We start from the raw sequence: 57671 nt of genomic DNA on the forward strand, positions 1-57671 counted from the left end.
ATCCTGGCCGGCCTGTCCAACGAGGCCCGCGCGGCCCAGACGGAAATCTTCGGCCCGGTCGTTGCCGCCATTCCCTTCGAGGACGAGGCGGAGGCCGTGGCGCTGGCCAATGCCACCCCCTATGGCCTGGCCGGCGCGGTCTGGACCCGCGACCTCGGCCGGGCGCATCGGGTGGCCGCCGGGGTGCGGGCGGGCAGCTTCTGGGTGAACGGCTATGGCACCATCCATGTCTCGGTGCCCTTCGGCGGCTTCGGGGCCAGTGGCCATGGCCGGTCCTCGGGCGCCGAGGCGCTGGCCGCCTATACCCAGTCCAAGGCGGTCTGGATCGAGACGGCGGCGGATCCGGTGCTCGGCTTCGGCCATCGTCCCGCCTGATTGTTGCGGCCCTTGCATCGGGAAGGGGAAGCCTGTTCCCTTAACCCCCGCAGGGGCGGCGTGGGGCCGCGCGAGTCAATGGCGGCGCCACGAAGCGCCCAACCGTCTGGAGATGACAGAAGATGCTGCGACGCCACCTCTTGACCGGCGCCGGGGCGGCGCTGGGCGCCTCGACCCTCGGCGCGCCCAGCTTCGGCCAGGGCACCTCCGCCGGCGCCCGGGTGCTGAAGTTCATCCCGCAGGCCGACCTGGCGGTGATCGATCCCATCGTCACCACCGCCTATGTCACGCGCAACCACGCCTATCTGATCTGGGACACGCTCTACGGCTTCGATGCCGACTACAAGGCGCAGCCGCAGATGGCCGCCGGCCATACGGTGGAGGATGACGGCAAGCGCGTCACCATCACGCTGCGCGACGGGCTGAAGTGGCATGACGGCACGGCGGTGACGGCGAAGGATTGCGTCGCCTCCATCCGCCGCTGGGCGGCGCGGGACGCGCTGGGCCAGGTGCTGATGACGCAGACGGATGAGCTCGCCGCCTCCGGCGACAAGGCCATCGTCTTCCGCCTGAAGAAGCCCTTTCCGCTGCTGTTCGAGGCGCTGGGCAAGCCCTCCACCCCCGTCGCCTTCATGATGCCGGAGCGGCTGGCGACGCAGGACCCCGCGACGCCGATCCGCGGCGACCTGATCGGCAGCGGGCCCTTCAAGTTCGTGGCCGGCGAGCGCGTGCCGGGTGCGCGCATCGTCTATGAACGCTTCGCCGACTACGTGCCGCGCACGGGCGGCGAGCCGAGCTGGACCGCCGGTCCGAAGGTGGCGCGCTTCGATCGCGTCGAATGGCATGTGACGCCGGATGCGGCGACCGCTGCGGCGGCGCTGCAGAATGGCGAGATGGACTGGTGGGAGCGGCCGACCGGCGACCTGCAGCCGGTGCTGCGGCGGAACCGCAATATCGTGCTGGAGATCCCGGACCCGACCGGGCTGCTCGCCATCGCGCGCTTCAACCACCTGCACCCGCCCTTCGACAAGCCGGCGGTGCGCCGCGCGCTGCTCGGCGCCGTCAACCAGGCGGATTTCATGACCGCCGTGATCGGCACGGATCGCAGCCTGTGGCGCGAGGGCATCGGCTTCTTCCCACCGGGCACGCCGCTGGCTTCCGATGCGGGGCTCGAGGCCCTCACCAGCCCGCGCGACATGGACAAGGTGAAACGCGAACTGGCCGCGGCCGGCTACAACGGGGAGAAGGTGACGCTGATCGCGGCCTCGGACTTCCCGTCGCTGAACGCCCTGGCGCAGGTGGGCAACGATATGCTGCGCCGCGCGGGCATGAACGTGGACTATGTCTCCACCGACTGGGGCACGGTGGTGCAGCGGCGCGCGAGCCGCGAGGCGCCGGACAAGGGCGGCTGGAACATGTTCTTCACCTTCTGGTCCGGCCTCGACATGTTCAACCCGGGCGTGCACCAGAGCCTGCGCGGCCATGGCCAGCAGGCCTGGTTCGGCTGGCCCACCATCCCGAAGATCGAGGAGCTGCGCGCCGCCTGGTTCGACGCGCCGGACCTCGCCGCGCAGCAGGCCATCGGCCGGCAGATTCAGGAAGTGGCCTTCCAGGAAGTTCCCTACCTGCCGCTCGGCCAGTATTTCCAGGCGACGGCCTATCGCCGCGACCTGACCGGCGTGCTGAAGGGCCTGCCGCTGTTCTGGAACGTGGCACGGGGCTGAGCCGGCGGTCCGGCGCGGCGGTCGGCGCGCCGCCGCCCACAACATCCTGATCCCGCGCAAGCTGCGGGAATGGAGGATGAAGCTATATGGTCGGGTCTGCCCCGAACCCCGGGGCAGACCTGCGGGAGCTGCGGCCCAGGCCGGACCGCGGGGCCACCCTCGACCTTTGTGAAGTCGCCAAGCCCGCATGCCGACCGATCCCATGGCCGCAGAGCCCGGCCCGCCGCCGCCGAACGGGCAGGCAGACGCCGCGCAAGGGCACCGGCCCGGCCGGATTGTCCGCCATGCGGCCTGGGTGGAGGCGGAGGCCGCGCTGCTGGCGGCGGTGCGGGAGGAGGCCGGGGTCGTGGCGCTCCTGGGCGCCCCGGGTGTCGGCAAGACATTGCTGCTGAAGGTCGTGGAACGGCAGCTTCGCGCCGCCGGCATCCCGGCGCAGCGGCTTGAGTTCGGTGACCTCGCCGAGGAAGTGGCCGAAGCCGGGGCCGCGGTGCTGCTGGTGGATGAGGCGGATCGAATCGACGACACGACCCTGGCCCGGTTGGCGGCCGGCGGCGCCGGTCTGGCCGTGCTGGCGGCGCTGCCCGGCTTCGGCGCCCGGCTGGAGGGGCTTCCGCATCGGGTGGTGCGGCTGGGCGGGCTGCGCGCCGAGGAGGTGGAAGACTACGTCACGGCGCGGCTGGCGGTGCTGGAGGTGCCGGCGGAGCGGATGCCGCCGGATGCGGTGGCGGCCCTCGGCCTGGAATCGGCAGGCGTGCCGCAACGGCTGAATGTGCTGATCGGCAGCAGCCTTTTCATGGCCGGGCTGGAGAAGGCGCAAGCCGTCACCGGCGCGCATGTTCGCGGCGCGGCCGGGATGCATGAGCTTTCGGCGGTGCGGATGCCGGTGCTTGAAGCATCGCCGCCCGATTCCGGCGGGAGGTTCGACGGCGGGCCGGCGGACAGCACGGCCGGGGCCGAGTTGCATCCCGGGCCTGCCCTGCCTGCCAGGCTGGAAGCAGCGCCCGCGACGGAGCTGCTGCCGATCCTGGTGCCGGCCGCGTCGGAGGCACAGCGCGGTTCGCACCGCCTGCTGCCCTGGCTGGCGACCGCGGTTGCGCTGGGGCTGATCGGCGCTGCCGGCGCCTGGATGATCCTGGGGCCGGGCTCGTCTGGCGTGGCGCCGCGTGACGGCGCCGGGGCGGAGGTGGTGCGGACGGCACAGGCGGAGCCGGCAGAGGCGGCGCCAGGCGCCGCGCCCGCATCTTCGCCAGTCCCGGCGCCAGTCCCGGCGCCAGTCCCGGCGCCGGCCGCGATCGTGCCGGCCGAGCAGGTTGCGGTGGTGCCTGCCGAGCCGCCCGCGGTGGTGCCCGCGCTGCCGGTGGCGCCGCCGGCGCGCATCGTGCTGACCTACCCGCGCGGCGACGCCGCCGCCGCAGCGCGGGCGGAGGCGCTGGCCGTGGCGCTGCGCGCGGCTGGCCGGACTGTCGCCGCGCCCTTTCCGGTGTCCCAGGCCGGGGCGGAAGAAGTTCTGCGCTACTACTTCCTCGAGGATCGGGAGATGGCGCTGTCGGTCGGCGCCCGGGCCGGGCAGGCGCCGCGCGCGCACCGGCTGGGTGCGGTGCCGGATGGGGCGCCGCTGCCTCGGCCAGGTACCGTGGAATGGGCCCTGCCTGCCACGTCGGACGGCGAGCCGGCCGTGCGGGAGCCGCCGGCGCCCTTGCGGGCGGCGCCGGAGCTGACCCCGCTGGTGGCGCCAGAACCGCTTGCGCCGGCGCCCGGAAGCCTGGTGGCGGCGCGGCTGCCGCTGGAGATGGAGCTGCGCTGGCGGCTGCCGACGACCACCGCCTCGCCTTGCTGTTTCATCGAGGTGATGGGCCTGGAGGAGGGCGCCTGGCAGGCGGTGTTCTCGGGCTATGCAAGCGGTCCGGACCGCCATGCGGTCCCGCTGACGGCGGCGCGGCGCTATGCCTGGCGCGTGACGCAGGTCTCGCGCGACGGCCCCCGCTACGCCGCGGGGCCGTGGACGCATTTCACGGTTCAGGAGGTTGGGGAATGAGGCGTCCGGTGGTGCTGGGCCTTCTGGTCCTGACCGTTCTGTCCGCCTGCGCGCAGCCGCAGCCGGTGGGGCGGCGGGTCGTGCTGCCGCCGCGCACGGCGCCTGCGGAACCTGCCGAGCGGGGCGAGGCCTCCTGGTCCTTCAGCATCGCCAATGGCGTCTGCAGCGCATCCCTGGTGCAGGAGGGTGTGACACTGGCGGTGGCGGCGGGGCCGGGGCGCGACGTGACCTACACGGCGCAGGCGGGGCGGCGCATCAGCCAGGTGGCGTTCCGGGGCACGGAGGGGAACTGGCAACTGCGCTTCCCCGGCACCGCGACGCGCGTGACGCGGCGGCTGGATGCGGCGGGGGAGCGGCGCCTGCGCGCGATGCTGGCCGGCGGTACGCTGCGCTACAGCCGGCCGGGGGCGCGGGTGCTTGCGGTCGCGGTGCCGGATGCCGGCATCTCCGGCCGGGACTGGTTCGGCTGCGTCTCGGCGCTGCAAAGCGCGCCGCCGGCGCCCCGCCAGTCGGATGCCGATGCGCCTGCCTGAGGTTGCGGCTTGCGGGATGCGGCCAGGGCTGGTCTGATCCGTTCTCGGGAAGGCTGGAACGGGAGACTGGTATGCTTCGCAGGGACCTGCTGAAGTCAGGCGCAGCCATTGGCGGTGCGGCCGCCCTGCCAAGGTTTGCCATCGCACAGCCGGCACAGAACCGCATCATGAAGATGGTGCCGCAGGCGAACCTGACCAGCCTGGATCCGATCTGGACCACGGCGAACATCACCCGCAACCACGGGCACATGATCTACGACACGCTGTACGGCCTGGACGCGCAGTTCCGCCCGCAGCCGCAGATGGCCGCCGGCCATGTGTCGGAGGATGGCGGTAAGCGCATCATCATCACGCTGCGCGACGGGCTGAAGTTCCACGACGGCACGCCGGTGCTGGCCAAGGATGTGGTGGCCAGCGTCTCGCGCTGGATGAAGCGCAATCCCTTCGGGCAGAAGCTGGCCTCGCTGACGGATGCGCTGACGGCGCTGGACGACAAGCGCCTGCAGTTCAGCCTCAAGCGGCCCTTCCCGCTGCTGTTCGCGGCGCTCGGCCAGGTTTCCAACAGCCCGGCCTTCATCATGCCGGAACGCCTGGCCAGCACGGATGCCTTCACCCAGATCCGCGAAGCGGTGGGCAGCGGGCCCTTCCGCTTCAAGGCGGATGAGTACAATTCGGGCTCGATGGTGGTCTATACCCGCAATGCGGACTACGTGCCCGTTGCCTCCGGCACGCCGAGCCTGACCGCGGGGCCGAAGATCGTGCATTTCGACCGCGTCGAATGGCACATCATCACCGATGCCGCGACCTCCGCCGCCGCCATCCAGACCGGCGAGATCGACTGGTACGAGCAGCCGCCGCCGGAGATCCAGCAGCTGCTGCGCCGCAACCGCAATGTGCGGATCGAGGCGATCGACCCGCTGCCACTGACCGGCATCCTGCGCTTCAACCACCTGCACGCGCCCTTCAACAACAAGAAGCTGCGCCAGGCGATGCTGCCCGCGATCAGCCAGTCCGACTTCATGCAGGCGATCGTCGGCACCGATCCGGCGAACTTCAACGCCGCCACCGGCTTCTTCACGCCGGGCACGCCGATGGCCAATGACGCGGCGATGGCCGCGCTGACCGGCCCGCGCAGCATCGACCGCGCCAAGGCGCTGATGCGCGAAGCTGGCTATGACAACGAGCTGATGCGCCTGATCGGCCCGACCGACATCCTGGCGCCTTCCGCCATGACGCAGGTGGGCGCGGACCTGGTGCGGCGCCTGGGGTTCAATTCGGATATCGTGCTGACCGACTGGGGCACCACCGTGCAGCGCCGCACCTCGCGGGAGCCGGTGTCCGCCGGCGGCTGGAGCATGTTGTTCACCGCCTTCTCATCCTTCGACTTCGCCAATCCCGCGGCGCATTTCCCGCTGCGCGGCAATGGCACCGGCGCCTGGTTCGGCTGGCCCACCATCCCGAAGCTGGAGGAGCTGCGCGACGCCTGGTTCGAGGCGCCGGACGAGGCCGCCGAGCAGCGCCTGGGGCGGGAGATGCAGGAGGTGGCGATGGATGAGCTGCCCTATATCCCGGTCGGCGCCTATCTCTCGCTGACCGCGCTGCGCAGCAACCTCTCGGGCCGCGTGCCCGGGCTGGCGCTGTATTGGGGCATCAAGCGCGACTGATCGACCACCCGAAGAGCCACCCAGGAAGGGATAGTGCAGATGATCGGACGGCGTGGATTGATGGCGGCCTCGGCCGCGGCGGTGGCAGCCCCCAGCGTGGTTTCGGCGCAGGGCGGCGCGCAGCGCGTGCTGCGGGTGATCCCGCAGGCAAACCTCACCTCGGTGGATCCGGTCTGGACCACCGCGGTGGTCACCCGCAACCACGCCTTCATGCTCTACGACCAGATCTGCGCGCAGGACAGCAACGGCGAGATCAAGCCGCAGATGGCGGAGGGCTGGACCGTCGCCGACGACCAGCTCAGCTGGACCTTCGTGCTGCGCGACGGGCTCGCCTTCCATGATGGGGAGCGCGTGCTGGCGAAGGATTGCGTCGCTTCCATCAAGCGCTGGGCGCGGCGCGATCCCTTCATGCAGGTGCTGATCGGCAATGTGGCGGAGGTGGAGGCGCTGGACGACCGCCGCTTCCGCTTCCGCCTGCACCGCCCCGTGCCGCTGCTGACCATGGCGCTGGGCCAGACGCAGTTCCCCTGCTTCGTGATGCCGGAGCGCATCGCGGCGACCGATGCCTTCACGCAGATTCGCGACACGGTGGGCAGCGGCCCCTTCAAGTTCGTGCCCGGCGAATGGAATCCCGGCCAGCGCGCCGTCTGGGCGAAGAACGAGCGTTACGTTCCGCGCAGCGAGGCGGTGGATGGCCTGGCCGGCGGGCGGCGGCCGAATATCGACCGCATCGAATGGACCATCATCACCGACCCCGCGACCAGCGCGAATGCGATGATGCAGGGCGAGCAGGACTACTGGGAGTATCCGCTGCACGACCTGCTGCCGCTGATGCGCCGCAACCGCGAGGTGGTTGTGCAGCAGCGGCTGCTGGACGGCACCTACGGCATCTGCCGCTTCAACACGCTGCAGCCGCCCTTCAACAACCCCGCCATCCGCCGCGCCGTCGCCATGGCGGTGGACCAGCGCGACTACCTGCGCTCCGTCGCCGGCAACGACCCGGATGGCTGGGGCGTCTGCGAGGGAGTCTTCACCTGCGGCACGCCGCTGGCGAATGAGAGCGGCAGCGAGATCCTGAAGACGCGCAATATCGAACGCGCCAAGGCCGCGCTGCGCGAAGCCGGCTACAATGGCGAGAAGGTGGTGCTGATCGCGCCCGGCGACTATCCGCAGATCAACGCGCTGTCGCTGGTCACGGCGGATATCCTGACGCGGATCGGCATGAACCTGGAGGTGGTCTCCACCGACTGGGGCACGCTGGTGCAGCGCCGCGCGAGCAAGGAACCGGTGGAGCGCGGCGGCTGGAGCATCATCCACACCACCTCCTCCGGCCAGTCGCTGGCGCTGCCGGTCTATCACCTGTTCCTGCGCGCCAATGCCGACAGCGCCTGGTTCGGCTGGCCGAATGAGCCGGAGATCGAGCGCCTGCGCAGCGAATGGGTGCAGACCGGCGACCCGGCGCAGAGCCGCCGGATCGCGGAGCAGCTGAACGCCAAGGCGATGGAATCGATGTACTACATCCCGCTCGGCTTCTACTGGCAGCCGAGCGCTTGGCGCCGCAATGTCACCGGCGTGTTCCGCGCGCCGGCCACCGTCTTCTGGAACATCGGCAAGGGTTGATCCCATGATGCAGGCCACCAGGCGCGGCGTGATCGGGGCGGCGGGCGCGGCGCTGGTCGCGCCCCGGCTGGGCTCGGCGCAGGCTTCCGCGCGCATCCTGCGCTTCGTGCCGCAGGCCAATCTCTCGAACATCGACCCCGTCTGGTCGACGGCCGTGGTGGTGCGCAACCACGGGCTGATGATCTACGACACACTCTATGGCCTGGGCGCCGATTTCCAGCCGAAGCCGCAGATGGCGGCGGGCCACGAGATTGGCGACGAGGGCCGGCGCTGGACCATCACGCTGCGGCCGGGCCTGCGCTTCCATGATGGCACGCCGGTGCTGGCGCGGGATTGCGTCGCCTCCATCGCGCGCTGGGCGAAGCGGGACGTGCTGGGCCAGCGGCTGGACGGGCTGCTGGACGGCATGCGCGCCATCGACGACACGCGCTTCGAGATCCGGATGAAGAAGGCCTGGCCGGGGCTGGCCTTCGCACTCGGAAAGCCGTCCGCGAATATCTGCGCCATTATGCCGGAGCGCGTGGCGCAGACCGATCCCTTCCAGCAGATCCAGGATTTCACGGGCAGCGGGCCCTTCCGGTTCCTGCGCGACGAATTCCGAGCGGGCGACCGGGTGCACTACGCGAAATTCGACGGTTATGTTTCGCGCGACGAGCCCACGGACTTCATGGCGGGCGGCAAGCCCGTGCATTTCGACCGCGTCGAATGGCGGGTGATGCCGGACCCCTCCACCGCCGCGGCGGCGCTGCAGAACAACGAGGTGGATTGGTGGGAGACGCCGCTGGCGGACCTGCTGCCGGTGCTGCGCCGGAACCGCGACATCGTCGTGGACCTGGTGAATGGCGCCGGCAATCTCGGCGTGCTGCGCTTCAACTTCCTGCACCCGCCCTTCGACAATGCCGCGGTGCGCCGCGCCATCCTGCCGGCGCTAGACCAGCGCGCCTTCATGGATGCAGCGATCGGCACCGACCCGGAGATGTCCCGCGTGCCGGCCGGTGCCTTCACGCCGGGCATGCCGCTCGCGAATGATGCGGGGCTGGAGGTGCTTTCCGGCCCGCGCAACCTGGCTGCCGCCCAGCGGGCGCTGCGCGAATCGGGCTATGCGGGGCAGCGCGTGGTGATGCTCTCCGGCACCGATATCCCTGTGCTGCAGAACCTGTCCGTGGTGGCCGCCGACCTGCTGACGCGCATCGGCTTCAATGTGGATCTGCAGGCGATGGATTGGGGCACGCATATCCAGCGCCGCACCAATCGCGGCCCGGTGGACCAGGGCGGCTGGAGTGCCTTCTGCACCACCTGGGAAGGCTTCGACGTCTCCGTCCCCGGCAGCCATCAGCCGATCCGTGGCCATGGCGCCGCGGCCTGGGCGGGCTGGCCCACCATCCCGCGCCTCGAAGAACTGCGCGAGGCCTGGTTCGAGGCGCCGGACCTGGCGGCGGAGAAGCGAATCGCGGAGGAGATGCAGCGTGTGGTGTGGCAGGAGGTGCCCTTCCTGCCGCTCGGCCAGGTGCTGCCGCGCATGGCCTATCGGCGCAGCATCACCGGCGTGGTGAAGGGCGGCCCCGCCCTGTTTTGGGGCGTGCGCCGCGCCTGACCCCGCACCCGGGGGATTGGCACGGCACATGCACTGCAATCCACCCGGATGCGCAGGAGCCGGATGAACCGGCCTGAACGCTGGCGCATCGCACAGGGATAAGGCAGGCTGCCTCCAACGGGGGCGTCTGGGATCAAGGGGCTTAAAAATATGGAACGCAGGTCACTCCTCAAGGCCGGCCTGGCCGCCGGCAGCCTGGGCATGGCGGGCGGTTACGCGGCACCGGCCCTGTCGCAGGGGGCGAGGGCGCGCACGCTTCGCTTCGTGCCGCAGGCGAATCTGGCGAATTTCGACCCGATCTGGGGCACGCAGTATGTCGTGCGCAATGCCTCCGCCATGGTGTGGGATACGCTGTATGGCGTGAACGACAAGCTCGAGCCGCTGCCGCAGATGGTGGAGGGTGAGACTGTCTCCCAGGACGGTCTGACCTGGACCTTCAAGCTGCGCGCTGGGCTGCGCTTCCATGATGGCACGCCGGTGCTGGCGAAGGACGTGGTCGCCTCCATCACCCGCTGGATGCCGCGCGACCCGATGGGCCAGATGGTGCGCGCCATCCAGAAGGAACTGGTGGCGGTGGACGACACCACCTTCCGTTGGGTGTTGGGCAGCCCGTATCCGAAGCTGAAATATGCGCTCGGCAAGACCAACACGCCGATCTGCTTCATCATGCCGGAGCGCATCGCGACGAAGTTCGACAGCTTCACGCAGATCGACGAATATGTCGGCTCCGGCCCGATGCGCTTCGTGCGCAACGAATGGGTGCCTGGCGCTACCGCCGTCTTCCAGAAGTTCGACCAGTACGTTCCGCGCGGAGGCGCGGTCAGCTGGCTGTCCGGCCCGAAGGTGATGGGTGTGGACCGCGTCGAATGGGTGGTGATGCCGGACCCGGCGACCGCGGTGGCGGCGCTGCAGAACGGTGAGGTCGATTGGTGGGAGAACCCGATCACCGACTTGGTGCCGCTGATGCGCCGCAACCGGAACATCCGGCTGGATATCGCGGACCCGCTGGGCAACATCGGCAGCTTCCGCATGAACCACCTGCACGCGCCCTTCAACTCGAAGAAGATCCGCCAGGCTGTGCTCGCGGCGATGAGCCAGGAAGACTACATGCGCGCCCTGGTCGGTACGGATGATGCGCTCTGGAAGGCGCTGCCGGGCTTCTTCACCCCGGGCACGCCGGCCTATACGGAAGCGGGCGGCGACATCCTGAAGGGTGCGCGCAACATGGACCTGGCGAAGCGCCTGTTGCAGGAAGGCGGCTACAACAATGAGCCGGTGGTCTGCATCGTGGCGCAGGACCAGCCGATCACGAAGGCGCAGGGCGACATCACCGCGGACCTGCTGAAGCGCATGGGCATGAATGTGGACTTCGTCGCGACGGACTGGGGCACCACCGGCCAGCGGCGCGCCATGAAGAACCCGCCGGCCGCGGGCGGCTGGAGCATGTTCCACACCTGGCACGCTGGCGCCGACTGCGTGAATCCGGCTGCCTACAATGCGGTGCGCGGCACCGGGCAGCAGGCATGGTTCGGCTGGCCGGAGTCGAAGGGCGTCGAGGACGGCGTGACGGAGTGGTTCGCCGCCCCGAATCCGGCCGCGGAAAAGGTGGCGATGGACAAGATCAACACCGCCGCGATCGATGACGTGGTCTATGCGCCGACCGGCTTCTTCCTGGGCTATACCGCCTGGCGCAGCAATGTCACCGGCATCCAGAAGGGCCCGCTGCCCTTCTTCTGGGGCGTGAACAAGGCCTGATGCAGGACCGCATCCGGGCCGGGCAGGGACCCCGGCCCGGATGCACAGATGAACCGAAAGGTCTGAAAAGCGGATGTTCGCCTATATTGTCCGAAGAGTCCTCGCCACCATCCCGGTGATGGCGATCGTCGCATTGTTCGTCTTCTCGCTGCTCTATATCGCGCCGGGCGATCCGGCCGCGGTGATTGCGGGAGACCAGGCGACGCCGGACGATGTGGAGCGCATCCGCGCCAGCCTCGGCCTGGATCGTCCTTATCTGGTGCGCTTCGGCGCCTGGGTCTGGGACATCCTGCGCGGCGACCTCGGCGTCTCGATCTTCACCAACCTGCCGGTCAGCACCATGATCCAGCAGCGCATCGAGCCGACGCTGTCGCTGATGATCGTCACGCTGATCCTGGCGGTGTCCATCGCCGTGCCGATGGGCGTGGTGGCGGCCTGGCGGCAGGGCACCTGGATCGACCGCGCGGTGATGGGCTTCGCCGTGCTTGGCTTCTCCGTCCCCGTCTTCGTGGTCGGCTATGTGCTGGCCTATTTCTTCGCCCTCGAATGGGACCTGCTGCCGGTGCAGGGCTATACGCCCTTCGCGCGTGGCTTCTGGCCCTGGCTTGAGAACCTCATCCTGCCGTCCATCGCGCTGGGCAGCGTCTATATCGCGCTGATCGCGCGGATCACGCGCGCCACCATGCTGGAGGTGTTGCAGCAGGACTATATCCGAACGGCGCGCGCCAAGGGGCTCAACCAGTCCGGCATTCTGTTCCTGCATGCGCTGAAGAATGCCGCCGTGCCGATCATCACCGTCATCGGCATCGGCATCGCGCTGCTGATCGGCGGCGCGGTAGTGACGGAAAGCGTCTTCGCCATTCCCGGCCTGGGCCGGCTGACGGTGGATGCCATCCTGCGGCGCGACTACCCGGTGATCCAGGGCGTCGTGCTGCTGTTCAGCTTCGTCTATGTGCTGGTCAACCTTGCCATCGACCTGGCCTATACCCTGTTCGACCCGAGGATCCGGTATTGAGCACCACCACCCTTCCCCCCGGGGTCAACGCCGCCGTCCCGATGCAGGACATCATGCCGCCCGTTCGCGCGCGCGGCGGTCTGTTCGGCTTCATCCGGCGCAATCCCACCATTGCCATCGGCGGCCTGCTGGTCTTCCTGATGGTCTTCATCGCCGTCTTCGCGCCCTTCCTGACCAGCAAGGACCCGACGGCGCTGGCCCCCGCGCTGCGCACGCGCGAACCCTCCGCGCAGTTCTGGTTCGGCAGCGACATGCTGGGCCGGGATATCTATTCGCGCGTGCTGTATGGCGCGCGCGTCTCGCTGACCGTGGGCTTCGCTGTGGCCATCTGCGCCTCCGCCATCGGGCTCTTCATCGGCCTGATCTCCGGCTTCATCCGGGTGGCGGACAGCATCATCATGCGGATCATGGACGGCATGATGTCCATCCCCTCCATCCTGCTGGCGATCGCGCTGATGGCGCTGACCCGCGGCAGCGTGGGCAATGTGGTGCTGGCCATCACCATCGCTGAAATCCCGCGCGTCTCCCGCCTGGTGCGCGGCGTGGTGCTGAGCCTGCGCGAGCAACCCTATGTGGATGCGGCGGTGGCCTCCGGCACCCGCACGCCGATGATCATCATCCGCCACATCCTGCCGAACACCCTGGCGCCGCTGACCGTGCAGGCCACCTATATCTGCGCGAGTGCGATGATCACGGAGGCGATCCTGTCCTTCATCGGCGCCGGCACGCCGCCGATCATCCCGTCCTGGGGCAATATCATGGCCGAGGGCCGCGCCCTCTGGCAGGTGAAGCCCTATATCGTCTTCTTCCCGGCGCTGTTCCTGTCCATCACCGTGCTGGCCGTGAACCTGCTGGGCGACGGGCTGCGCGATGCGCTCGACCCGCGCATGGCCAAGAGGCTCTAAGCGAATGGCACTTCTCGAAGTCGATGCGCTGCAGACGCATTTCCGCACGCCCGACGGCATCAACCGCGCCGTCGATGGCGTCTCCTTCCATGTGAATGCCGGCGAGACCCTGGCCATCGTGGGCGAATCCGGCTGCGGCAAGTCGGTCACCGCCATGTCCATCCTGCGGCTGATCCCGGAGCCGCCCGGCAAGATCGCCGGCGCTATCCGCTTCAACGGCAAGAACCTTCTGGAGGCCTCCGACAAGGAGATGCGGGCGATCCGCGGCAACGAGATCAGCATGATCTTCCAGGAGCCGATGACCAGCCTGAACCCCGTGCTGACCGTCGGCCGCCAGATCGGTGAGACGCTGCGCCTGCACCAGGGCATGTCCGCCCAGGCCGCCGAGGATCGCGCGGTGGAGATGCTGAACCTGGTCGGCATCCCGGAAGCCAAGCGGCGCGTGAAGGAGTATCCGCATCAGCTCTCGGGCGGCATGCGCCAGCGCGTGATGATCGCCATCGCGCTGGCCTGCAATCCGAAGCTGCTGATCGCGGATGAACCGACCACGGCGCTGGACGTGACGATCCAGGCGCAGATCCTGGACCTGATGCGCGACCTGAAACACCGCGTCGGCGCGGCCATCGTGCTGATCACCCACGACCTGGGTGTTGTCGCCGAAGTCGCGGAGCGTGTGGTTGTCATGTATGCCGGCCGCAAGGTGGAGGAGGCGCCGGTGCATGCGCTGTTCAACAAACCGCGCCATCCCTACACCCAGGGCCTGCTGGGCTCCGTGCCCAAGCTCGGCTCCTCCCTGACCGGGGAGGCGACGCGGCTGGCGGAAATCCCCGGCCTGGTGCCGAGCCTGAAGCAGAAGATCCCGGGCTGCGTCTTCGCCTCCCGCTGCGCGCATGCGACCGACCTCTGCACCGCCGTCGCGCCGGCGCTGGAGGAGAAGGCACCGGGGCATGTCGCCGCCTGCCACTATGCCTTGCGTGAAGGGGCCCTAGCCGCATGAGCACCGCCCCCCTGTTGCAGGTCAATGACCTGAAGAAGCACTTCCCGATCCATGGCGGGTTCTTCGGCGGCGTGACCGCCAAGGTCTATGCGGTGGATGGCATCTCCTTCGACATCGCGAAGGGGGAGACGCTGTCGCTGGTCGGCGAATCGGGCTGTGGCAAGTCCACCGTCGGCAAGGCGCTGCTGCGGCTGTTCCCGCTGACCGATGGCCAGGTGATCCTGGACGGGCAGCGGATCGACGACATGCCGAGCGGCACGCTGCGGCCGCTGCGCCGGCGCATGCAGGTGGTCTTCCAGGACCCGTTCAGCTCGCTGAACCCACGCATGCGGGTGCGCGACATCCTGGCCGAGCCGATCCGCAACTTCGGCCTGGCCAAGAATTCGGCGGACCTGGAGGCGCGCCTGGCCGCGCTGATGGACAAGGTCCGCCTGCCGCGGGATGCGGTGAACCGCTGGCCGCATGAATTCTCGGGCGGCCAGCGGCAGCGCATCGGCATCGCCCGCGCGCTGGCCGGCGAGCCGGACCTGATCATCTGCGACGAGGCGGTCTCGGCGCTCGACGTCTCGGTGAAGGCGCAGATCGTGAACCTGCTGCAGGACCTGCAGAAGGAGCTCGGCCTAGCCATGCTCTTCATCAGCCACGATCTGGCCATCGTGGAACACATGACGCACCGCGTGGCGGTCATGTATCTCGGCAAGATTGTGGAGGTGGCACCGCGCCGCAGCCTGTTTGGCGCGCCGAAGCATCCCTATACGGAAGCCCTGCTTTCCGCCGTGCCGCAGCCGACGCCGGGCATCCAGCGGCAGCGCATCATCCTGAAGGGCGATGTGCCCAGCCCGATCAACCCGCCCAAGGGCTGCCGCTTCCACACCCGCTGCCCCTATGCCTTCGACCGCTGCCGGGTGGAGGAGCCCGTCCTGCGGCCGATCCAGGACGCGATGGGGGAGGGGCATGTGAGCGCCTGCCACCTGCACGACCTGCCGGCGGCGCAGAATCCGCTCTCCGAGGCCAAGGGGGCGCAGCTGCTGGCCGTCGGCTGACGGTTTCGCATTCGCCACGCTTGACGAGGCGCGGGACCGGGACGACTCTCCGAAGCCAGGGCGGCCCCCAGCCGGGGGCCGGCAGGCCAAATTCGGGGAGAGGCGCGATGCCGCAGGTGACACTGACGGTCAACGGCACGAAACACACGGTCGAGGTCGAGGCCCGCACCCTGCTGGTCGAGACGCTGCGGGAACAGCTGCGCCTCACCGGCACCCATGTCGGCTGCGATACCAGCCAGTGCGGCGCCTGCGTCGTCCATATGGGCGGCGATAGCGTGAAGTCCTGCACCATCCTCGCGGTCCAGTGCGACGGCAGCGAGATCACCACCATCGAGGGCCTGGCCGCGGCCGATGGCACGCTGCACCCGATGCAGGAAGCCTTCCGCGAATACCATGCCCTGCAGTGCGGCTTCTGCACGCCGGGCATGGTCATGTCCGCCATCGACCTGGTGAACAAGCACCCGGACGGCATGAGCGAGAAGGAGATCCGGGAGGGGCTGGAGGGCAACCTCTGCCGCTGCACCGGCTACCACAACATCGTGAAGGCGATCGCCGCCGCCCAGGACGTGATGCATGGCCGGGTGAAGGAACTGGCGCGCGCCGCCGCCGAATAGGCCGGAGTTCCGGTTGGGTGCTCCGCGGACCAGCCCCCCGGCAGAGGGGGCGCCGCGGCGGGCCAGCCTGTTGCAACGCGACGGGGAGGATCTGGACAATGAACGTGGTGACGCCCTTCGAGGGCATCGGCGCCAGCCTGCGCCGCAAGGAGGATTTCCGCTTCCTGCAGGGCCGCGGCCAGTACACGGATGACATCAACCGGCCCGGCCAGACCCATGCGGTGATGCTGCGCAGCCCGCATGCGCATGCGACCATCGACCGCATCGACACCGCCGCCGCCCGCGCCATGCCCGGGGTGAAGGCCATCTTCACCGGCCCGGATATGGCAGCCGAATCCATCGGCGGCATTCCCTGCGGCTGGCAGATCCACAACAAGGACGGCTCGCCGATGGCGGAGCCGATGCACCCGGCGCTGGCGCTGGGCAAGGTGCGCCATGTGGGCGACCCCGTGGCGGTGGTGATCGCGGAGACGCGGTCCCAGGCGCGGGATGCGGCCGAGGCCATCGTCGTGGACTACACCCCGCTGCCCGCCGTCTCCGGCACCGAGGCCGCGCTCGCGCCCGGCGCGCCGCAGCTGCATGAGGGTGCGCCGGGCAACCTCTGCTACGATTGGCATATCGGCGACAAGGCGGCGCAGGAGGCGGCCTTCGCCCGCGCCGCGCGGGTGGTGAAGTTCGAGACGACGAACAACCGCCTGGTGCCGAATGCCATGGAGCCGCGCGTCGCCATCGGCGATTTCGACAGCTTCTCCGGCGACTATACGCTCTACACGACGAGCCAGAATCCGCATGTGATCCGGCTGCTGATGGGCGCCTTCGTGCTGCATATCCCGGAGAGCAAGCTGCGCGTGGTGGCGCCCGATGTCGGCGGCGGCTTCGGCAGCAAGATCTACCACTATGCCGAGGAAGCCATCGTCACCTGGGCCGCCGGCAAGGTGAAGCGCCCGGTGAAGTGGACCTGCGAGCGCAGCGAGTCCTTCGTGTCCGACGCGCATGGCCGCGACCATGTCTCCACCGCGGAATTGGCCCTGGATGAACAGGGCAAGATCCTCGGGCTGAAGGTGCATACGCTGGCGAATATGGGCGCCTATCTCTCCACCTTCGCGCCCTGCGTGCCGACCTATCTTTACGCCACGCTGCTGTCGGGCGTGTATTCCACGCCGGTGATCTATGCCGAGGTGAAGGCGGTCTTCACCAACACCGTCCCTGTCGATGCCTATCGCGGCGCCGGGCGGCCGGAGGCGACCTATCTGCTGGAACGGCTGATGGATGTGGCGGCCGCCGAGGCCGGCATCGACAAGGTCGAATTCCGCCGTCGCAATTTCATCCGCCCCGACCAGTTCCCCTACCAGACGCCGGTCGCCCTGCAATACGACAGCGGCAACTACCACGCGACGCTGGATGCCTGCCTGGAGACGGCGGGCTGGGCCGGCTTCGAGGCGCGGCGGGCGGAGGCCAAGGCCCGCGGCAAGCTGCGCGGCATCGGCATCTCCACCTATGTCGAGGCCTGCGGCATCGCCCCCTCCGCCGTCGTCGGCTCGCTGGGCGCGCGCGCCGGGCTGTATGAGGTCGGCGTGATCCGCGTGCACCCCACCGGCAGCGTCACCGTGCTGACTGGCGCCCATAGCCACGGGCAGGGGCATGAGACGACCTTCGCCCAGCTGGTCGCCGAAAAACTCGGCGTGCCGACGGCGAATGTGGACATCGTGCATGGCGACACGGCGAAGGTGCCTTTCGGCATGGGCACCTACGGGTCCCGCAGCCTGGCCGTCGGCGGCAGCGCCATGGACAAGGCGATGGACAAGATCATCGCCAAGGGCAAGCGCATCGCCGCGCATCTGATGGAAGCCAGCGTCGAGGATATCGAATTCGAGCGCGGCACCTTCCGGGTGGCCGGCACGGACAAAACCAAGTCGCTGACGGATATCAGCCTGGCCGCCTACGTCCCGCACAACTACCCGATCGAGGAGATCGAGCCGGGGCTGGAGGAGACGGCCTTCTACGACCCGAAGAACTTCACCTATCCGGGCGGCTGCCATATCTGCGAGGTCGAGATCGACCCGGATACGGGCCACGTGGAGGTGGTGAACTTCACCGCCGTGGACGATGTGGGCCGTGTCATCAACCCGATGATCGTGGAGGGCCAGGTCCAGGGCGGCGTGGCGCAGGGCATCGGCCAGGCGCTGCTGGAGGCAGCGATCTACGACCCCTCGGGGCAGCTGATCTCCGGCTCATTCATGGACTATACCATGCCGCGGGCCGGCGACCTGCCGGATGTCGGCGTCGCCACCCATACCACGCTCTGCACCCACAACCCGCTCGGGGTGAAGGGCTGCGGCGAGGTGGGGGCGATCGGGTCGCCGCCGGCGGTGATGAATGCGGTGGTGGATGCGCTGCGCGACTATGGCGTGCGCCATGTGGAAATGCCGGCGACGCCGCAGAAGATCTGGGGCATCGTCAATGCCCACAGGCTTGCGGCCGAATAGACAGGGGATTCGGAAGATGTACGATTTCGCTTACCACAAGCCGGCCTCGGTCGCGGATGCCGTGAAGATCCTGGCCGCGGACCCCGATGCGCGGCCGATCTCCGGCGGCATGACCCTGCTGCCGGCGCTGAAGCTGCGGCTGAACAAGCCGACCGCCGTGGTCGACCTCTCCGGCATCGCGGAACTGCGCGGCGTGAAGCGGGACGGGGACAGCCTGGTGATCGGCGCCCTGACCCGGCACTACGAGGTGGCGACCTCGGCCGAGGTGAAGGCCTCCATCCCGACGCTGGCTGCCATGGCCGCAACCATCGGCGATACCCAGGTGCGCAACCGCGGCACCATCGGCGGCTCCGTCGCCAACAACGACCCCTCGGCCGACTATCCGGCGGCGCTGCTGGCGCTGGGCGCCACCATCCAGACCGACAAGCGCAAGCTGGCGGCGGAGGACTTCTTCACCGGGATGTTCACCACCGCGCTGGATGTGGGGGAGCTGGTGACGGCGATCCATATCCCGATCCCGAAGAAGGCCGGCTATGCCAAGATGCGCAACCCGGCCAGCCGCTATTCCATGGCCGGCGTCTTCGTGGCGCAGACCGCGTCCGGCGTGCGCGTGGCGGTGAACGGCGCCGGCGCCAATGGCGTCTTCCGCGAAAAGGCGATGGAGGCGGCGCTCGCCGCCAACTGGTCGGCGGATGCGGTCGCCGGCGTGAAGGTGGATGCCGGCCTGCTGAATGGCGACATCCATGGCAGCGCCGAATATCGCGCGCATCTGGTCACGGTGATGGCCAAGCGCGCCGTGGTGGATGCTGGCTGAGACCCAGCCAAGCCTGCGGGACCTGCTGGTGGCGCGCCATGAGCGCGTCACCGACGGCATAGGCTTCATGCATGTGCCGAAGCCCGCCAATTCGCAGAAGCGGCTGATCGTCACCTTCGCCACCCACACAACCGCGGCCGCTACGCCGCGATCGACAGCGTTCAACGCAAGATGCCGTCGGACCTGCTGGCCTTCTGCGACCCAGACAACAGCTACTAGCTGTATGACGACGGCGGAGCCCGCTTCGGCGCGCTGCTGCGCGAGCTGATAGGGCCCCACGCCCCCAGCCGGCACTTCACGCGGCTGGTGGAACAGACCTATGTGCAGCGGCCGGCGCTGGATCTGCCAGTGCCGACGCCGGCGGCGTGAGGGATCACGCCGCGCTGAGGGGCACCTGCAGGCAGAGGCTCTGCGTCGGCAGGACCTCGCGCCAGGACTCGATGAGCCGCTTATAGGCCAGGCCGACGCGGCGTGGCTTGCGGTCCAGGTCGTAGAGGCCGCGCGGATTCACCACCCCGGCCGGCTCTCGCAATGCGCTGGTCCAGTCGATCTGGTCGGTCAGCGAATACCAGGTGAAGCCGAGCACCGGGATGCCTTCCCGCCGCAGGCGCAGGATGCCGGACCACTGCTTCCACAGCCAGCGCTCCGCCTCGTCGCCATTCGGGCCCTCGTCCAGGTTGGTCTCGGTGTGCATCACCGGCAGGCCGTAGCGGGCATGGTAGTCGCGGGTGACGGTGTCGTAGCCGAAGACCTCGCCGGCCCAGCGGCCATGGCCCTCCGCGTTCAGCAGATGCTCGTTGGTCTGGTACCAGTCATTGCCCATGACGCAGTGACGCTTCAGGCGGTTGTCGAGGAAGAAGTGGTACTCGGCCCGTGTCATGCCGTTATCCAGCAGGAACTCGTACATCGTGCTGTCGACGCGGCGGCCGTAGTTCAGGTCGAGGGTCAGGAAGCGCTCCGCATTGCGGAAATCGGCATGGGGGACGGAGGCGGGGCATTCCGGGTGGAAGGCCTCCGTGCTTTCGGACTGGATGAAGATGGCGTCCGGCCGGTGCTTCAGGATCTCCCGCATCGCCAGCACATTGGCGCGCACCACATGCTTGATGGCGGTGACGTAGCTGCGGTCGTCGGCGCGCTGCTCGTTCCACCAGCCGTAGCGGGCGCTGAAGACGGCGGTGATGAACATCTCGTTCACCGGCGTATAGAGCTGCACCCAGGGGAAGCGTTGGGCAAAGGCGCCGGCATACTCAGCAAACAGCGCCGGGAAATCCGGGTTCTGGAAATCGCCGATCCAGTCGGGCACGCCGAAATGGCAGAGGTCGACGATCGGGCGGATGCCGAGCCGCCGGATCTCGGCGAAGGCCTCATCCGCAAAGGACCAGTCATGCAGCCCGGGGGCGCGCAGCGTGCTGTGTAGCTGGGGGCCGTAGCGGAGGGCATCGCAGCCCAGCTCCCGCACCAGGGCAAAATCCTCCCGCCACCGTTCGTAATGCCCGCATTCGCGCATCTGGTCCCGGCGCAGTCGTCCGCCCTGGATGGTAGGGGCGCTGTTCTCGATTCCGGTGGCGAAGAGGAAGCCGTGCTGCGACGCAGCGACGTTGGAACCAACTTGGTTCTGTGGCATAGGCGCGTCGAGCATGCGCGTGTTCCGGTTTGTTAGTGGCGAAGCGGCGAATCCCCTCGCGATACTTATAGGTTACTGATCACGCCGGCGTGAAGCGGAATTCGGCGCCGGCTTTGCAGCACCGCTCGCGGCGGGCATCCTGCCGCCAGCAAGGCAGGAGAAAGCGCGTGCAGATCGACGATCCGGCGGTCCTCGCGGAAGTCCGCGCGGTCTTCGACCGCTACGAGGCAGCGCTGATGGCAAATGAGGTGGCGGTGCTGGACGCCATCTTCTGGGCCGATCCCCGCACCGTGCGCTTCGGCATCGGCGAGATCCTCTACGGCATCGAGGCGATCCGCGCCTTCCGCGCCTCCGTCCGCGCCTATGCCCAGCGCATCCAGCGCCAGGTGCGCATCACCGCCTTCGGCCAGGATGTCGCGGCGACGCATCTGGAGTACGAACGCATCGGCACCGGGCTGATCGGCCGCGAGACCAAGATCATGGCGCGCATTCCGCAGCAGGGGTGGCGGGTGGTCTCGGCCCATGTCTCGCTGCTGGCGGCGGAGGATCCGGGCCGTGTGATGGGGATGAAGGCGTGAGTACGGAATTTGCGATGCGGCCCGAGGCCAGTGCCCCCCCGCATGTGGTGGTGATCGGCGCCGGCATCATCGGCGCGGCCACGGCGCTGGGCGCGCTGCGCGAGGGTTTTCGCGTCACGATCCTGGAGCCGGGCGAGCCCGGTGGGGAACAGGCCGCCAGCTACGGCAATGGCTGCTGGCTGAGCCCCATGTCGGTCATCCCCCCCTCCAGCCCCGGGCTGTGGAAGAAGGTCCCGAAATTCCTGGCGGACCCCCTGGGGCCGCTCGCGATCCGCTGGTCCTATTTCCCGAAGGTGCTGCCCTGGCTGGCGCGCTACCTCTGGGCTGGCTGGACCGAGGCCAAGGTGCTGCGCGCCGCCCAGGCGCTGCGCCCGCTGCTGGTGGGCAGCCCGGCGCTGCACAAGCAGCTCGCGGAACAGGCCGGCGTCGGCCATCTGATCGAGCAGCGCGGCCTGGTCTATGTCTATGAGAACCGGGCGCAGTTCGAATCCGAGGCGCTGGCCTGGCGGGTGCGCCGGCAGGTCGGCATCGAATGGCTGGAACTGGACGCGGATGAGATGCGCCAGCGGGAGCCGGAGCTCGACCGCCGCTATGCCTTCGGCGCGCTGGTGGAGGAAGGCGGCCATTGCCGCGACCCCGGCGCCTATGTCGCCGCCCTGGTGGCTCATGCACGGGCGGAGGGTGCCGAACTGCGTCGGGAAGCGGCGACGGGTTTCCGGCTGGAGGATGGCCGGCTGCGCGCAGTGCTGACCGGCTCCGGCGAGGTCGCCTGCGATCGCGCCGTGATCTGCGCCGGCGCCCATTCGAAGAAGCTCGCCGCCGCCGTGGGCTCCCGCGTGCCGCTGGAGACGGAGCGCGGCTACCACGCCATGGTCGCGGACGCGGAGGTCGGGCCGCGCATGCCGATGATGCCCTATGACGGCAAGATGTCGATCACCTGGACCGATCGCGGCCTGCGCTGCGCCGGCCAGGTGGAGATCGCGGGGCTGGAGGCGGCGCCGAACTGGAAGCGGGCGGAGATCCTGCGCGATCACCTTCTGCGCAGCTTCCCCGGCCTGCCGCGCGACCTGCCGGCGGAGCGGGTGAAGCTGTGGATGGGCCATCGCCCCTCCATGCCGGATGGCCTGCCCTGCATCGGACCCTCCGCCGCCACGCCGGACGTGCTGCTGGCCTTCGGCCATGGCCATACCGGCCTGGTCGCGGCACCGCGCACGGCCGCGGCGGTGGTCGATCTTCTGGCGGGACGGAAGCCGGCCTTGCCGGTGCAACCGTTTCGGCCCGAGCGTTTCGCGTAATCACGCTTTTCGCTGGTTTTTCTTGCCACCTGGTGCAATCTTGCATGGTGGCGGCCCTGCATCGTGTCGGGTCGTGTCCACAAGTACGGATTGCATAAGATCGTGTTTCCCGACAACGAGCAGGGCGGCGCCGGCCCCGTCGAAGCCGAAGTGAAGTGGTACAATGCCCGCAAGGGTTTCGGCTTCGTACTGGGTCCGGATGGACAGGACGTCTTCTTCCACGCCTCGGCCTTGACCGAGGCGGGCATTGAGCCGCCGGACACCGGCGACAAGCTGAACTGCGAGATCGGGACGGACCGCCAGGGCCGGCGCCTGGTGACGCGGATTCACTCCGTCATCAAGGGTCCGGGCGGCGACCGCGGCCCGCGTCCGGGCGGGTTCGGGGATCGTCCGCCGCGTCGGGATTTCGGGGGCGGTGGCTTTGGCGACCGGCCGCCGCGTCGTGACTTCGGGGGCGCGCCGGGTGGCTTCGGCGACCGCCCGCCGCGCCGGGATTTCGGCGGCGGCGGCTTCGGCGATCGCCCGCCGCGCCGGGACTTCGGCGCCCCGCAGGGTGGCGGCTTCGGCGGCGGCGGCGGTGGCGGCTTCGGCGCACCGCGCGGCAATTTTGGCGACCGTCCGCCGCGGCGTGACCGCGACGAGGGTGGCCCGACCTACGCCGTCAGCGGCACGGTGAAGTGGTTCGACCAGGTGCGCGGCTTCGGCTTCGTGACGCCCGAGGATGGCGGCCAGGACGTCTTCCTGCATTCCTCCGTCCTGCAGCGCGCCGGCCGGGCCGATGTGCAGCAGGGTGAGAAGGTGGCGCTGGACGTGCGCGACGGGCAGCGCGGCCGCCAGGCCGTGAACATGAAGGAATAGACCCCGCCTCCCATGGCGGGCTCCGGAAACCCCGGCCACGGAAGTGGCCGGGGTTTTTGCGTTAAGTTAACCCGTTTCGCGACCGACAAGCCCGAGCGGCTCGAATTCTTTACCAAACGTTCACCCCCTCCGGTCGAGTGTAGCAATGTGAGGCGACCCCCCCGCAGATGCGGCGGTTGATCGCCCGGCAGGCTGACAGGACGAACCCTAACGGGAAAAGCCCGGAGGACACCGAGATGTCGATTACGCATGTCAGGCCTTCATCCATGGCGTCCTACTACCCAATCCCGGATGAGGGCGGGCTGTTCTACGACCCGGTGCTGCGCATGGGCATCTCCTGGCTCGACACCCAGCCCAGCCGCCCGGAGCCCGGGCCGCAGGGGACCGAGGCGCTGATCCATGCCGTGGCCGCGGTGCTCGCCATCGCCGCCGCGCGCACCCGCCAGGCCGGCAACTTCATGGCGCTGCGCGATGCCGTGGACCGCGCCATGGGGCCCATGCCGTCCGATGCCGAAGGCACGCCCGACCCGCGCGAGGAGGGGCTGGAGGAGTTGCCGGCAATCCTGGATGCGCGCCCGGCGCATGAGGCCAAGCGCCTCACCGCCCTTCGGCGCCGCCAAGCCTGATCCTGACCCTGCCGCCTGCGCGCTTCAGCCGAAGCGGGCCGGGCGCAGCCCGCCGTGCAGCCAGGTGACCAGCGTATAGATGTCGTAGACCGGCAGGCCGAGCGCCGCCTGTAGCGCAGCCGCATAGGGCGGCATGTTCGTGCATTCCAGCACGATCGCCCCCACTTCGGGATGCCGCGCCAAAAGGGCGCGCCCCGCATCCAGGATGTCCTGCTCGGCCAGGGCCACATCCAGATCGGCCTTCTCGGCCTTGATCAGCACGCGGAAGAATTCCCGCCCGCCCTCCGTACCCTCCACCGGCACATCCAGCGGCACGCCGGCCGCCTGCAGATGGGCTGGGGTCAGGGAATTGCGGCTGACCGTGATCACGCCCACGCGCTTGCCCGGCGGCAGCATGGCCTGCACCCAGGGCACCTGCATCAGGGAGGAGGTCGCCACCGGCACCTTGACCGCCGCCGCCAGCTCCGCCTGGAACAGCGACAGGAAGCCGCAATTGGTGGTGATGGCCTCCGCCCCCAGATCGACCAGGTCCTGCGCCGCGGCGATGAAGTCGGGCAGCAGACCGCGCGCGCCCTGCAGCACCACCTTTTCCGGGCTCGCGCCCCGCACCACGCGGAACAGCACCGGGAAGGGCCAGGTGGTGCCATTGCCCATGTCGCCCGGAATGCGCGGGAAACGCGCCTCCAGCATCAGGATGCCGAGCGGGGCGCCGTAGATGGATTTGCCGCCGCGGGCGATGCGGGGAGAATGGACAGGATCTTGCATGGCTGAAGCCTAGCCGTCGGCCGCTTTCTGTCCAGCCCTGCCTGGCAAGGGGTTGCGCAGGATGCGCGGCGGCGGCTTTGCTGCGCAGGAACAGGTTGAGGACTGACCGAATGAAACTCCGACATCGCCTTCTGCTGCCGCTGCTGGGCGGCCTGCTCGCCGCGATGCCCGCCTTGGCGCAGGACAACTGGCCCTCGCGGCCGATCGAATTCCTGGGCGGCTTCCCGAATGGCTCCGGCGTCGACATCTACGCCCGCCGACTGGCCGCGCCGCTGTCCCAGGCGCTGGGCGTGCCGGTGGTGGTGAACAACCGCGTCGGCGCCGGCGGCAATATCGCCTCCGACTACGCGGCCAAGGCGCGGCCGGATGGCTATCTCATCCTGTTCGGCACCGCCGGCACGCATGCCATCAATGCGACGCTCTACCGCCGCCTGCCTTTCGACCCGATGCGCGACGTGACGCATATCGCGCATCTGGGCGATGTGCCGAATGTGCTGATCACCAGCATCCAGCACCGCCCGCAATATACCAGCTGCGCGGCGCTGGTGGCCGATGCCAAGGCGCGGCCCGGGGCGCTGAACTATGCCAGCACCGGCAATGGCGCCTCCACCCACCTGGCCGGCGCAGTCTTCGCCCGGGCGGCGGGGATCGACATGCTGCACATTCCCTTCCCTGGCCAGGGCCCGGCCGTCACCTCGCTGCTCGGCGGGCAGACCGACCTGTTCTTCAACCAGGTGGGCCCAGCAATAGGGCTGATCCAGCAGGGCGCCGTGCGGGCGCTGGGCGTCACCACACCGCAGCGCCTGGCCGCGCTGCCGGATGTGCCGACCATCGCCGAGGCCTGCAACCTGCCGGGCTTCGAGAGCACCACCTGGTACGGCGTCTTCGGCCCTCCCGGCATGCCGGCGGCAATCCAGCAGCGGCTGAACACGGAAATCCGCAAGATCATCGAGGCGCCGGATTTCCGCGACTGGCTGGTGAACAACCAGGGCATTTCGCCCTCCACCATCCGAACGCCGGAGGAGTTCCGGCGCGTGCATGAGCAGGACATCGCCCGTTGGGGCGAGGTGATCCGCGCCGCCGGCGCCCAAGTGGATTGACAGGGTCGGGGAGGGGGGCGCCGCGGCGCCCCCTTTTCAGGACAGGATGAACTCGGCGGCCGTCAATTCATGCAGCCCGGCGAGTACCACATACGTCTCTGGCACCAGATCCGGGTCGGCGCTGTCGAGCTGGATCACCGTATTGCCGCCGAACTGCACGAAGCGCAGGCCCGGCGTGCCTGGCGTGAAGCCGCCGGCGCCGAGCAGCACGAAGCCCTGGATGTCGGGCAGGGACAGGTCGCCATCGATGGCGGAAAAGTCCAGGCGATCCTCCCCCACCACGAAATCCAGCACCCGGTCCCGCGCCGCCAGGCTGCTCTCGGCCAGCGAGGTCCAGCGGAAGACGTCGCGCCCCTCATCGCTGCGCAGCAGGTCCGCGCCCGCCTGGCCGAGCAGGTAGTCGGCGCCATCGCCGCCGGAGAGCGTGTCGCGCCCATCTCCGCCGAAGAGGCGATCCTCGCCATCGCCGTCATCCAGGCTGTCATCGCAGGCATCGCCCAGCAGGCGGTCGCGATCCGCCCCGCCGAACAGCACATCGCCGTCCTCGCCACCGGCCAGCGTGTCGTTCCCGGCATCGCCGCTGAGCGTATCCGCGCCGAGCGACGACCTTTCTAGTTGCGCCTCCGGCGCTGGGCGGCTTCCTCCTGCCGCATGGTCACGAAGACCTCGTATTCGGAATGCTGCGTCGGCACCCAGCCGATGACATTGCCGCGTTCCACCGCGCGATGGATCTCGGGGTGGGCGGCGGGCAGGGCCAGGTGGAAGGCGGTGATATCCGCCTTGAAGCCATCCGGCGTGTCCTTGCGCACCACGATGGGGCCGTTCTTGATCGGGCGCGACTGCCAGATGATGCGCAGGTCGCGCATGTTTAGCAGGCCCTTTTCCGCCGTCGCCCGGAGCATGCCGCGCGAAAAACCCTCCGCCGGGTCGCCGACGCCGGAGGCCCAGGTGACGCCGGCATCGAACTGCCGGCCCATCACGGCGACGATCGCCTGTTCATGCCCGCCGGCGAAGCCGGTGCGGCCGAAGAACTGCTCCGGGTTGATGCCGGCGGCGCGCAGCTCGGCGCGGGGGATCAGGTAGCCGCTGGCGCTGTTCGGATCGGCCCAGGCCATGGTCTTGCCCCGCATCTGCTCCAGGCTGGTGATGCCGCTATCGGCGCGGGTGTACATGACGGCGATGTAGCTTGTGCTGCGATCCGCCTCCTGCGTCACCAGGATGGGCTCGACATTGCCGTTGGATTCCATCCAGGACGCGGCATAGGCGGCGGGCGACATGGACGCCATCTCGATATGCTTGCCCGCGAAGGCCTGGACCACGCCGGAATAGTCGCTGGCCTGGAACAGGCGGACGGGGACGCCGAAGGTCTCCTCGATCAACCGGCCATAGGCGCCGTAGCGCCCGATGCGATCCGCCTCATTCTCCCCGCCCAGGATGCCGATGCGGATCTGTGGCAGCTGATCCGCCCAGGGGCGGCGGCCCTTCGCCGGCATGGCCGGTGCCTGGGCGCGGGCGGCGAGGGGGGCCAGAGGGGGCAGGATGGCGGCGGCGGCGATCAGGCTGCGGCGGCGGATCAGCATGGGTGCGAGGGCCTCGGTGACGGTGCCGCGACAGTAGCGTGACACGCGGCGGGAATCACCAGGATTGGGCGTTCGGCCGCAGGATCGCCTTGGTGGTCGTGGCCAGGTTGCGCGGGGCCGGCTTGTCCATCTGCGGCCGCTCCATCCGGCCCCAGCCGGGCGCATCCAGCACGGTGCCGCCTTCCATCACCACGCGGCCGCGGACGATGGTGGCCACTGGCAGGCCCACCGTCTCCATGCCTTCGTAAGGGGTGAAGGGGCTGCGCGTGCTGTGCAGCTCCGCGCCGCGGATCACGCCTTCCTTCGTGGGGTCGACCACGGCGAGATCGGCATCCGCGCCGGGCTGGATCACGCCCTTGCGTGGATAGAGCCCGAAAGCCTTGGCGGGGGCGGCGCAGGCCATGCGGACATACTGCTCCATCGTCATGCGGCCCTGATGCACCAGGGTGAGCATGAGGCGCATGGAGGTCTCGACGCCGGGAAAGCCGCAGGCATTGTCCCAGAAGCTGGCGTGCTGCTTCTCCGCCATGGCATGCGGCGCGTGGTCCGTGCCGAGCATGTCGATCGTGCCGTCCAGCAGCGCGGCGAGGATCGGTTCCTGCTGCGCCCTTTCGCGGATCGGCGGGTTGAGGCGGGCAATGCGCGCCTTGTCGCCCACCAGATCCTCCGCGGCGAGCAGGAAATACTGCGGGCCGGTCTCCACCGTCATCGGCACGCCGCGCGCCTTGGCATCGCGGATGATGGGCAGCGAGCGCATGCAGCTCTCATGCACGATGTGGATGCGCGCGCCGGTCCACTCCGAGAGGGTGATGGAGCGGTTCAGCGATTCCAGCGCGACGATGTCTGCGCGCGCGGCCAGATGCGCCCAGGCGTCGTCGCGGCCGGCGGCCTTCATGCGGTTCTCGCGCCAGAAGAGCATGGGCGAGTTCTCGGCATGGATCGAGCAGCGAAGGCCGAGCTCGGCCAGGATCTCGAAGCCCTCCAGCACCGCGCCGTCATTTGGCGCGGGCAGGTTGCCGGTGGTATTGCCGTAGAACAGTTTTGTTCCAATGATCCCGGCCTCGGCCAGCTGCGGCAGAATATCCAGCGTGCGCTCGTCCAGCAGGCCGTAGAGGCCATAGTTCACATGCGCCTGGCGGGCGGCGGCTTCCTGCTTGATGGCCAGCGCATCCAGCGACCAGACGGGCGGGTCCGTGTTCGGCATGTCGAAGATGGTGGTGACGCCACCGGCGGCGGCGGCGCGGGTGCCGGTGGTCCAATCCTCCTTCTGCGTCATGCCGGGTTCGCGGATATGCGTATGCACGTCGATGGCGCCGGGGATGACGAATTTGCCGGCGGCCTGCATCACGCGCTTGGCGCGTGGCGCGAAATCGGGATGGCCGACGAAGACGATCAGCCCGTCCTTCACCGCGACATCGGCGGCGAAGCGGCCGGTCTCGTTGATGACGGTGCCGCCGGAGATCAGCAGGTCGGCTTCGAAATCGCTCATGTCAGATCACCCACCCGCCATCGACGGTGAAATCCTGCCCCGTGGTCTGGCGCGACAGGTCGGAGGCGAAGAACAGCACGGCATTGGCCACATCCACATCGGTGCTGATGCGGCGCAGCGCGTATTCGCTGGCGTGCTTGGTGCGCGCCTCCTCCAGGCTGATGCCGTCCTTGCGCGCCATCGTGGCCAGCACGTTCTGGAAGCGGTCGCCCTCCACCATGCCGGGGGCCACGACATTGACGTTGATGTTGTGCGGGCCGAGTTCCAACGCTGCGGATTTGCTCAGGCCCCGCAGGCCCCACTTGCTGGCGGAATAGGCGCTGCGCCCGGCGCGGCCGCGCATGCCGAATGTGCCGCCGACATTGACGATCTTTCCCGACTTCGCAGCGATCATCGTCGGCGCGAAGGCGCGCATGGTGAGGAAGCAGCCGGTGACGTTGAGGCGGAGGATTTCGTCGAACTCTTCCGGCGTGGTTTCCCAGAAGGTCTTGCCGAGCGGACCACGGCCGCCGGCGATGTTAATCAAGGCGTCGCAGCGGGTGAAGCTGGCCAGCACGGACTTCGCCATGGCGTCCACGCTCGCGGCCTCCATCAGGTCGCAGCCGAAGATTTCGGCACGGCGGCCCATGGCGCGGACCTGCTCGGCGACGGGCTCGATGGCGGCGGTGTCGCGGCCGACGAGGGCGAGATCCGCACCGTGTTCGGCCAGCAGCAGGGTGCAGGCGGCGCCCATGCCCTTGGCGGGGCCGGTCACCACCGCCACGCGGTTCTTCAATAGCATGTGTGGGTTCCTCCGCTGCGCGCCTAATGCCCCCACCCCGACCCTCCCCCGTAAGCACGGGGGAGGGAGAACGCGTGGCTCCCTCCCCTGCGAAGCGGGGGGTTGCGGCACTGCCGCAACGCCGAAGGCTGGTCGGGGTGGGGGCCTCTCCCTACTCCGCCTTCAACAGCCGCTTCGACCGCGTCCAGCCCTTCGCCATCGCGCGGCAATGACACGCCACATGCGGCGCCACCGCCTCGCACCATTTGCGGGCCTCGGCATTCACGCCGCGCAGCCGCTCCGCCGCCTCATTCGCCGCGGCGGCCAGCTTCGCCTCGTCGATGCCGAGGACCTTGCGGTCGCGCAGCTTCCACTGGCCGGCGACCATGACATCGGCGACCGCGCTTCCATCCTCGGTCCAGACCATCTGGTTGGCCGCATCGTTCAGCGGCGCCCAGTTCACATGCGTCAGATCCAGCAGCACCAAGTCGGCATTCTGGCCGACCTCGATGGTGCCGCCGCTGAGCCCCATCAGCCTGGACGAACCCTGCGTCGCCAGCCGCACCGTCTCCGCAGTGCCGAGCCAGTCGTCATCCTCCGCATCCTCCCAGAGACGGGAGGCGAAGGCGGCGAGGCGCATGGCCTCGAACATGTTCTGGTTGTCGGAGGAGGAGGAGCCATCGGTGCCGATGCCCACCGTGACGCCCGCCGCAATCGCCTTGCGCACCGGCGCGATGCCGGAGGCCAGCCGCATATTGGCGCCCGGATTGTGCGAGATGCCGGCGCCGCGTTCGGCCAGCAGCGCCAGGTCCTCCTCCGTCAGCCAGACGCCATGCGCCACGCTGAACCACGGCCCGACCAGGCCGAGCTTGTCCATATGGCCGAGCAGCGTCGCGCCCTCGTAGCGGATCGCGCCGCCCGCCGCCTGGTAGCGGGATTCGGCGACATGGGACTGCATCGGCAGCCCATGCTCGGCGGCCAGCGCGCGGCAGGCCTTCAGGAAATCATCCGTGCCGTGCAGCGGGATGGTCGGCGCCACGCCGAAGCGGATGTTGCGCGAGCCATGCGACCAGCCGCGGGCGATGGCGTCCATCGCGCCCAGGGTCTGCGCGGCGGGCGCGGCGGACATGGCCTCGACCTTGCTCCGGAACGGCTCGGGCAGGCTCTCGATCAGCCCGGGTGTAGCCTGGAAGAAGGTGAGGTCGCCCAGCATCGGCGCCAGCACGGCGCGGATGCCGACCGCCGCATAGGCCTCCGCCATGGCATCGAGCCCCTCGGCCGTCGGCAGCGGGATCTCGGAAGGCAGGTCATAGACCGCGGTGCAGCCCTTCTTCAGGTTCTCCACGGCGTTCAGCGCGGAGGACAGGTACTTGTCCTGCAGCAGCCGCCCGCCGGTGACCCAAGGCGCATGGGCCAGCAGCAGGGCCAGGTCCCATTTGTCGCCCGAACCCTTGGCCAGGCCGCCATGGCCATGGCTGTGGCCGTTCACCAGGCCGGGGATGATGAGGCGGTGGCTGGCGTCGTGGGTCTGCGCGGACTCCACCTTCGTGCCCGGCGGCAGCAGCGCGGCGATGCGGCCGTCCTCGACCAGCACCTCCTGAAAGCTTGTGGACAGCGCATCCGGCGCCAGAACGCGCGCGCCGGTCAAAAGAATCTTGGGCATGCGTTCCTCACTGGACATGGGGCCGGTGACGTCCGCACCGGCCGATCTTGGGCACCGCCGCTCATGCGGGCGCCCGGCGCCTGAAGGCTAGGCCGCCTTCCTCAAAACATCCGCTCGGACTTCGGCGGCAGGTAGCGGTCGGTGAACATGCTGTCCGCGCTCGGCGGATTGGCGACGCCCAGCGCCTCCGCATTCACCTGTACCAGCTGCTGCGCGCGCGCCATGTCGAGGTAGCCCATGCCATTGGCGCGGCTGTTCGGCGTGATGATGGAGCGGTCGCGCGTCATGGCGAAGCGGCGGGCTTCCAGCGCCTCGTCGAACAGCGGCTCGCGCCGCTTCAGCGCCGCCATGCCGCCGGGGATGTCGTTCAGCAGCAGCTTGAGACCCTCGATCGAGGCCTTCACGAACCGCGCCGCCACCTCCTGGTTCCGCTCCAGCCATTCGGCGCGGACGAAGACGCCGGAGCCGTAGAGGTCGAGGCCATGCTCGGCATAGGGCCAGGACAGGATGTTGTCCTCCGGGATGCCGAGGCCCACCAGGTTGAAATGCACGGTGAAGAGGAAGCCCGTGACGGCATCCACCTGGCCGGTACGCAGCATGGTGTCGCGCAGATTCGCGGCCATCGAGGTCCAGCGCACCCGGCTGGTGTCGATCCCCGCCACCTTGGCGAAGGCCGGGAAGAGAAGGCGGGAGCCTTCGCCCTCCGGCGCGCCCAGGCTCTTGCCCGCCACATCCTGCGGCTTCTCGATGCCGCGCCCGCGCATGGTGACGATGGCGGCCGCGGTGCGGTCGAAGACGGGGTAGAGCATCACCAGCCGGCTGTTCGGGTTCTCCGCATTGAACTTCACCGCGCCGGAGAAATCCGCGAAGCCGATGTCGTAGGCGCCGGAGCCAACCTTCACGAGGGCATCGCCGGAGCCGAAGCCGCGGTCCATGCGGACGGCCAGCTGTTCCCGCCGGAAGATGCCGCGATCCTCGGCGAGCGCCCACATGCCGTGGTTGCCCTGCAGCGCCCAGTCGAGCGTGAAGCGCACGGCGCTCTGCGCCTGGGCGGTGCGGATGGCGGGAAGGGCGAGCGTGGTGCCGGCGGCGGCGGCCATCAGGGTGCGACGGTTGAGCATGTGCGGATCCTCCTCGGTGGCCGGCACCATAGCCTGGAAATGCGGCCTGTCACGGCCCAGAGAGCCGGGCGGCGCCCTGGTTGCGCGCGAATCTGCCGTCGGCTTGGGCAGGCTGACCGCTTCGCAGGCAGCTCAGCCGCCGTGCTGGCTGCGCTGCGCCAGGTAGAGCGTGGCCGCCACCATGATCAGCGTGCCCCAGAGCAGGCTCCAGCCCGGCGCCTCGCCGAAGGCCACCAGGCCGATGATCGCGGCGGCCGGGATCTGCACATATTCGATAGGCGCCAGCAGCCCCACCGGCGTGCGCCGCGCGGCCCAGGAGGCCAGGAAGTCGCCCAATATGGCGCAGGCCGACCCCGCCATCAGCAGCAGCAGTGCGGCCAGCGTCGGCGTCTGCCAGACGAAGGCGGAGACCGGCCCCCAGATCACCACGGAACAGATCGCATACCACGCGACGACCCGCGCCGGCGGCTCGGTAGAGGACAGGTTCTTCACCGCCACCAGCACCATGGCGCCGGAAGCCCCGCCCGCCAGCGCCGCCAGCGTGCCGGCGGAGGGCGGCCAGGCCAGCCCGCCATCCGGCCCGATGATCACCAGCACGCCGGCGAATCCCACCGCCGCCGCGATCGCCCGGTCCCACCCCACCCTCTCCCCCAACAGAAGAAAAGCCAGCGGCAGCGCCCAGAGCGGCTTGGCATGCAGGATCGCCACCGCATCGGCCAGCGGCAGCCAGAGCAGCGCGAACATGGAGAGGATGAAGCTGCAGGACCCGGCGGCGCAGCGCGCCACATGGGCGCCGGGGCGGCGGGTGGCCAGGGCGGCGGTGCCGTGGCGCAGCAGCCAGGGCAGCATGACCAGGGTGGTGAAGACGCCGCGGGCGAAGGGCACGAGCGGGACCGGCAGGCCTTCCTGCATGGCGGCGCGGAAGCAGGCGCCCATCACGGCGAAGACCAGGCAGCAGGCCAGCATCAGGCCCATGCCCGCCAGCAGGCGGCGCCCCTCCGGGGGTAGGGGCGCCGCCCGCGGCATCGGGACTACTTGCGTTCCGGCGCCAGCTCCGCCTCAAGCTCCTTGATCCGGGCGAGCAGGGTGGTGCGCAGGCTGGGGGAGTTGTGCGGCTTGATCCCGGCCAGGGTCTCCTTCAGCTCCGCCAGCAGGCGGCGCTTTTCCTGGGGAGACCGGCGGATCGGGCGATTGTCGGAGAACTGGCCCTCATGCGAGCGCATCGGCGTGACCTTCCCGGGCTGTTGTTGATGGGCTGGGGTTAGGGGCAGGCGCGGCGGGCGTCAACGCGCGGCAGGGGCTGCCCCTTTCGGTGGCATCTGCCCTGCCGGCCGGCAGGGACGCGGCGGCGGAGGGCCGCCGGCTTGTCCGGACAGCTTGCCGAAAAGGACGCGGCAGCGCAGATATCGCCCCAACGCGGCTGCCGCGCCAAGGTGCCGATCCACTGGGACCACCAAAGGGGAACCAAGACAATGCCGAACGCATTCCAGCCCTCCCGCCGCGCCGTCCTGCTGGGGGCTGCTGGCGCCTCCCTGGGCACCCTGGCCGCGCCTGGCCTGCTGCGCGCCCAGCCCGCCGCCATCAAGCTGGGCATCCTGCAGCCCGTCACCGGCGCCCTGGCGCAGGATGGCGAATATGGCCGCCTGGGCGCCGAGCTCGCGATCAACGAGATCAACCAGACCGGCGGCATCAAGTCCCTGGGCGGTGCGCAGATCCAGATGGTCTTCGGCGATGCCCGCTCCTCGCCCGAGGGTGGCACGGCGGAGGTGGAACGCATGCAGGCGGAGGGTGTGGTGGCCGTGGTCGGCGGCTTCGCCAGCCCGATCTGCCTCGCCTCCTCCCAGGCTGCGGCGCGCTACGACCTGCCCTATGTGGCGGATGTCGGCGTCTCGGATGCCATCGTCACGCGCGGGTTGAAGAATACGTTCCGCTTCTCGCCCGGCTTCGGCAGCATCACGGCCGCGGCGCTCGACAACCTGGTGAAGCTGAATGACGCGGCGGGCAAGCCGGCCAAGACCGTCGTGGTGGTGCATGAGGACGGGCTGTTCGGTTCCGGCATGGCGCGGCTGATGGGCGCGGAACTGCCGAAGCGCGGCTTCGAGGTGCTGGAGACGATCAGCCACCCGACGCCGGCGCGCGACATGTCCAATATCGCGCTGCGCATCCGCAGCCTGAACCCGGACCTGATCATCCCCTCCAGCTACTACGCCGAATTCGTGCTGCTGAGCCGTACGCTGCAGCAGCGCCGCATCCGGCCGAAGGGCATCTACTGCGTGCTGAACGGCGCCGCTTCCAACTACCGCTTCCTGCGCGAATTCCCGGAGGCGGCGAACCTGGTGATGGACGTGAATCACTGGGCCGACCCGCGCAAGCCGAAGACCGCCGAGCTGCGCCGCACGGTGGAGGCGCAGGGCCGTTTCTGGCTGTACAACACGCCGATGAACTACTCGGCCGTGATGCTGGTGGCCGATGCGCTGGAGCGCGCGGGCGCCGCCGACCGCGCCAAGCTGATCGAGGCGCTGGCGGCGACCGATGGCAAGTTCGACCGCCACATCATGCCCTATGGCCCGACGAACTTCGTCAATGGCCAGAACCAGGCGGGCCAGGCGGTGAATACCCAGGTGCAGGGCAACGACATCAAGGTGATCTTCCCGAGCGAATTCGCCGACGCCCAGGCCGTCTTCCCCTGGCCGGCCTGATATCGCCATGCCCTCAAACGCCGGGCGGCGGCCGTCCGGCCGCCTTGGCTTCGCCGCACGGGCGGCGGCGGCCATTCGGCCGCGCGGCGCGCTGAAGACGCGCGCCGCATGAGGTCCTTCCCCGCTGAGATCGTGATGGAGGCCGTGGCCAACGGCCTCCTCACCGGTGCCGTCTATGGGCTGGTCGCGCTCGGCCTGACCCTGGTCTATGGCGTGCTGCACATCATCAACTTCGCCCATGGCGCGCTGCTGACCCTCGCCATGTATGCCGCCTGGGTCTGCTGGGCGGCCTTCGGGCTCGACCCCTATGTGGCGATCCTGCCGCTGGTGCCGTTGTTCTTCGTGCTGGGCTATGCCGTGCAGCGTCTGGTGATCGGTCCGGCAAGCGGCGGCAACGACCAGAACATCCTGCTGGTGACGCTGGGCCTCTCCATCGTGCTGGAGAACGCCATGCTGGCGATCTTCCGCTCCGACACGCTCTCCGTGCAGGTCGACTACGCCATGGAGGTGATTGAGGCCGGCCCCATGCTGCTGTCCTTCCCGCGCGTCGTCGGCTTCGGCGTCGCCTTCGTGGTGGCGGCGGTGCTTTTCGTGCTGCTGCGGATGACCGATACCGGGCGCGCGATTCGCGCCGTGGCGAAGGAACGCACCGGCGCGGCGCTGGTCGGCATCGATGTCGGCCATGTTTATGCCGTGACCTTCGGCATCGGCACCGCCTGCCTGGCCGTCGCGGCCTGCCTGCTGCTGCCGTCCTTTTACGTGAATCCGCGCGTCGGCAATGCCTTCGTGCTGGTGGCCTTCACCATCGTCGTGCTGGGCGGCATGGGCAGCGTGCCCGGCGCGCTGCTGGGCGGGCTGGTGATCGGCGTGGTGGAGAGCCTGTCGGGCCTCTATCTTGGCGACAGCCTCGGCCAGCTCGGCATCTTCGTGATCTTCATCCTGGTGCTGCTGTTCAAGCCGACCGGCCTGTTCGGGGCACGCGCATGACGGCGCGGGATGTCTGGCCCATCCTGCTGTTCGGCGCGATCGCGGCCCTGCTGCCGCTTTTCGTCACCGCCGGCACGCTGCTGAATTTTGCGATCTTCACGCTGATCCTCTGCCTCGCCGCGCAGGGGTGGAACATCCTTGGCGGCTTCGGCGGGCAGTATTCCTTTGGCCACGCCGCCTTCTTCGGCACGGGCGCCTATGCGGCCGCGGTGCTGCAGGTGCGCTATGGCGTGAACCCCTACATCACCTTCCTGGCCGGCATCGCCCTGGCCGCGCTGGTGGGCTGGGTGATCGGTTTCCTGTCCTTCCGCTCCGGCCTGCGCGGCAGCTATTTCGCGCTGGTGACGCTGGCCTTTGCCGAGGTGTTTCGCGTGCTCGCCAATGCGGCGAGTTTCACCGGCGGTGCGGCGGGGCTGCTGATCCCGCTCGACCAGCGGCCGGCCAACTTCCAGTTCGAATCGCGCGGCTGGTTCTACCTAGTGGTGCTGGCGCTGGTCGTCGTGGCGCTGCTGCTGACCCGCGCGCTCGAACGCTCCCGCCTCGGCGCGCAGCTGGTCGCGGTGCGGGAGAATGAGGAAGCGGCCCGCGCCGTCGGCGTGGATGCGCTGCGGGTGAAGCTCTCGGCCATCACGCTCTCCGCGGCGATGACGGGTGCTGCAGGCGGGCTCTATGCGCAGTATTTCCTCTATCTCGACAGCACCATTGCCTATGGCACCTGGATTTCGGTGGAGGCGCTGCTGGCGCCGATCATCGGCGGGGCAGGGACCGTCTTCGGTCCGGTCATCGGCGCCGTCATCCTGCATACGCTGGCGGAGCTCACGCGCATGATGGTGGGGCGCATCCCGGGCATCGACTTGGTGATCTTCGGCGTGCTGCTGATTTTGGTGGTGCGCTACCCGCCGCGGCACCTGCTGCGCTTCCTACGGTGGCGCCGATGAGCTTTCTGCAAATCCGCAATGTCTCGATGCGCTTCGGCGGGCTGCTCGCCGTTTCCGACGCCAGCTTCGAGGTGGCGGAGGGCAGCATCACTGGGCTGATCGGGCCGAACGGCGCGGGCAAGACCACGCTGTTTGCCATCGTCTCCGGCTTCCAGAAGCCGACCAGCGGCCAGGTGCTGTGGAAGGGGGCCGAGATTACCGCGCGCCCGCCGCATCTGCTGGCCGCCGAGGGCCTGTCCCGCACCTTCCAGATCGTGCAGCCCTTCGCCGGGCTTTCGGTGCGGGAGAATATCGCGGTGGGTGCCTTCCTGCGCCACAAGCGCCGCGCTGATGCGATTGCGCTGGCGGAGCAGGTGGCGGAGCAGGTCGGCCTGACGGCCGAGCTCGACAAGCCCGCCGCCGCGCTCACCGTCTCCGGCCGCAAGCGCGTCGAACTCGGAAAGGCGCTGGCGACGCAGCCGAAACTGCTGCTGCTGGATGAGGTGCTGGCCGGGCTCAACCCCAGCGAGGTGCGCGACATCGTCCCCGTGGTGCGCGCCATCCGCGATTCCGGGGTGACGGTCCTGATGATCGAGCATGTCATGCAGGCCGTGATGAACCTCTGTGAATCGGTGCATGTGCTGGCCCAGGGCCGCATCATCGCCAGCGGCACGCCGGCCGAGGTCGTGGCGACGCCCGCGGTGGTGGAGGCCTATCTCGGCCACGGCGCGGCCGCGCGCCTGGCGGGAGGCGCGCATGCTTGAGGTGCGGGACCTGGTCGCAGGCTACGGGCTGACGCGGGTGCTGGAGGGTGTTTCTCTCGATGTCACCGCGGGCGAGATCGTCGCCGTGCTGGGATCGAACGGCGCCGGCAAGACCACGCTGAACATGGTGCTCTCCGGCCTGGTGAAGCCGCGCGACGGAGAGGTGCGCTTTGCGGGCGAACGAATCACCGGCCTGTCGCCGGCGCAGGTGATGGCGCGCGGGCTGATCCAGGTGCCGGAAGGCCGCAAGATATTTCCCAATCTGAACGTGCGGGAGAATCTGGAGCTGGGCTCCTACCGCCGCGCCAAGGCGAGCCGCGCGCAGAACCTGGAAAAGGTTTTTGAGACCTTCCCGCGCCTGCGCGAACGCGTGGCGCAGGCGGCCGGCACGCTCTCGGGTGGCGAGCAGCAGATGCTCGCCATCGGCCGCGGCATGATGGCGGAACCCAGGCTGCTGATCCTGGACGAGCCCTCGCTCGGCCTCTCGCCGCTGCTGGTGGAGGAGATGTTCACGCTGATCCGCCGGCTGCATGGCGAGGGCCTCGCCATCATGCTGGTGGAGCAGAATGTCGCGCAGTCGCTCGACATCGCGGATCGTGCCTATGTGCTGGAACACGGCGTCTTCGCACTTGCCGGCCCCGCGGCCGAAGTCCGGGAGAATCCGGAACTGAAGCGCGCCTATCTGGGTCTCTAGGGCCGAAAACTTGGGGAAGGAAAAAGCATCATGGCCATCGTGACGCCGGGCGTCGAACCCGCCTCCACGCTGCTCGCTGCGCCGCCGCCCTCCTGGCTCGGCGAATGGGCCGGCTTCGCGGCCCGCGCGCGCTTTGCCGAACTGCCGGCCGAGGTCGCGCAGCGCACGCGTCTCGCGCTGCTGGACTGCATCGGCGCCATCGCGGCCGGCGCGCAGGAAGCCGAGACCCAGGCGCTGGCGGCCCGCATGATCGCACGGGAAGGTGGCGGCGACGCGCCCGTCATCGGCTTCGCGGGCGGCGCGCGGCCCGGCACGGCGGCCTTCCTCAATGGCACCGCCGGCACGATGTTGGAGCTCGATGAGGGCAACCAGTATGCGCGCGGCCATCCGGCCATCCATGTGGTGCCGGCGCTGCTGGCGGCGCCGCGCGGTGATGGCGCGGGATTCCTGATGGCGCTGGCGCTGGGCTACGAGATGGGCAGCCGCGTCGGCATCGCCAGCAAGCTGAATGTCGCGATGCATCCCCACGGCACCTGGGGCACGCTTGGCGCGGCCGTGGCTGTAGCCAAGCTGCATGGCGCCAGTGCGGCAGAGTTCCGCGGCGTCATCAACATGGCCTCCTCGCTCGGCCTGGCGACCTCGCGCAACAACATGCTGGAGGGCGGCACGGTGCGGAACACCTATGCCGGCGTCTCCAATATGCTCGGCCTCACCGTGTGGGACCTGGCACGCGCGGGCTTCGAGGCGGAGCGCGACGGCGTCGCGACCATCTTCGGCAAGGTTTCGGCCAGCGATTTCCGGCCGGAAGAAATGGTGGCGGAACTCGGCACGCGCTGGGAGGTGGCACGCAACTACTTCAAGCGCCACGCTGCCTGCCGCTACACCCATGGCGCGCTAGATGCGCTGGCCCGCATCACGGCGAGCACCGGCAAGCTGGACCCGTCGCAGGTGAAGTCCATTGCCGTGCAGACCTATGTCTGGGCCGCACAGCTCGACAGCCCCGCGGCGCCGAACATGCTGGCGGCCAAGTTCAGCATTCCTTTCGCGCTGGCCACCTTCATCGTGCACGGCGCGGCTACCGTGCCCGCCTTCCGCGGGCCGGCTCGTGAAAATCCTGAGATCCTGGCGCTGGCTTCGCGCGTGACCGTTGACGAGGAAGCGGCGATGACCGCGCAGCTGCCGGGCCTGCGCCCCGCACGCGTCACCATCACCATGCAGGACGGCACGCGGCACGTGGCCGAGGTTACGACCAATCGCGGCGACACCGAGGACCCCTTCACCGAGGCCGAGGTGCGCGAGAAATTCCATGAATTGACCGACCCGGTCTATGGCCGCGAACGCGCCGCGGCAATCGAAGGCGCCGTGATGGGAATGGGGCCGCACACCGAGGCCTCCGCATTGGTGGAACTGTTGAAATCATGAGTCTGGATGCCGTCACGCTGGCCGTCCTCAAGGGGCGGCTGGAACAGATCGCCGATGAGATGGATGCGACGCTCTATCGCAGCGCCTTCAATCCCATCATCGCGGAGGCGCGGGATGCCTGCCACGGCCTGTACCAGGCCGAGACGGGTGCGACGCTGGTGCAGGGCACCAAGGGCCTGCCGATCTTCGTCGGCGCCATGTCCTTCGCTGTGCAGGCCGTCATCAAGCGCGTGCAGGCCGGCGCGGGGCTTGAGCCGGGCGATACCTTCATCTTCAACGACCCTTATGAGGGCGGCACGCACCTCAACGATTTCCGCCTGGTGCGCCCCGTGTTCCGGTCGGGAAAACTGTTCTGCTGGCTGGCGAGCGTTGGCCATTGGCTCGACATCGGCGGCAATGTGCCCGGCAACTACAATCCGCGCGCGACCGAAAGCCACCAGGAAGGCGTGCGCTTCCCGCCCGTGAAACTGTTCCGCGCGGGCGTGATCCAGCAGGACATCCTGGACATCCTCGCCGCCAATTCGCGCGTGCCGCAATCCAACTGGGGCGATCTCAACGGCCAGCTCAATGCGCTGGATCTCGGCGAGCGGCGCCTGCTGGAACTGCTCGACGATACCGGCGACGACGTGGTCGAGGCTGCCTTTGGCGCGCTGGCCGATCGCGCCGCCGCGCTGATGCAGGCGGAGGTCGAGGCGCTGCCGGATGGCCACTACGCCTTCGAGGATTACCTCGACAATGACGGCGTGGTGGATGAGCGGCTGACCATCGCGCTGGACATGACGGTGCAGGGCGGGCGGATGACGCTCGATTTCTCGCGCAGCTCCGCCGCCTGCCTCGGCCCGATCAATATCAGCTACGCGACATCCGTCGCCGCCTGCTACGTCGCGCTGAAGCACGCCTTTCCGGATGTGCCGGCCAATGCCGGCGTGCTGCGGCCGATCGACTTCGTGATTCCGGACAACTCGCTGCTGGCCGTCGGTCCGCCGCGGCCGGTGGCGGGCTACACCGAGACCATCCTGCGGCTGATCGGCGTGATCTTCGGCGCGCTCGGCAAGGCGATGCCGGACCGCGCCACCGCCGCGCCCTTCGGCACCATCAATGCGCTGTCGCTCTCCGGCCAGAAGCAGGACGGCACGCGCTGGGTGATGTTCTCCTTCTTCGGCGGCGGGCTCGGCGGTAATCCGGAGACGGATGGGCTGCACCACGCCAACAACCCGATCTCCACCGCGACGATTCCGCCGGCCGAGATCATGGAGGCCGCCTATCCCGTGATGTTCACGCAATGGGCGTTGCGGCCGGATAGCGGCGGCGCCGGGCTGCATCGCGGCGGCGTCGGCGCGGTCTATGAGATCGAGGCGCTGTCGCCCGGCACCACGGAAGTGGCACTGCTGGGCGAGCGTGGCCGCTACGCACCCTTCGGCGTGACCGGCGGCAGCGAAGGCGCGCTGAACCGCTTCACCTGGCAGGACGGCACCGGCTGGCAGACGCCGCCGATGGCCAGCAAGATCGTCGGCGTGAAGCTGCAGAAGGGCCAGCGGCTGCGGCTGGAAAGCCCGGGCGGCGGTGGCTGGGGGGACCCGAAGCAGCGGGCGAGGGAGGACGTGGCGCGCGACCTGCGCCTCGGCTTCGTGACGGCGGAAGTGGCGAAGCGCGAATACGGATACGAGGCATGAGCGGCGAGACCAAGGGCGGCCCGATCGTGGGTGTCGATGTCGGTGGCACTTTCACCGACCTGTTCCTGTTTGATCCCGCCAAGGGCACCTTCCGCACGGAGAAGGTGCCGTCCAATCGCGGTGACGAGGCGGTGGGCTTCATGTCCGGCCTGCGCAAGCTCGGCGGCCCCGCGGGCTTCGAGGCGATCGTGCATGGCACGACGGTCGGCACCAATGCGCTGCTGGAACGCAAGGGCTGCAAGCTCGGCATCATCACCACGGCTGGCTTCCGCGACGTGCTGGAAATGCGCCGGCGCGACCGGCGGCATACCTGGGGCCTCTGGGGCGATTTCCTGCCGGTGACAGAGCGCGACATGCGCCTGGAAGTGGCGGAGCGCGTGCTGGCGGATGGCACCATCCACACGGCGGTGCAGGCGGAGGAAGTCGCGGCCGTCGCGCGCGAACTCCTGGCGCGCGGCGCCGAGGCCTGCGCCATCATCTTCATCAACTCCTACGCCAATGCGGCGAATGAGCGCGCGGCGGCCGCGGCGGTGCGGGCCATCTGGCCGAATCCGCATGTCTCCGTGTCCTCGGAGATCCTGCCGGAGATCCGCGAATTCGAACGCGCCTCCACCACCGCGCTGAACGCCTATCTGCAGCCGGTGGTGGCGAGCTATCTCGGCAAGCTGGAATCGGCGCTTTCCGAGGACGGGTTCGGCGGCCGCTTCCACATCGTGCAGTCGAATGGCGGCATCATGTCGACCGCGACGGCGCGCAGCGTGCCGGTGCGCACGGCGCTGTCGGGCCCCGCGGCCGGTGTGATCGCGGCGGCGGCCATCGCCAAGGCGGCGGGGTTCGAGAATGCCATCACCTGCGACCTCGGCGGCACCAGCTTCGACGTCTCGCTGGTCAGCCGTGGGCGGATGGAGCTGGCAGCGCAGGCCACCATCGACTTCGGCCTGGTGATCCGCAGCCCGATGATCGAGATCACCACCATCGGCGCAGGCGGCGGCTCCATCGCCCATGTCGATCGCGGCGGGCTGCTGCAGGTGGGGCCGGAAAGCGCCGGCAGCCGCCCGGGCCCGGTCTGCTACGGCCAGGGCAATACGCGACCGACGCTGACGGATGCGAATGTGGTGCTCGGCCGCATCAATGCGGACCGGCCCATCGGCGGCGCGCTGGCGCGGCTGGATGTGGAGGGTGCGAAGGCGGCCATTGCCGAGCATGTCGGCAATCCCCTTGGCCTCGATGCCATGCAGGCGGCGGAGGCCATCGTGCGCCTGGCCAATGCGAAGATGGCCGGCGCCATCCGCCTGGTTTCCATTGAGCGCGGGCATGATCCGCAAAAATTCGTGGCGCTGCCCTTCGGTGGCGGCGGCGCGCTGCATGTCGGCGCGCTGATCAAGGAGGTTGGTCTGCGCGCCGCGCTGGTACCGCGCTTCCCGGGAGTGACCTCCGCCATCGGCTGCGTCATCGCCGATGTGCGGCACGACCAGGTGCGCACGCTGAACCTGAACCTGGACGGCATCGATGCCGCCGCGCTGGATACGCGGATGGTGGAGGAGGCCACCGCCGCCCGCGCCGTGGTGGATGGCGCCGGCCTGCCGGTGACACGGACGGAAATCCGCTTCGAGCTCGACATGCACTATGCCGGCCAGACCCATACGGTGGGCGTGCCGATCCCCGTGCATGTGATCGACGGCACCACGGGCGTCTCCGAGGCGATCATCCGCACCGCCTTCGAGGCCGCCTACCAGACCGCCTTCAGCCGGCTGCTGCCGGGCCTGCCGATCCGCATCGTCTCGCTGCGCACCGCGGCCATCGGCGTGCGGCCGGACTTTGACCTGAAGGCGCTGGCGCCGCCCAAGGATGCGACGGTGGAGGGCGCGGCGCGTGGCGTGCGGCAGGTGTGGTTCGACGGCGCCTGGCACACGGCGCAGGTCTGGTCGCGGCTGGACCTGCCGGAGGGTGCGCTTGTGCATGGCCCGGCGATCCTGGAACAGGGCGATGCCACGGTGGTGGTGGACCCGGACCTTGTCGCGCGCGTCGATGGCTATGGCAACCTGATCATCGAGCGGGAGTGACGCCATGCTGAGCGATACCGCGCTGCTGCTCTGCGACCTGCAGAACGACTTTATCCATCCCGATGGCGCCTATGGACGGGCCGGGCAGGGGGCGGCGGAGATCGCCGCCATTCCCGCGCGCCTGAAGCCGCTGGCGGACAAGGTGCGGGAGAAGGGCGGCTGGATCGCCTCCACCCACTTCACCCTGTTCACCGGCAAGCAGGGCGAACCCTTCATCGACCCGCATCTGCGTCACCTGCGCCCCTTCCTGAAGAAGGGCGACTTCGTGCAGGGCAGCTGGGGGCATGCGGTGGTGGAGGAACTCGCCCCCTCCGACCTTCCGGTGGAGAAGGTGGGCTACGACGCCTTCTACCAGACGCGCCTGGAATGGATTCTGCGCAAGGCGGGCGTGCGAAAGCTGCTGGTGGCGGGCATCGTCACAAATGGCGGCGTTTCCTCTACCGTGCGCGGCGCGCATGTGCGGGAATTCGATGTGACCGTGCTGGAGGATGCCTGCGCCGCCTTCTCCCGCGAGGTGCATGAGACGGCGATCGCGGCGCTGCGTCCGGTGGCGAAGATCAGCACCGTCGCGGCCGAGCTGGCGAAGCTGCAATGAGCATCAGCCGCGAACAGGATCCGGTCTTCGATGCCGAGGTGACCGTCGCCATCATCGGCGCCGGCGCCGCCGGCCTAGTCGCGGCGCTCGCCTGCCGCGGTGCTGGGGCGGAGCCGCTGGTGCTGGAGCGGGATGCGGTGCCGCGGGGCAGCACCTCGCTCTCCGCCGGCCTAATCCCGGCCGCCGGCACGCGCTTCCAGCGCGCGCACGGCATCGCCGATGATAGCGAGACCTTTGCGGCGGATATCCAGCGCAAGGCGCATGGCGAGGCCGAACCCGGCACCGTCGCGACCGTGGCGCGCGAAGCCGCGCCGACGCTGGAATGGCTGGCCGAAACCCACGGTCTCGACTTCAGCGTGGTGCATGATTTCGACTATCCCGGCCACAGCCGCCGCCGCATGCACGGCCTGCCCAGCCGCAGCGGCGCGGAGCTGGTGGACCGGCTGCGCACGGCGGCGGAGGCGGCGGAGGTGCCGCTGCTGACGGAAGCCCGCGTAACCACCCTGGTGCTCGACCAGCACGGCACGATCCGCGGCCTGGTGGCGCAGCGGCCGGATGGCACGCAGGAACGCATCGGCGCCAAGGCCATCGTGCTCGCCTGCTGCGGCTATGCCGGCAACAAGGCGCTGGTCGCGCGCTACATCCCCGACCTTGCGGAGGCGGTGTACTTCGGCCATCCCGGCAATGAGGGCGAGGCGCTCGCCTGGGGCGAGGCGCTGGGTGCCGAGCTGCGCGACATGACCGGCCACCAGGGCCACGGCTCCGTCGCACATCCGCAGGGCATCCTGGTGTCCTGGGCCGTCATCATGGAAGGCGGCTTCCAGGTGAATGCGCAGGGCGCGCGCTTCTGGAACGAATCCAGTGGCTATTCGGAAGCGGGTCGCGCCGTGATGGGCCAGCCCGACCACATCGCCTGGGACATTTTCGACGATCGCATCGCCGGCATCACGCGGCAGTTCGAGGATTTCCGGCAGGCGGAGGCGCAGGGCGCCGTGCTGCGGGCCGACAGCATCGCGGAACTCGCGCGGATGACGAAACTGCCTCTGGAGTCAGAGATGCAGACGGTGGCTGCGTTGAAACAGGCCGGCGCCACCGATGGGTTCGGTCGCAACTGGGCCGGTGTGGCGCAGCTCGCGCCGCCCTATTGCGCCGTGCGCGTCACCGGCGCGCTGTTCCACAGCCAGGGCGGCATGGTGGTGGACGATCGGGCGCGGGTGCGTCTTGCCGCCGGCGGGATCGTGCCGAATCTCTTTGCCGCCGGCGGGGCCGCCTGTGGCGTATCCGGGCCGGACGCTTCGGGCTACCTTTCGGGAAATGGCTTGCTCACCGCCGTCACCCTCGGCCGCATCGCCGGGGAAGAGGCAGCGAGGCTCGCCCAAGCTTAAGGGACGGACCAGGATGGACGTGAACGTCACGCAGACGGCTGAGGACCAGTTCGGCATCGGCCAGCCGGTGCGGCGGAAGGAGGATGTCCGCCTGCTGACCGGTGCCGGCCGCTACACGGACGACATCAACCTGCCCGGACAGGCGCATCTCGCCATCCTGCGTTCGCCGCATGCCCATGCGCGCATCCTCTCCCTCGATACCAGTGCGGCCAAGGCGGCGCCGGGCGTGCTGCTGGTGCTGACCGGGCATGATGCGGCGGCCGATGGGCTCGGCCTTTTCCCAGTGATGGTGGAGGTGCCACCGATGGCCGGCACGCCGCCGCTCTATGCGCCGCCGCGCCAAATCCTGCAGACCGAGGCGGTGCGCTTCGTCGGCGACCCCGTCGTCGCCATCGTCGCCGAGACCCGCGCGCAGGCGATGGACGCCGCGGAGCTGGTCGAGATCGACTACGAGATGCTGCCCTCCATCACCGACACGGCGCGCGCCCTGGATGCCGATGCGCCGGTGATCTGGCCGGAGCGTGGAAGCAACCTCTGCGTCACCTGGTCGAATGGCCGCCAGGCGGAGACGGATGCGGCCTTCGCCAAGGCGCATACCATCGCGCGCGTCGAGCTGGTGCAGAACCGCCTCGTCGGCAATCCGATGGAGCCCCGCGTGGCCGTCGGCGCCTTCGACACCGAGCGCGACCGCTACGAGCTGCACAGCCCGAGCCAGGGCGTGATGAAGGTGCGGGAGTCCCTCGCCAAATTCATCTTCCAGATCCCGATGGAGAAGCTGCGCGTCGTCTCCCTCGATGTCGGCGGCGGTTTTGGCCTGCGCGGCAAGAATTTTCCTGAATCTGCCATGGTGCTCTGGGCCGCGAAGAAGCTGGGCCGGCCGGTGAAGTGGCGTGCGGATCGGACGGAGACCTTCCTGTCCGATCCGCATGGCCGCGACCATGTCACGAGGGCCGAGATGGCCTTCGACGCGAATGGCAAGGCGCTCGGCATGCGCACCAAGACCATGGCGGCGATGGGCGCCTACCTGTTCGATTTCGGCCCGCGCATCCCGACCGTCGCCGGCGCGCGTATCGCGGGCACGGTCTATGACCTGCAGGCGGTGAACCTGCAGGTGCAGTGCGTCTTCACCAATACGCATTCGACGGATGCCTATCGCGGCGCCGGCCGGCCGGAGATCGCCTATACCGTCGAACGCCTGCTGGATGTCGGCGCGAAGATGTTCGGGCTGGAGAAGGACGAGATCCGCCGGCGCAACTACATCCGCCCGGACCAGATGCCCTATGTGAACTGCGTCGGCAACGAGCTGGACAGCGGCGACTTCGCCGGCACGCAGCAGATGGCGCTGGACCTCGCGGATTGGACCGGCTTCGCCGCGCGTCGCGCCGCCTCCGAGGCGCGCGGCAAGAAGCGCGGCCGCGGCATCGGCTATTTCATCGAGGCCTCGGGCGGCCAGCCGCAGGAATGGGCGCGGCTGCACATGACCGCCGATGGCAAGGCGCGGCTACATGTCGGCACCTTCAGCCACGGCCAGGGGCACGAGACCGCCTTCGCGCAGATCGTCCATGCGCGCCTCGGCATTCCCTTCGGCGATATCGAGCTGGTGCAGGGCGACACCGACCAGGTGGAGCAGGGGTTCGGCACCGGCGGCTCCCGCTCCTCCCAGATGGGCGGCGTCGCGACCTCGCGTGCTTCGGAGGCCGTGCTCGCCAAGGCGAAGCGCATCGCGGCGCATCTGCTGGAAGCGGCCGTGGCGGATGTGGAGCTGCAGGCCGGCCGCTTCGTCGTGGCCGGCACGGATCTCGCCGTGACCTGGAAGCAGGTCGCCGCCGCGGCGCAGAACCCGCCGGAGGGCGAGGAACCGGGCCTCGATGAGCAGGTGCTCTATAAGCGCAGCACCGAATGCAACTTCCCCAACGGCTGCCATGTGGCGGAGGTGGAGATCGACCCGGAGACGGGCGTGCTGACGGTCGACCGCTACGCCGCCGTGGACGACGTGGGCAATGTCATCAATCCCATGCTGGTGCATGGCCAGTCGCATGGCGGCATCGCCCAGGGCCTCGGCCAGGCGGTGCTGGAACATGCGGTGTACGACCGTGAGTCAGGTCAGTTCCTGACCGCCACCTTCCAGGACTATGCGATGCCGCGCGCCCAGGACCTGCCGGACCTGGCCATCGGCTTCAACATCGTCCCGACGCCGATCAACGAGCTCGGCGTAAAGGGCGCGGGGGAGGGTGGCGCCTGCGGCGCGCCGCCGGCCATCGTCTCGGCCGCCTGCGATGCGCTCGGCCTGGATCACATCGACATGCCGCTGACGCCGGAGCGCGTCTGGCGGGCGTTCCACCGCTAATCGGCGAAGGTCAGGCGCGGCTCGGCACCCCCGCCGGGCCGCACCCGCTGCTCCACCGTCTCCGCATTGCGGGTGGCGAGCCACAGAGCAAAAGCCTGCTGCGCCGTCTCGCTGCCTTCCAGGTCGGCGGCATCGGGGCGCAGCGAAGGCTTCGGCAGCGGCGCCCCATCCCAGGCGGCACTGACAAAAATCTGGTCCGTGGCGTAGCTCGCCTGGACGCGGATCTCGCCCTCGCCACGTTCGGCCAGCAACTCCTCCAGCTCCAGCAGCGCATGGCCGATGCGGCTCATCGTCTCCCGCCGCGCACCCCAGCGGCCGCCCAGCGCCTCCACCTCGTCCAGCAGGGCCTGGTTCATCCCGGCGCCAGGGCGGATGGTGAACGTGGCGCGCTGCGCCACCAGCGGCGCCGTGACCAGGTTCAGCAGGATGGCGATCAGCGCGCCGGCGGTGACCGGCGCCTTCAGCATCGGCGGCAGCAGCTGTTCCAGCACCGGCACGTTCAGCAGCGTGGCCAGGCCGAGGGCCAAGCCGAGCCCCACGGTGAAGGTGCGCCGCGCATCCAGCATCCGCGCGCCCATCAGCTGGCAGCCGGTCGCAATCATGAAGCAGCAGACATAGAGCAGCATGGCCGCTTCCACCGGCTCCGGCAGTTCCAGCAGCAGGGCCAGCAGCTTCGGGCAGCAGGCCAGCAGCAGCAGGGCGACGCTGCCCCAGATGGCGACGCGCCGCGCCAGCACGCGGGTTGCGATGGACAGGCCGACGCAGGCCGAGGAACTGCCCGCCGGCATGGCGCCGCCCAGCGCCGAAAGGCCGAAGGCGGCGCTATAGGCCAGCAGGCCGCGGCGGATCGGCGGCGTATCCGGCCGCCGCCAGCTGCCATCCGCCGCGCGCTGGAAGGCCACCAGATCCCCGGTCCAGGAGGCGAAGGAAGCGAAGAGCGCGACCATGAAGGCCGGCAGCATCCCGGGATCCAGCCCGCCGAAGGCGGGGAGGGAAGGGCTAGGCAGCGCGAACCAGGGCGCCTCGCGCAGCATCGACCCGTCGCTGAGCCCGATGCCATAGGGCACGGCGACCAGCGTGCCCGCCACCGCGCCCACCAGCACCGCGAAGCGCGCCAGCCGCCCGCCGGACAGCGCCACCGCCATCATGCCCAGCAGCGTCACCACCGTCACCGCCGCCGGCTCCGGCGTGGTGCCGGTGGAGGCGAAGGCACGCGGCAGCAGGCTGACGCCGATCAGCAGCACGACCACGCCGGCCACCTCCGGCGGGATCACCTTCTGAAGCCGCCGCAGCGTGCCGGCCAGCAGCATGCCGATCAGCCCGGTCAGCGCCGCGGCGATGGACACCATCTCCAGGCTCGCCGAGGAGGCGGCGGCGAGATAGACCGCGACGAAGACCGGGGAAGGGATGGCCGCGATCGGATAGCCGGACCCGATCGGCCCGCGCGTCAGCACCTGCAGCAGCCCGGTCAGCGCCAGGGCAACGACGGAGAGGCTGACGAAATTCAGCACATCCAGCGGCAGCAGCCCGAATTGCGCGCCCACCAGCCCCGGCAGGATCAGGTAGATCGACTGGATGCCGATCTGCTGAGCCGCCAGCCCCGCCGTCTGCAGGATGCCGGGCCGGCCGTCGATGCCGTGTTCCAGCTGCGCGGGGCGGGTGGTGGGGCGGTCGTTGCGCGGTGCCTGCAGCCAGCGTGGCAGCGCCTGCGCCAGGAAAGCGGAAAAGGATCTTGGGGGAATGCGCCAATTCCTCGCAGCAGTCATGGGGAGAACAGTTCGAGTTGCAAACGTCCTGCATGGCCAGCCGGAGGAGGCGCGGCCTATTGCGGGCGCATTGCACCAGGTGACAGCATCGCGAGACCGCCGGATCGGGCTTCCCGTTTTAGTGATGGCTCATACGGGCAGAAGGCCATCTTTCTGTAAAGACTTCCTTTGCCTTGCCGCCTGCTGGAAAGCGGGACGGCTAGGCCAGGCTGAGCTGCGCCTGGCGCCGGACCAGCCACACCGCACGCTCGAACTGCGCCGTGGCGGCCAGCAGCAGGGCGCGGGCCTCGGCCGTCAGCTCCGGCTCGCGTTCCGCCAGGCGCTGACGCAGCCCGGCCATCAGCGTGCCGCGGTCATCGGCCATGTCGCGCAGCATCTCGGCATCCGTGGCATCCCGGGCCTCCGCCAGGGCGCCGAGCAGCAGGTGCAGCGCCTCCGCAAGCCGTTCCAGCGTCGGGCGCAGCGGCGCGGCCGCCGTGCCCTGCCGCGCGGTGGCGGCGAATTCGCTCAGGGTCTCCCGCAGCGCGGCCAGGCCGGCATTCGCCGCCTCCAGCGCCAGCACGCGGTCGAGCACATCGCGGTCGCCGCCGCGCGTCAGCAGCTCCGCCAGGAAGCGGCCGATGGCGCCCTCCAGCGCGCGGCTCGCGGCCTGGCCGGTGCCGGCGGGTTCGGGCGGCAGCTCCGGCTCGGCGCGCAGCGGGTCGACGAAGGCGGGCAGGCGCAGCGCCAGGCGCTGCTGCTCGCGCGCCACCAGTTCCAGCGCCGTCGGCGGGTCGTCCAGTGCGCGGTCATAGAGGAATTGCGGGCGGGACGCCGCCTCGGCCGGGCTGTCGGGGCAGAGCCGGGTCAGCAGCGCCGCCATGGAGGCCGGTGCCATCACGCCGAGCAGCGCGGAGACCAGCTGCAGCAGCAGGAACAGCAGCCCGATGCGCGCCTGCGGATCCGGCGCCAGCTCCGTCGTCGCGGCCAGCACCAGCGGCAGGCCGGCCAGGCGCTCCAGCACGAAAAGGCCGAGGAACAGCGCCGCCCCCGCCGCCTTTACCAGCGCCTGGAACACCGCCAGGCGCCGCGCCGCGCCGGCAAGACCCGCAGACAGCAGCAGCACCGCGCCGCCGGAGCCGAGCGAGGCGCCATAGACCGCCAGCGCCGCCTGTTCGAAGCCGAGCAGGCCCGCCGCATGCAGCGTCAGCGCCAGGATGCTGACGGTGGAGGAGGACTGGGCGAGAAGCGTCACCCCCGCGCCGGCCAGGAAGGGCAGAGCGAGCCCGGCGCCGCCGGCCATGCTCGCCAGCAGCGGTAGCTCGCGCAGCGGCACGGCCGCGGTCTTCAGCAGGTCGAGGCCCAGGAACATCAGCGCCAGGCCCAGCAGGGCGCCGAGCGCCGGCTTCAGCCGGCCGCTGCGATCCAGGTTCAGCGCGCTGCTCAGCCCGACCAGGCCGATCAGCCACAGCACCGCCAGGCGGATATCCACCGTCGCGAGCAGCACCAGCCCGGCCGTGCCCGGATTGGCGAAGGCCGCGATCGGCAAGGCGCGGCGCAGGCCCAGCAGGCCGGATTGGATCATCGCGGTCAGGATGAAGGTGACCGCATTGCTGGATTGGGTGAGGCCGCCCAGCAGCAGGCCGGTGGCTGCGGCGCGCAGCGGGTTGCTGGTGGCGTGCGCCACCACGGCACGCATCCGCGGCCCCGCCAGCGCCTGAAGACTGCTTCCCAGGCCCTTGATGCCGATGAGGAAAAGGCCGATGCCGCCCAGCAGCGCCGCGATCAGCTCCATCGGTTCGTCACGGGCTTGGCTTCATATCAGGTGTCATCTATCAGTCATAAATCACGGATATTCATGGAATTTTGCCAGAACGGCGCTGCCCGCGCCATGGCCAGGTCCAGATCCGGGGTCGCGGCTTGGCCCGGGGGACGCGACAAGCGCCGCGGGCGCGGCTAGGCTCGGCGCAATCGGCTTCAAGAGAGCACGGACGTGCCGCCAGCGCTGGACATCACCATCCCGCCCGACACCGAGGCGGTCGCGCGCCTGTTGGACGCGCTGGAGGCCTTCGCCGAGGAAGCGGAACTGCCGCCCAAGGTCGCGCATCGCCTGGCCGTGGTGGTGGAGGAACTCGCCGCCAATGTCGCCATGCATGGCGGCAGCGGCCCCGGCGCGGCCACCTTCGTCGCCGTCACCGTGCGGCAGCAGGATGGCGCCGTGATCGCCAGCATCGAGGATGACGGCCGCGCCTTCGACCCCCTGTCCCGCGCCGCGCCGGATACCGAGGCCGCGCTGGAGGATCGCGACGTTGGTGGCCTCGGCGTGCATTTCGTGCGGCAGATGACGCGCAGCCTGGACTACAGCCGGGCGGATGGTCGCAACCGGCTGGTCGCCGTGTTGGATGCCTCCGGCTGAGCGGTCCGGCCCCCCGCGTGCAAGCCAGCGGCCTGGCCGCGCCGGCGTTGAGCGCCGTGCAGGAGAGGCTGGCGGGCCTGGCGGGCTTTTCCGAATCGGAGGTGCTGCGCAACCGGCTGCTGCGCGCCGCACCGCTGCTCTCCCGCCTGCCGCTCGACCGCGCCAGCATCGACCATCCGGACTGGGCCGCGCTGCTGGATGCGGTGACGGTGCAGGAGACGCGCATGTTCCGCGCCGCGCCGCAGATCGCCGCCTTCCGGGCCGAGGTGCTGCCGGCGCTCGCCGCGCGCGGGGCGCTGACACTGGTCTCGGCCGGCTGCGCCACGGGGGAGGAGGCCTGGACGCTGGCCATCCTGGCCGCCGGCGCCGGGGTGCCCTGGCAGGTGGAGGGCCTCGACCTCTGCCGCCCGGCGCTGGAGGCGGCCTTGGCGGCACGCTACCGCCTCGGCCCGCCCGATGCGCTGCGCGAAGTGCCGCAAGCGGACCGCGCCATGCTCGATATCGCCGATGGCTGGTTCGAGCCGGCCGAAAACCTGCGCCCGCATGTCGCCTTCCGCCGCGCCAATCTGCTGGATGCCTGCCTGCCGGATGAGGCGGCGGATGCCATCCTCTGCCGCAACGTGCTGATCTACATGACAGAAGAAGGCCGGCTTGCGGTGCTGCGACGGCTGGTCGCGGCGCTGCGTCCGGGCGGCGCGCTGCTGCTGGGCCCGACCGACCGGCCGACGCGCGACATCGGCCTCAGGCCCTGGTCGCGCGACCTGATCGGCATCTGGCGGCGGGAGGGCGCGGATGGCTGAGGCCCCCGCGGCCCTCCTGGCTGGCGGCCACGCCTTTGCCCTTCCGGCCGATGCCGAGGTGGTGGAAGCCGCGCCGCTGCGCCCGGCGCCGCTGGCCGGGCCCGGCATGCTGGGCATCGCCGTGGTGGCGGGGCAGGTGGTGCCGGTGATGGCGGCGGCGCCCGGCCTCCCTGGCGGCCCGGCCTGGGTGCTGCTGGACGGGCCGAATGGCCGCGTCGTGGTGGCCGGGGAGGCCTTTGCCGAAATCCAGCCCCAGGGTGCGAATCACGGCGCGCCGATGCTGGTGCCGCCGCGCCTGGCCGCGCGCCGCGTGCCGCCGGCGCTGCCGGCGGGGCCGGGCGGCTGGTCCGTGCCGATGCGCGGCGCCGCTGTGCGGCAGCTGGCGCTGGCGGCGGAGCTTGGCGGGCTGCGCCTGGTGCTGCCCTTCGCCCTGCTGGAACGGGTCCTCCCCATGCCGGTGCTGCGGCCGGCCCCGGCGGCGGGCGCCGCTGCGCTGGGCTATGCGGTGGCCGCCGGCGCGCCGGTGCTGGTGCTGGACCCGGCCTGGCTGCTGCAGGCGGATCGCCCCGTGGCGGCGGCCGGGCTGCTGGTGCTGTTCCGCCATGGCGGCCGCCGCCTCGGCCTGCCCTGCGACCGCATCGGCCCGGCCCGGCCCGGCGAGGCCACGCTGCTGCCGCGGCTGGAGGCGGCGGCCGAGGAACTTGTGGTCGCCCCGCTGGCCGAGGCCTCGGCGCCGCCGCCCCCCGAACCCAGCCGCGCCTTGCTGCTCTGCGCCGCCGGCGGGCAGGCCTTCGCCTTGCCGGTGGAGGAGGTGGTGGCGGTGATCCCGCCCATCGCCCCGTCGCCCGCGCCCGGGCTCGCGGAGCACCCGATCCATGGCTTCCGCGGTGTCACGGCGCATCGCGGCGATGTGCTGCCGGTGCTGGATGGCGGCCTGCGCCTGGGCGCGACGGAGGTGCTCGGCCGTCACGCCGCGGAAGCGCCGCTGCTGCGCCTGGCCGGGGCGCCGCCGGTGGCGCTGGCGGTCAGCCATGTCACCGGCCTGCGCCGCATCCCGGAACGGCTGATCGCGGCCGTGGCGGGGGAGGGGCTGGTCTCCGCCGTGGTGGCGATGGCGGAGGCGCCGCTGCCGGTCTGCCGCGCCGCCGTGCTGGGCGCCCTGAAGTGATCCGCGTCCTTCTCGTCGACGACAGCGGCTTCATGCGCATGGCGCTGCGGCGGATCATCGAGGCCGAGGGCGACCTGAAGGTGGTCGGCGAGGCCTCGGACGGGGAGGCCGCGATCGAGCAGGCGGCGAAGTTGCGCCCCGATGTCATCGCCATGGATGTGGAGATGCCGCGCCTCGATGGGCTGGAGGCGACGCGGCGCATCATGGCGCTGCCCGATCCGCCGGCGGTGCTGATGGTCAGCCACCATACCAGCGACGGCTCCGCCACCGCGCTGGCGGCGCTGGACCGGGGCGCGGTGGATTACCTGTGCAAGGATGGCGACCTCGGCGGCGTCGATCTCTCGATGCTCGATCGCGAATTGCGTGGCCGGCTGCGGCACTGGGCCGGGCAGCGCGCCAAGGTGCGGCCGGCGGCGCGGGGCGCGGCGCCGGTGCGGGTGGTGCGGGCGGCGGGCGGGGCCGATGTGGTGCTGCTCGGCGCCTCCACCGGCGGGCCGGATGCGCTGGCCGCCTTCCTCTCGGCCGCCGGGCGGCTGCCGGTGCCCTGCGTGGTGGCGCAGCACATGCCGGCCGACCTGGCGCCGGACCTGGCGCAGCACCTGGCCAGGCTTTCGGGCGTGCCGGTCGGCGTCGGGCGCGCGGGGCAGCGGCTGATGTCGGGCGAGGTCACCGTGATTCCGGGCGGCACGGATGGCCACCTGGCGCGCGGCCCGGGGGTGGATGGCGGCTTCGTCTTGCGGCTCGCGGTCGGCGTCGCGGCGGTGCATCCTTCGGTGGACCTGCTGTTCCAGTCGGCGGCGCTGGTGGCGCAGCGTGCGCTCGGCGTGGTGCTGACGGGCATGGGGCGGGACGGGCTGCTGGGGGCGCGGACGATGCAGGACAGGGGCATGCCGGTACTGGCCCAGACGGTGGCGAGCTGCGTCGTCGGCGGCATGCCCGGCGCGCTGATCGAGGCTGGGCTTGCCATCGAGACGGCGGACCCCGCCGGCCTCGGCCGGCGCGTGGCGGCGCTGGTGCGGGAGAAGGTGGCATGACGCCTTCACCCCTGGATCGCGACCTGCTGGACGCCTTCGTGCCGGAATTCGAGGCCGAGGCGGTCCGGCTCGCCATGGTGCGGGATGCCTCGCAGGCGGGGCGCGCGCTGGACCAGCTGCGCGCCATGGCCGCCGCACTCGGCGCGCCCTCGCTGGCCGCGCTGGTGGAGCGGACGGCGCAGGCGCTCGACCCGCTGGACTGGCCCGCCCTGCATGCGGGGGCGGAGGCGCTGGCGCGGCAGGCGATCGCGATCGGTGCGGCCGGCTCCGACCTGCCGCTGCCCGATTCCGCTGCCGAGGCCCCGCCCGAACCCCCGCCCGCCGAAGCGCCCGCCACCCTGCTGGACCGGGAGATGCTGGAGGCCCTGGCGCCCGAATTCGCCGCCGGCTGCGCGCGTCTCGCCGCCGCCCCGGATGCGGTGGAGGCCGGGCGGGCGCTGGACAATCTGCGCGCCATGGCGGGCGCCGTTGGGCTCGCCTCCCTGCTCGCCCTGCTGGCGCCGGCGGCGGGGCTGCTCGACCCCTATGATGCGGCCGCGCTGCGCGACCTGGCCGGCAGGCTCGCGGCGCAGGCGGAGCGGATCGTGCAGGCCGGCGCCGATCTGCCGCCGCAGGAGGAGGCCCGTCCAACCGAGGCCCCGCCGCTGGATCCCGACCTGCTGGCCGCCTTCGCCCCCGAATTCGCCGCCGCCTGCCAAAGGCTCGGCGCCGCCACGGAGGCTGCCGGCGCGGCGCGGGCGGCGGAGGCGCTGCGCGGCATGGCCGGCGCGCTGGGCCTCGATTCGCTGCGCACCCTGCTCGACGCCCTGCCGCTGGAGCCTTTTGCAGCCGCGGCGCTGCCCGGCCATGCCGCGGCCCTGGCGGCCCAGGCCCAGGCCATCGTCGCGGCGGGGCACGACCTGCCCCCGCCCGAGGCCGCCCCCGCCGGTTCGCGCCGCCGCGTGCTGGTGGTGGATGACAGCGCCATGATGCGCCGCCTGGTCCGCGAAACCTTGGCGCTGGATGCGGATTTCGAGGTGGTGGGCGAGGCCGCGGATGGCGTGCAGGCGCTGGCCGCCATGGCCCGCCTGGCCCCCGACCTGACCATGCTGGATATCGAGATGCCGGAGCTGGACGGCATCGGCGTGCTGCGTCGCTGGGCGCTGTCGGGTGGCGGCGCGGTGGTCATCGTCTCCTCCGCCGCAAGGCCGGGCTCCGCCACGGCGGCGGAAGCGCGGCGGCTCGGCGTTGCGGGCATCGTCGGCAAGCCCTCGGGCGCGCTGAGCCCCGACCTGCGCGAGCGCCAGGGCGTGGCGCTGCTGCGCACGGCGCGGCGCGCGGCCGGGCTGGCGGTGGAGGCGCCGAGATGATCGAGCCTGCGGGGGACCCGCAATGATCGAAGACGAGGCGCTCTGGCAGGAATTCGCGGGCGAGTCGGAGGACCACCTGGATGCGATCGACCGCATCCTCTCGGCCGGCGAGTCCGATCGCGGCGCGGTGGACCGGCTGTTCCGCGCCTTCCATTCGCTGAAGGGCATGTCGGATGCGCTCGGCGCGCCCGGCATGAAGAACGTCGCGCATCGCTGCGAGGATCTGCTGGGACTGGCCCGGAACGGCCGGCTCGCGGTGCAGGGCGCCGTCGCGGACGGTCTGCTGGCCGCGGTCGATACGCTTCGCCGCCAGCGCGCCACGGTGCTGCAGGCGCATCGCGACGTGCCGGCGCCGCCGGACCTGCTGGCCCGCCTGGCGGCGTTGGCGGAGGGCGGGCCGACCGCGCCCGTGGCGAAGCCTGCGCCCGCCGCGCCGGCGCCTCAGCTCGGTGCCGGCGCGGCGCTGCTGGGCGCGCTCGCCTCCCGCTTCGAAGCCGCGGCGCCGCTGCTGGCCGGGCTGGTGCAGGACCGCAGGGCGGAGGTGCTGCGCGAGGCCGGGGAGCTGGCCGAGGCGGCGCGCATGCTGGGCCTCGCGCGTCTTGCCGCCGCGGTGGAGCGGCTGGCCCAGGCGGCGGGCGGGCTGGCCGCGCTGCCGGCGCTCGGCGCGCTGCGCCGCGGCCTGGTGCTGCTGGCGGAACAGGCCGGGGAGCCGGCAGGGGCCGGGCCGCTGGCGGGGCCCAAGGGCGGCGAATCCGTCGCGCTGGGGCCGCGCCTGGCGGCGCTGACCCTGCAGCTGGAGGCAGCCCTGGCCGGTGGCGACGCCACCGCCGCCATGGCCGGGGCGGAGGAGGCCGCCGAGGTCGCCGCCGCCTTCGGGCTGGAGGGGCTGGAACACCTTCTGCTGGCCGTGGGCGACCTGGCGGATCGCGCGGCGGATCCGGATGCGGCGGCGATCCTCGCCGCCCAGGGCCCCGCCATCG

49 protein-coding genes (2 of these 49 running past the window's edge) are annotated in these 57671 nt (G+C 70.1%); 37 read left to right on the forward strand and 12 right to left on the reverse strand.

Annotated features, from left to right (window positions below):
- The 15 genes from J3S20_RS08895 to J3S20_RS08965 all read left to right on the forward strand — a co-directional run.
- Positions 1–375, forward strand: partial view of an aldehyde dehydrogenase family protein gene (locus tag J3S20_RS08895; RefSeq protein ID WP_216836084.1) — the 3' end only. Its footprint begins 1140 nt before the window's first position; the window shows 375 of its 1515 coding nt (coding positions 1141–1515); the start codon falls outside the window, past its left edge; the stop codon is at positions 373–375.
- Between the two features lie 122 nt (positions 376–497).
- Positions 498–2099 (forward strand): ABC transporter substrate-binding protein, encoded by a 1602-nt coding sequence (locus J3S20_RS08900; RefSeq protein WP_216836085.1) that lies wholly within the window; start codon positions 498–500, stop codon positions 2097–2099.
- 187 nt (positions 2100–2286) lie between these two features.
- Positions 2287–4134 carry a hypothetical protein gene (locus tag J3S20_RS08905; protein ID WP_216836086.1) on the forward strand — a complete coding sequence of 616 codons (1848 nt, stop codon included), beginning with the start codon at positions 2287–2289 and terminating at the stop codon, positions 4132–4134.
- The gene (locus J3S20_RS08910; RefSeq protein ID WP_216836087.1) at positions 4131–4667 is read left to right on the forward strand and encodes a hypothetical protein; all 537 of its coding nucleotides are present in this window, start codon (positions 4131–4133) and stop codon (positions 4665–4667) included. Before J3S20_RS08905 ends, J3S20_RS08910 begins: the two co-directional genes overlap by 4 nt.
- A 71-nt stretch (positions 4668–4738) precedes the next feature.
- Positions 4739–6331 carry an ABC transporter substrate-binding protein gene (locus tag J3S20_RS08915; protein ID WP_216836088.1) on the forward strand — a complete coding sequence of 531 codons (1593 nt, stop codon included), beginning with the start codon at positions 4739–4741 and terminating at the stop codon, positions 6329–6331.
- 39 nt (positions 6332–6370) lie between these two features.
- Positions 6371–7951: an ABC transporter substrate-binding protein gene (locus J3S20_RS08920; RefSeq protein WP_216836089.1), complete on the forward strand. Its 1581-nt coding sequence runs from the start codon at positions 6371–6373 to the stop codon at positions 7949–7951.
- 7 nt (positions 7952–7958) lie between these two features.
- Positions 7959–9545 (forward strand): ABC transporter substrate-binding protein, encoded by a 1587-nt coding sequence (locus tag J3S20_RS08925; protein ID WP_379793641.1) that lies wholly within the window; start codon positions 7959–7961, stop codon positions 9543–9545.
- A 150-nt stretch (positions 9546–9695) separates the two neighbouring features.
- Complete coding sequence (locus J3S20_RS08930; RefSeq protein WP_216836091.1) at positions 9696–11300, forward strand: ABC transporter substrate-binding protein; 1605 nt, start codon at positions 9696–9698, stop codon at positions 11298–11300.
- Between the two features lie 73 nt (positions 11301–11373).
- Positions 11374–12315 carry an ABC transporter permease gene (locus J3S20_RS08935; RefSeq protein WP_216836092.1) on the forward strand — a complete coding sequence of 314 codons (942 nt, stop codon included), beginning with the start codon at positions 11374–11376 and terminating at the stop codon, positions 12313–12315.
- Positions 12312–13220, forward strand: a complete 909-nt coding sequence (locus J3S20_RS08940; RefSeq protein WP_456305691.1) for an ABC transporter permease — start codon at positions 12312–12314, stop codon at positions 13218–13220. The genes J3S20_RS08935 and J3S20_RS08940 overlap by 4 nt, the downstream gene beginning before the upstream one ends.
- A gap of 4 nt (positions 13221–13224) precedes the next feature.
- Positions 13225–14217 (forward strand): ABC transporter ATP-binding protein, encoded by a 993-nt coding sequence (locus J3S20_RS08945; RefSeq protein ID WP_216836093.1) that lies wholly within the window; start codon positions 13225–13227, stop codon positions 14215–14217.
- Positions 14214–15260, forward strand: a complete 1047-nt coding sequence (locus J3S20_RS08950; RefSeq protein WP_216836094.1) for an ABC transporter ATP-binding protein — start codon at positions 14214–14216, stop codon at positions 15258–15260. The genes J3S20_RS08945 and J3S20_RS08950 overlap by 4 nt, the downstream gene beginning before the upstream one ends.
- Before the next feature lie 107 nt (positions 15261–15367).
- A complete protein-coding gene (locus J3S20_RS08955) occupies positions 15368–15874 on the forward strand; it encodes a (2Fe-2S)-binding protein (protein WP_216836095.1) in 507 nt (168 codons plus the stop codon).
- 98 nt (positions 15875–15972) lie between these two features.
- Positions 15973–18360: a xanthine dehydrogenase family protein molybdopterin-binding subunit gene (locus tag J3S20_RS08960; RefSeq protein WP_216836096.1), complete on the forward strand. Its 2388-nt coding sequence runs from the start codon at positions 15973–15975 to the stop codon at positions 18358–18360.
- 16 nt (positions 18361–18376) lie between these two features.
- Positions 18377–19174: an FAD binding domain-containing protein gene (locus J3S20_RS08965; protein ID WP_216836097.1), complete on the forward strand. Its 798-nt coding sequence runs from the start codon at positions 18377–18379 to the stop codon at positions 19172–19174.
- 373 nt (positions 19175–19547) lie between these two features.
- Here the strand turns inward: J3S20_RS08965 and J3S20_RS08970 are convergent, their stop codons facing one another.
- On the reverse strand, positions 19548–20813 hold the full coding sequence (locus tag J3S20_RS08970) for a family 1 glycosylhydrolase (protein ID WP_216836098.1): 1266 nt from the start codon (positions 20811–20813) through the stop codon (positions 19548–19550).
- A gap of 152 nt (positions 20814–20965) precedes the next feature.
- On the opposite strand from J3S20_RS08970, the gene hpxZ reads away from it, so the two are divergent.
- From hpxZ to J3S20_RS08990, 4 genes are all read left to right on the forward strand, one after another.
- Positions 20966–21376, forward strand: coding sequence for an oxalurate catabolism protein HpxZ (hpxZ, locus tag J3S20_RS08975; RefSeq protein ID WP_216836099.1), 411 nt, complete (start codon positions 20966–20968; stop codon positions 21374–21376).
- Positions 21373–22671: an NAD(P)/FAD-dependent oxidoreductase gene (locus tag J3S20_RS08980; protein ID WP_343215187.1), complete on the forward strand. Its 1299-nt coding sequence runs from the start codon at positions 21373–21375 to the stop codon at positions 22669–22671. The genes hpxZ and J3S20_RS08980 overlap by 4 nt, the downstream gene beginning before the upstream one ends.
- Before the next feature lie 102 nt (positions 22672–22773).
- The gene (locus tag J3S20_RS08985; protein ID WP_216836100.1) at positions 22774–23529 is read left to right on the forward strand and encodes a cold-shock protein; all 756 of its coding nucleotides are present in this window, start codon (positions 22774–22776) and stop codon (positions 23527–23529) included.
- Between the two features lie 266 nt (positions 23530–23795).
- Complete coding sequence (locus J3S20_RS08990; RefSeq protein ID WP_216836101.1) at positions 23796–24155, forward strand: hypothetical protein; 360 nt, start codon at positions 23796–23798, stop codon at positions 24153–24155.
- Between the two features lie 24 nt (positions 24156–24179).
- Here J3S20_RS08990 and J3S20_RS08995 read toward each other — a convergent pair whose 3' ends face one another.
- The gene (locus J3S20_RS08995; RefSeq protein ID WP_216836102.1) at positions 24180–24920 is read right to left on the reverse strand and encodes an aspartate/glutamate racemase family protein; all 741 of its coding nucleotides are present in this window, start codon (positions 24918–24920) and stop codon (positions 24180–24182) included.
- Positions 24921–25030: 110 nt separating this feature from the next.
- On the opposite strand from J3S20_RS08995, the gene J3S20_RS09000 reads away from it, so the two are divergent.
- Positions 25031–26020, forward strand: coding sequence for a Bug family tripartite tricarboxylate transporter substrate binding protein (locus J3S20_RS09000; protein ID WP_216836103.1), 990 nt, complete (start codon positions 25031–25033; stop codon positions 26018–26020).
- Positions 26021–26056: 36 nt separating this feature from the next.
- Here J3S20_RS09000 and J3S20_RS09005 read toward each other — a convergent pair whose 3' ends face one another.
- The 8 genes from J3S20_RS09005 to J3S20_RS09040 form a co-directional block, all read right to left on the reverse strand.
- Positions 26057–26716, reverse strand: coding sequence for a calcium-binding protein (locus J3S20_RS09005; RefSeq protein ID WP_281419492.1), 660 nt, complete (start codon positions 26714–26716; stop codon positions 26057–26059).
- Positions 26632–27645: a phosphate/phosphite/phosphonate ABC transporter substrate-binding protein gene (gene phnD / locus J3S20_RS09010; protein ID WP_343215188.1), complete on the reverse strand. Its 1014-nt coding sequence runs from the start codon at positions 27643–27645 to the stop codon at positions 26632–26634. Before phnD ends, J3S20_RS09005 begins: the two co-directional genes overlap by 85 nt.
- Positions 27646–27655: 10 nt before the next feature.
- Positions 27656–29089 carry a dihydroorotase gene (locus J3S20_RS09015; RefSeq protein WP_216836105.1) on the reverse strand — a complete coding sequence of 478 codons (1434 nt, stop codon included), beginning with the start codon at positions 29087–29089 and terminating at the stop codon, positions 27656–27658.
- A gap of 1 nt (position 29090) precedes the next feature.
- A complete protein-coding gene (locus J3S20_RS09020; RefSeq protein WP_216836106.1) occupies positions 29091–29870 on the reverse strand; it encodes an SDR family NAD(P)-dependent oxidoreductase in 780 nt (259 codons plus the stop codon).
- A 151-nt stretch (positions 29871–30021) separates the two neighbouring features.
- Positions 30022–31512 carry an amidohydrolase family protein gene (locus tag J3S20_RS09025; protein WP_216836107.1) on the reverse strand — a complete coding sequence of 497 codons (1491 nt, stop codon included), beginning with the start codon at positions 31510–31512 and terminating at the stop codon, positions 30022–30024.
- 101 nt (positions 31513–31613) lie between these two features.
- Positions 31614–32633: an ABC transporter substrate-binding protein gene (locus tag J3S20_RS09030; RefSeq protein ID WP_246602520.1), complete on the reverse strand. Its 1020-nt coding sequence runs from the start codon at positions 32631–32633 to the stop codon at positions 31614–31616.
- 132 nt (positions 32634–32765) lie between these two features.
- Positions 32766–33608, reverse strand: a complete 843-nt coding sequence (locus J3S20_RS09035; protein WP_216836109.1) for a DMT family transporter — start codon at positions 33606–33608, stop codon at positions 32766–32768.
- A gap of 56 nt (positions 33609–33664) precedes the next feature.
- Positions 33665–33856 (reverse strand): hypothetical protein, encoded by a 192-nt coding sequence (locus J3S20_RS09040; protein WP_216836110.1) that lies wholly within the window; start codon positions 33854–33856, stop codon positions 33665–33667.
- Positions 33857–34105: 249 nt separating this feature from the next.
- On the opposite strand from J3S20_RS09040, the gene J3S20_RS09045 reads away from it, so the two are divergent.
- The 11 genes from J3S20_RS09045 to J3S20_RS09095 all read left to right on the forward strand — a co-directional run bounded on the left by J3S20_RS09045 (position 34106) and on the right by J3S20_RS09095 (position 48179).
- Positions 34106–35332: an ABC transporter substrate-binding protein gene (locus J3S20_RS09045; RefSeq protein ID WP_216836111.1), complete on the forward strand. Its 1227-nt coding sequence runs from the start codon at positions 34106–34108 to the stop codon at positions 35330–35332.
- A 108-nt stretch (positions 35333–35440) separates the two neighbouring features.
- Complete coding sequence (locus J3S20_RS09050) at positions 35441–36319, forward strand: branched-chain amino acid ABC transporter permease (protein WP_216836112.1); 879 nt, start codon at positions 35441–35443, stop codon at positions 36317–36319.
- Positions 36316–37257, forward strand: coding sequence for a branched-chain amino acid ABC transporter permease (locus J3S20_RS09055; protein ID WP_216836113.1), 942 nt, complete (start codon positions 36316–36318; stop codon positions 37255–37257). Before J3S20_RS09050 ends, J3S20_RS09055 begins: the two co-directional genes overlap by 4 nt.
- Positions 37254–38000, forward strand: coding sequence for an ABC transporter ATP-binding protein (locus J3S20_RS09060; protein ID WP_216836114.1), 747 nt, complete (start codon positions 37254–37256; stop codon positions 37998–38000). Before J3S20_RS09055 ends, J3S20_RS09060 begins: the two co-directional genes overlap by 4 nt.
- Positions 37993–38694, forward strand: a complete 702-nt coding sequence (locus J3S20_RS09065) for an ABC transporter ATP-binding protein (RefSeq protein ID WP_216836115.1) — start codon at positions 37993–37995, stop codon at positions 38692–38694. The genes J3S20_RS09060 and J3S20_RS09065 overlap by 8 nt, the downstream gene beginning before the upstream one ends.
- Before the next feature lie 30 nt (positions 38695–38724).
- A complete protein-coding gene (locus J3S20_RS09070) occupies positions 38725–40116 on the forward strand; it encodes an MmgE/PrpD family protein (protein WP_216836116.1) in 1392 nt (463 codons plus the stop codon).
- Positions 40113–41789, forward strand: a complete 1677-nt coding sequence (locus J3S20_RS09075) for a hydantoinase B/oxoprolinase family protein (protein WP_216836117.1) — start codon at positions 40113–40115, stop codon at positions 41787–41789. The genes J3S20_RS09070 and J3S20_RS09075 overlap by 4 nt, the downstream gene beginning before the upstream one ends.
- A complete protein-coding gene (locus J3S20_RS09080) occupies positions 41786–43852 on the forward strand; it encodes a hydantoinase/oxoprolinase family protein (RefSeq protein WP_216836118.1) in 2067 nt (688 codons plus the stop codon). The genes J3S20_RS09075 and J3S20_RS09080 overlap by 4 nt, the downstream gene beginning before the upstream one ends.
- A 4-nt stretch (positions 43853–43856) precedes the next feature.
- Complete coding sequence (locus tag J3S20_RS09085; protein ID WP_216836119.1) at positions 43857–44447, forward strand: cysteine hydrolase; 591 nt, start codon at positions 43857–43859, stop codon at positions 44445–44447.
- Positions 44444–45832 carry an FAD-dependent oxidoreductase gene (locus tag J3S20_RS09090; RefSeq protein WP_216836120.1) on the forward strand — a complete coding sequence of 463 codons (1389 nt, stop codon included), beginning with the start codon at positions 44444–44446 and terminating at the stop codon, positions 45830–45832. The genes J3S20_RS09085 and J3S20_RS09090 overlap by 4 nt, the downstream gene beginning before the upstream one ends.
- A 13-nt stretch (positions 45833–45845) precedes the next feature.
- On the forward strand, positions 45846–48179 hold the full coding sequence (locus J3S20_RS09095) for a xanthine dehydrogenase family protein molybdopterin-binding subunit (RefSeq protein ID WP_216836121.1): 2334 nt from the start codon (positions 45846–45848) through the stop codon (positions 48177–48179).
- Here J3S20_RS09095 and J3S20_RS09100 read toward each other — a convergent pair.
- A complete protein-coding gene (locus tag J3S20_RS09100; protein ID WP_216836122.1) occupies positions 48176–49945 on the reverse strand; it encodes a solute carrier family 23 protein in 1770 nt (589 codons plus the stop codon). The genes J3S20_RS09095 and J3S20_RS09100 overlap by 4 nt on opposite strands.
- A 199-nt stretch (positions 49946–50144) precedes the next feature.
- Entirely contained in the window at positions 50145–51719 is a 1575-nt protein-coding gene (locus tag J3S20_RS09105) for a Na/Pi symporter (protein WP_216836123.1), read from the reverse strand.
- 198 nt (positions 51720–51917) lie between these two features.
- Between J3S20_RS09105 and J3S20_RS09110 the strand changes: the two genes are divergently transcribed.
- The 6 genes in view from J3S20_RS09110 to J3S20_RS09135 are tightly spaced (at most 22 nt apart) and all read left to right on the forward strand, a layout consistent with a single transcriptional unit that may run on beyond the window.
- Positions 51918–52340, forward strand: coding sequence for an ATP-binding protein (locus tag J3S20_RS09110; protein WP_216836124.1), 423 nt, complete (start codon positions 51918–51920; stop codon positions 52338–52340).
- Between the two features lie 17 nt (positions 52341–52357).
- Entirely contained in the window at positions 52358–53140 is a 783-nt protein-coding gene (locus J3S20_RS09115; protein ID WP_216836125.1) for a CheR family methyltransferase, read from the forward strand.
- Positions 53133–54308, forward strand: coding sequence for a chemotaxis protein CheW (locus tag J3S20_RS09120; RefSeq protein ID WP_216836126.1), 1176 nt, complete (start codon positions 53133–53135; stop codon positions 54306–54308). Before J3S20_RS09115 ends, J3S20_RS09120 begins: the two co-directional genes overlap by 8 nt.
- Positions 54305–55342: a chemotaxis protein CheB gene (locus tag J3S20_RS09125; protein ID WP_216836127.1), complete on the forward strand. Its 1038-nt coding sequence runs from the start codon at positions 54305–54307 to the stop codon at positions 55340–55342. Before J3S20_RS09120 ends, J3S20_RS09125 begins: the two co-directional genes overlap by 4 nt.
- Positions 55339–56691, forward strand: coding sequence for a response regulator (locus tag J3S20_RS09130; RefSeq protein WP_216836128.1), 1353 nt, complete (start codon positions 55339–55341; stop codon positions 56689–56691). The genes J3S20_RS09125 and J3S20_RS09130 overlap by 4 nt, the downstream gene beginning before the upstream one ends.
- 22 nt (positions 56692–56713) lie before the next feature.
- On the forward strand, positions 56714–57671 hold the 5' portion of the coding sequence (locus J3S20_RS09135; protein ID WP_216836129.1) for an ATP-binding protein. 1649 nt of this gene lie beyond the right edge of the window; the window shows 958 of its 2607 coding nt (coding positions 1–958); the start codon lies at positions 56714–56716; its stop codon lies beyond the right edge, outside the window.

This window comes from Falsiroseomonas tokyonensis (genome assembly GCF_019024325.1).
Lineage (GTDB): Bacteria > Pseudomonadota > Alphaproteobacteria > Acetobacterales > Acetobacteraceae > Falsiroseomonas > Falsiroseomonas tokyonensis.

Bases quoted from the DNA above. Each gene is read 5' to 3' on its own strand.
- J3S20_RS08900 (WP_216836085.1), top strand. From the start codon at position 498: ATGCTGCGACGCCACCTCTTGACCGGCGCCGGGGCGGCGCTGGGCGCC.
- J3S20_RS08905 (WP_216836086.1), top strand. From the start codon at position 2,287: ATGCCGACCGATCCCATGGCCGCAGAGCCCGGCCCGCCGCCGCCGAAC.
- J3S20_RS08910 (WP_216836087.1), top strand. From the start codon at position 4,131: ATGAGGCGTCCGGTGGTGCTGGGCCTTCTGGTCCTGACCGTTCTGTCC.
- J3S20_RS08915 (WP_216836088.1), top strand. From the start codon at position 4,739: ATGCTTCGCAGGGACCTGCTGAAGTCAGGCGCAGCCATTGGCGGTGCG.
- J3S20_RS08920 (WP_216836089.1), top strand. From the start codon at position 6,371: ATGATCGGACGGCGTGGATTGATGGCGGCCTCGGCCGCGGCGGTGGCA.
- J3S20_RS08925 (WP_379793641.1), top strand. From the start codon at position 7,959: ATGCAGGCCACCAGGCGCGGCGTGATCGGGGCGGCGGGCGCGGCGCTG.
- J3S20_RS08930 (WP_216836091.1), top strand. From the start codon at position 9,696: ATGGAACGCAGGTCACTCCTCAAGGCCGGCCTGGCCGCCGGCAGCCTG.
- J3S20_RS08935 (WP_216836092.1), top strand. From the start codon at position 11,374: ATGTTCGCCTATATTGTCCGAAGAGTCCTCGCCACCATCCCGGTGATG.
- J3S20_RS08945 (WP_216836093.1), top strand. From the start codon at position 13,225: ATGGCACTTCTCGAAGTCGATGCGCTGCAGACGCATTTCCGCACGCCC.
- J3S20_RS08950 (WP_216836094.1), top strand. From the start codon at position 14,214: ATGAGCACCGCCCCCCTGTTGCAGGTCAATGACCTGAAGAAGCACTTC.
- J3S20_RS08955 (WP_216836095.1), top strand. From the start codon at position 15,368: ATGCCGCAGGTGACACTGACGGTCAACGGCACGAAACACACGGTCGAG.
- J3S20_RS08960 (WP_216836096.1), top strand. From the start codon at position 15,973: ATGAACGTGGTGACGCCCTTCGAGGGCATCGGCGCCAGCCTGCGCCGC.
- J3S20_RS08965 (WP_216836097.1), top strand. From the start codon at position 18,377: ATGTACGATTTCGCTTACCACAAGCCGGCCTCGGTCGCGGATGCCGTG.
- J3S20_RS08970 (WP_216836098.1), bottom strand. From the start codon at position 20,813: ATGCTCGACGCGCCTATGCCACAGAACCAAGTTGGTTCCAACGTCGCT.
- J3S20_RS08990 (WP_216836101.1), top strand. From the start codon at position 23,796: ATGGCGTCCTACTACCCAATCCCGGATGAGGGCGGGCTGTTCTACGAC.
- J3S20_RS08995 (WP_216836102.1), bottom strand. From the start codon at position 24,920: ATGCAAGATCCTGTCCATTCTCCCCGCATCGCCCGCGGCGGCAAATCC.
- J3S20_RS09000 (WP_216836103.1), top strand. From the start codon at position 25,031: ATGAAACTCCGACATCGCCTTCTGCTGCCGCTGCTGGGCGGCCTGCTC.
- J3S20_RS09015 (WP_216836105.1), bottom strand. From the start codon at position 29,089: ATGAGCGATTTCGAAGCCGACCTGCTGATCTCCGGCGGCACCGTCATC.
- J3S20_RS09020 (WP_216836106.1), bottom strand. From the start codon at position 29,870: ATGCTATTGAAGAACCGCGTGGCGGTGGTGACCGGCCCCGCCAAGGGC.
- J3S20_RS09025 (WP_216836107.1), bottom strand. From the start codon at position 31,512: ATGCCCAAGATTCTTTTGACCGGCGCGCGCGTTCTGGCGCCGGATGCG.
- J3S20_RS09030 (WP_246602520.1), bottom strand. From the start codon at position 32,633: ATGCTCAACCGTCGCACCCTGATGGCCGCCGCCGCCGGCACCACGCTC.
- J3S20_RS09035 (WP_216836109.1), bottom strand. From the start codon at position 33,608: ATGGGCCTGATGCTGGCCTGCTGCCTGGTCTTCGCCGTGATGGGCGCC.
- J3S20_RS09040 (WP_216836110.1), bottom strand. From the start codon at position 33,856: ATGCGCTCGCATGAGGGCCAGTTCTCCGACAATCGCCCGATCCGCCGG.
- J3S20_RS09045 (WP_216836111.1), top strand. From the start codon at position 34,106: ATGCCGAACGCATTCCAGCCCTCCCGCCGCGCCGTCCTGCTGGGGGCT.
- J3S20_RS09050 (WP_216836112.1), top strand. From the start codon at position 35,441: ATGAGGTCCTTCCCCGCTGAGATCGTGATGGAGGCCGTGGCCAACGGC.
- J3S20_RS09055 (WP_216836113.1), top strand. From the start codon at position 36,316: ATGACGGCGCGGGATGTCTGGCCCATCCTGCTGTTCGGCGCGATCGCG.
- J3S20_RS09060 (WP_216836114.1), top strand. From the start codon at position 37,254: ATGAGCTTTCTGCAAATCCGCAATGTCTCGATGCGCTTCGGCGGGCTG.
- J3S20_RS09065 (WP_216836115.1), top strand. From the start codon at position 37,993: ATGCTTGAGGTGCGGGACCTGGTCGCAGGCTACGGGCTGACGCGGGTG.
- J3S20_RS09070 (WP_216836116.1), top strand. From the start codon at position 38,725: ATGGCCATCGTGACGCCGGGCGTCGAACCCGCCTCCACGCTGCTCGCT.
- J3S20_RS09075 (WP_216836117.1), top strand. From the start codon at position 40,113: ATGAGTCTGGATGCCGTCACGCTGGCCGTCCTCAAGGGGCGGCTGGAA.
- J3S20_RS09080 (WP_216836118.1), top strand. From the start codon at position 41,786: ATGAGCGGCGAGACCAAGGGCGGCCCGATCGTGGGTGTCGATGTCGGT.
- J3S20_RS09085 (WP_216836119.1), top strand. From the start codon at position 43,857: ATGCTGAGCGATACCGCGCTGCTGCTCTGCGACCTGCAGAACGACTTT.
- J3S20_RS09090 (WP_216836120.1), top strand. From the start codon at position 44,444: ATGAGCATCAGCCGCGAACAGGATCCGGTCTTCGATGCCGAGGTGACC.
- J3S20_RS09095 (WP_216836121.1), top strand. From the start codon at position 45,846: ATGGACGTGAACGTCACGCAGACGGCTGAGGACCAGTTCGGCATCGGC.
- J3S20_RS09100 (WP_216836122.1), bottom strand. From the start codon at position 49,945: ATGACTGCTGCGAGGAATTGGCGCATTCCCCCAAGATCCTTTTCCGCT.
- J3S20_RS09105 (WP_216836123.1), bottom strand. From the start codon at position 51,719: ATGGAGCTGATCGCGGCGCTGCTGGGCGGCATCGGCCTTTTCCTCATC.
- J3S20_RS09120 (WP_216836126.1), top strand. From the start codon at position 53,133: ATGGCTGAGGCCCCCGCGGCCCTCCTGGCTGGCGGCCACGCCTTTGCC.
- J3S20_RS09130 (WP_216836128.1), top strand. From the start codon at position 55,339: ATGACGCCTTCACCCCTGGATCGCGACCTGCTGGACGCCTTCGTGCCG.